Annotated in this window: 55 protein-coding genes (1 of these 55 running past the window's edge); 32 read left to right on the top strand and 23 right to left on the bottom strand. The window is 46.4% G+C overall.

All coding sequences use genetic code 11. The annotated features are described in order from the left end of the window. The 3 genes from GC130_RS21165 to GC130_RS21155 all read left to right on the top strand — a co-directional run. Positions 1-306: the 3' end of a pyruvate kinase gene (locus tag GC130_RS21165; protein ID WP_152000355.1), read on the top strand. 1200 nt of this gene lie to the left of the window's left edge; only the last 306 of its 1506 coding nucleotides appear in the window; its start codon lies beyond the left edge, outside the window; the stop codon is at positions 304-306. 49 nt (positions 307-355) lie between these two features. Next, complete coding sequence (locus GC130_RS21160) at positions 356-946, top strand: bifunctional 2-polyprenyl-6-hydroxyphenol methylase/3-demethylubiquinol 3-O-methyltransferase UbiG (RefSeq protein WP_152000354.1); 591 nt, start codon at positions 356-358, stop codon at positions 944-946. 203 nt (positions 947-1149) lie between these two features. Further along, on the top strand, positions 1150-1728 hold the full coding sequence (locus tag GC130_RS21155) for a hypothetical protein (RefSeq protein WP_152000353.1): 579 nt from the start codon (positions 1150-1152) through the stop codon (positions 1726-1728). 17 nt (positions 1729-1745) lie between these two features. On the opposite strand, the gene GC130_RS21150 is transcribed toward GC130_RS21155, so the two are convergent. Then, on the bottom strand, positions 1746-3065 hold the full coding sequence (locus GC130_RS21150) for a Gfo/Idh/MocA family protein (RefSeq protein WP_152000352.1): 1320 nt from the start codon (positions 3063-3065) through the stop codon (positions 1746-1748). 107 nt (positions 3066-3172) lie between these two features. Between GC130_RS21150 and GC130_RS21145 the strand changes: the two genes are divergently transcribed. After that, positions 3173-4036 (top strand): polysaccharide deacetylase family protein, encoded by an 864-nt coding sequence (locus GC130_RS21145; RefSeq protein WP_152000351.1) that lies wholly within the window; start codon positions 3173-3175, stop codon positions 4034-4036. Here the strand turns inward: GC130_RS21145 and GC130_RS21140 are convergent. Both GC130_RS21140 and GC130_RS21135 read right to left on the bottom strand, forming a co-directional pair. Continuing rightward, positions 4016-4525 carry a GNAT family N-acetyltransferase gene (locus tag GC130_RS21140; RefSeq protein ID WP_226940566.1) on the bottom strand — a complete coding sequence of 170 codons (510 nt, stop codon included), beginning with the start codon at positions 4523-4525 and terminating at the stop codon, positions 4016-4018. The two genes, GC130_RS21145 and GC130_RS21140, sit on opposite strands and share 21 nt — an antisense overlap. Further along, positions 4522-4800: a DUF1778 domain-containing protein gene (locus tag GC130_RS21135; RefSeq protein ID WP_226940565.1), complete on the bottom strand. Its 279-nt coding sequence runs from the start codon at positions 4798-4800 to the stop codon at positions 4522-4524. The genes GC130_RS21140 and GC130_RS21135 overlap by 4 nt, the downstream gene beginning before the upstream one ends. 149 nt (positions 4801-4949) lie before the next feature. Here GC130_RS21135 and GC130_RS21130 point away from each other — a divergent pair, with 149 nt between their 5' ends. After that, positions 4950-6746: a glycoside hydrolase family 9 protein gene (locus GC130_RS21130; protein WP_152000349.1), complete on the top strand. Its 1797-nt coding sequence runs from the start codon at positions 4950-4952 to the stop codon at positions 6744-6746. Between the two features lie 19 nt (positions 6747-6765). Here GC130_RS21130 and GC130_RS21125 read toward each other — a convergent pair whose 3' ends face one another. After that, positions 6766-7344, bottom strand: coding sequence for a Uma2 family endonuclease (locus GC130_RS21125; RefSeq protein WP_152000348.1), 579 nt, complete (start codon positions 7342-7344; stop codon positions 6766-6768). Positions 7345-7448: 104 nt separating this feature from the next. Further along, positions 7449-8423, bottom strand: coding sequence for a polyprenyl synthetase family protein (locus GC130_RS21120; protein WP_152000347.1), 975 nt, complete (start codon positions 8421-8423; stop codon positions 7449-7451). Positions 8424-8629: 206 nt separating this feature from the next. On the opposite strand from GC130_RS21120, the gene GC130_RS21115 reads away from it, so the two are divergent. The 5 genes from GC130_RS21115 to GC130_RS21095 all read left to right on the top strand — a co-directional run bounded on the left by GC130_RS21115 (position 8630) and on the right by GC130_RS21095 (position 14949). Continuing rightward, on the top strand, positions 8630-9541 hold the full coding sequence (locus GC130_RS21115) for a PhzF family phenazine biosynthesis protein (protein WP_152000346.1): 912 nt from the start codon (positions 8630-8632) through the stop codon (positions 9539-9541). Positions 9542-9557: 16 nt separating this feature from the next. Further along, entirely contained in the window at positions 9558-11489 is a 1932-nt protein-coding gene (locus GC130_RS21110; RefSeq protein WP_152000345.1) for a peptidylprolyl isomerase, read from the top strand. Further along, a complete protein-coding gene (locus GC130_RS21105; protein ID WP_152000344.1) occupies positions 11486-12139 on the top strand; it encodes a hypothetical protein in 654 nt (217 codons plus the stop codon). The genes GC130_RS21110 and GC130_RS21105 overlap by 4 nt, the downstream gene beginning before the upstream one ends. Positions 12140-12221: 82 nt before the next feature. Next, positions 12222-13916, top strand: a complete 1695-nt coding sequence (locus GC130_RS21100; RefSeq protein ID WP_152000343.1) for a 1-acyl-sn-glycerol-3-phosphate acyltransferase — start codon at positions 12222-12224, stop codon at positions 13914-13916. Beyond that, positions 13894-14949 carry an NAD(P)H-dependent glycerol-3-phosphate dehydrogenase gene (locus GC130_RS21095; RefSeq protein WP_152000342.1) on the top strand — a complete coding sequence of 352 codons (1056 nt, stop codon included), beginning with the start codon at positions 13894-13896 and terminating at the stop codon, positions 14947-14949. The genes GC130_RS21100 and GC130_RS21095 overlap by 23 nt, the downstream gene beginning before the upstream one ends. A 12-nt stretch (positions 14950-14961) precedes the next feature. Here the strand turns inward: GC130_RS21095 and GC130_RS21090 are convergent, their stop codons facing one another. Both GC130_RS21090 and GC130_RS21085 read right to left on the bottom strand, forming a co-directional pair. Beyond that, positions 14962-15714, bottom strand: a complete 753-nt coding sequence (locus GC130_RS21090; protein WP_152000341.1) for a LytTR family DNA-binding domain-containing protein — start codon at positions 15712-15714, stop codon at positions 14962-14964. Next, positions 15711-16742, bottom strand: a complete 1032-nt coding sequence (locus GC130_RS21085) for a sensor histidine kinase (RefSeq protein WP_201568611.1) — start codon at positions 16740-16742, stop codon at positions 15711-15713. Before GC130_RS21085 ends, GC130_RS21090 begins: the two co-directional genes overlap by 4 nt. Positions 16743-16847: 105 nt before the next feature. Here GC130_RS21085 and GC130_RS21080 point away from each other — a divergent pair, with 105 nt between their 5' ends. The 3 genes from GC130_RS21080 (at position 16848) to GC130_RS21070 (ending at position 18003) form a co-directional block, all read left to right on the top strand. Next, on the top strand, positions 16848-17252 hold the full coding sequence (locus tag GC130_RS21080; protein ID WP_152000340.1) for a DUF1761 domain-containing protein: 405 nt from the start codon (positions 16848-16850) through the stop codon (positions 17250-17252). Positions 17253-17425: 173 nt separating this feature from the next. Beyond that, on the top strand, positions 17426-17641 hold the full coding sequence (locus tag GC130_RS21075) for a hypothetical protein (RefSeq protein WP_152000339.1): 216 nt from the start codon (positions 17426-17428) through the stop codon (positions 17639-17641). Then, positions 17623-18003 (top strand): type II toxin-antitoxin system VapC family toxin, encoded by a 381-nt coding sequence (locus tag GC130_RS21070; protein ID WP_152000338.1) that lies wholly within the window; start codon positions 17623-17625, stop codon positions 18001-18003. The genes GC130_RS21075 and GC130_RS21070 overlap by 19 nt, the downstream gene beginning before the upstream one ends. A gap of 108 nt (positions 18004-18111) precedes the next feature. Here the strand turns inward: GC130_RS21070 and GC130_RS21065 are convergent, their stop codons facing one another. Both GC130_RS21065 and GC130_RS21060 read right to left on the bottom strand, forming a co-directional pair. Beyond that, positions 18112-19347, bottom strand: a complete 1236-nt coding sequence (locus GC130_RS21065; protein WP_152000337.1) for a M48 family metallopeptidase — start codon at positions 19345-19347, stop codon at positions 18112-18114. 358 nt (positions 19348-19705) lie between these two features. Beyond that, on the bottom strand, positions 19706-20767 hold the full coding sequence (locus GC130_RS21060) for a type IX secretion system membrane protein PorP/SprF (protein ID WP_152000336.1): 1062 nt from the start codon (positions 20765-20767) through the stop codon (positions 19706-19708). A gap of 324 nt (positions 20768-21091) precedes the next feature. Between GC130_RS21060 and GC130_RS21055 the strand changes: the two genes are divergently transcribed. From GC130_RS21055 to GC130_RS21040, 4 genes are all read left to right on the top strand, one after another. Next, the gene (locus GC130_RS21055; protein ID WP_193217938.1) at positions 21092-26287 is read left to right on the top strand and encodes a PKD domain-containing protein; all 5196 of its coding nucleotides are present in this window, start codon (positions 21092-21094) and stop codon (positions 26285-26287) included. Positions 26288-26376: 89 nt separating this feature from the next. Beyond that, positions 26377-26916, top strand: coding sequence for an HD domain-containing protein (locus GC130_RS21050; protein WP_152000334.1), 540 nt, complete (start codon positions 26377-26379; stop codon positions 26914-26916). Further along, entirely contained in the window at positions 26900-28087 is a 1188-nt protein-coding gene (locus GC130_RS21045; RefSeq protein WP_152000333.1) for a serine hydrolase, read from the top strand. The genes GC130_RS21050 and GC130_RS21045 overlap by 17 nt, the downstream gene beginning before the upstream one ends. A gap of 79 nt (positions 28088-28166) precedes the next feature. Next, positions 28167-28721 carry a DUF2911 domain-containing protein gene (locus tag GC130_RS21040; RefSeq protein WP_152000332.1) on the top strand — a complete coding sequence of 185 codons (555 nt, stop codon included), beginning with the start codon at positions 28167-28169 and terminating at the stop codon, positions 28719-28721. Positions 28722-28827: 106 nt separating this feature from the next. Here GC130_RS21040 and GC130_RS21035 read toward each other — a convergent pair whose 3' ends face one another. Both GC130_RS21035 and GC130_RS21030 read right to left on the bottom strand, forming a co-directional pair. Continuing rightward, positions 28828-29535, bottom strand: a complete 708-nt coding sequence (locus tag GC130_RS21035) for a head GIN domain-containing protein (protein WP_152000331.1) — start codon at positions 29533-29535, stop codon at positions 28828-28830. Between the two features lie 112 nt (positions 29536-29647). Continuing rightward, positions 29648-30286 carry a DUF4136 domain-containing protein gene (locus tag GC130_RS21030; RefSeq protein WP_152000330.1) on the bottom strand — a complete coding sequence of 213 codons (639 nt, stop codon included), beginning with the start codon at positions 30284-30286 and terminating at the stop codon, positions 29648-29650. Between the two features lie 310 nt (positions 30287-30596). Between GC130_RS21030 and GC130_RS21025 the strand changes: the two genes are divergently transcribed. Beyond that, a complete protein-coding gene (locus GC130_RS21025; RefSeq protein WP_193217937.1) occupies positions 30597-31469 on the top strand; it encodes a lysophospholipid acyltransferase family protein in 873 nt (290 codons plus the stop codon). 34 nt (positions 31470-31503) lie between these two features. Here the strand turns inward: GC130_RS21025 and bioB are convergent, their stop codons facing one another. Both bioB and sppA read right to left on the bottom strand, forming a co-directional pair. Next, positions 31504-32493 carry a biotin synthase BioB gene (gene bioB, locus GC130_RS21020; protein WP_152000328.1) on the bottom strand — a complete coding sequence of 330 codons (990 nt, stop codon included), beginning with the start codon at positions 32491-32493 and terminating at the stop codon, positions 31504-31506. A 21-nt stretch (positions 32494-32514) separates the two neighbouring features. Beyond that, on the bottom strand, positions 32515-34260 hold the full coding sequence (gene sppA, locus GC130_RS21015) for a signal peptide peptidase SppA (protein WP_152000327.1): 1746 nt from the start codon (positions 34258-34260) through the stop codon (positions 32515-32517). 86 nt (positions 34261-34346) lie between these two features. Between sppA and folK the strand changes: the two genes are divergently transcribed. The 3 genes from folK to GC130_RS21000 are packed head-to-tail and all read left to right on the top strand — an operon-like array spanning position 34347 to position 36757. Continuing rightward, positions 34347-34844 (top strand): 2-amino-4-hydroxy-6-hydroxymethyldihydropteridine diphosphokinase, encoded by a 498-nt coding sequence (gene folK / locus GC130_RS21010; protein ID WP_152000326.1) that lies wholly within the window; start codon positions 34347-34349, stop codon positions 34842-34844. 54 nt (positions 34845-34898) lie between these two features. Further along, positions 34899-35651, top strand: a complete 753-nt coding sequence (locus GC130_RS21005; protein ID WP_152000325.1) for a sulfite exporter TauE/SafE family protein — start codon at positions 34899-34901, stop codon at positions 35649-35651. A gap of 5 nt (positions 35652-35656) precedes the next feature. Continuing rightward, positions 35657-36757, top strand: a complete 1101-nt coding sequence (locus GC130_RS21000; RefSeq protein WP_152000324.1) for an aminotransferase class V-fold PLP-dependent enzyme — start codon at positions 35657-35659, stop codon at positions 36755-36757. 9 nt (positions 36758-36766) lie between these two features. Here the strand turns inward: GC130_RS21000 and GC130_RS20995 are convergent, their stop codons facing one another. The 5 genes from GC130_RS20995 to wecB are packed head-to-tail and all read right to left on the bottom strand — an operon-like array spanning position 36767 to position 43955. After that, positions 36767-39085 carry a gliding motility-associated C-terminal domain-containing protein gene (locus GC130_RS20995; RefSeq protein WP_193217936.1) on the bottom strand — a complete coding sequence of 773 codons (2319 nt, stop codon included), beginning with the start codon at positions 39083-39085 and terminating at the stop codon, positions 36767-36769. Positions 39086-39130: 45 nt separating this feature from the next. Next, positions 39131-39850, bottom strand: a complete 720-nt coding sequence (locus GC130_RS20990; RefSeq protein WP_152000322.1) for a LamG domain-containing protein — start codon at positions 39848-39850, stop codon at positions 39131-39133. Further along, complete coding sequence (locus GC130_RS20985; protein ID WP_152000321.1) at positions 39843-42344, bottom strand: hypothetical protein; 2502 nt, start codon at positions 42342-42344, stop codon at positions 39843-39845. Before GC130_RS20985 ends, GC130_RS20990 begins: the two co-directional genes overlap by 8 nt. Continuing rightward, a complete protein-coding gene (locus tag GC130_RS20980) occupies positions 42341-42844 on the bottom strand; it encodes a T9SS type A sorting domain-containing protein (protein ID WP_152000320.1) in 504 nt (167 codons plus the stop codon). The genes GC130_RS20985 and GC130_RS20980 overlap by 4 nt, the downstream gene beginning before the upstream one ends. A 22-nt stretch (positions 42845-42866) precedes the next feature. Next, complete coding sequence (gene wecB / locus GC130_RS20975; RefSeq protein ID WP_152000319.1) at positions 42867-43955, bottom strand: non-hydrolyzing UDP-N-acetylglucosamine 2-epimerase; 1089 nt, start codon at positions 43953-43955, stop codon at positions 42867-42869. Positions 43956-43999: 44 nt separating this feature from the next. Between wecB and GC130_RS20970 the strand changes: the two genes are divergently transcribed. The 6 genes from GC130_RS20970 (at position 44000) to GC130_RS20945 (ending at position 48882) form a co-directional block, all read left to right on the top strand. Beyond that, the gene (locus GC130_RS20970) at positions 44000-45247 is read left to right on the top strand and encodes a glycosyltransferase family 4 protein (RefSeq protein ID WP_152000318.1); all 1248 of its coding nucleotides are present in this window, start codon (positions 44000-44002) and stop codon (positions 45245-45247) included. 3 nt (positions 45248-45250) lie between these two features. Further along, complete coding sequence (locus tag GC130_RS20965; RefSeq protein WP_152000317.1) at positions 45251-45793, top strand: methyltransferase; 543 nt, start codon at positions 45251-45253, stop codon at positions 45791-45793. 2 nt (positions 45794-45795) lie between these two features. Beyond that, positions 45796-47280, top strand: coding sequence for a polysaccharide biosynthesis C-terminal domain-containing protein (locus tag GC130_RS20960; protein ID WP_152000316.1), 1485 nt, complete (start codon positions 45796-45798; stop codon positions 47278-47280). A gap of 87 nt (positions 47281-47367) precedes the next feature. Continuing rightward, positions 47368-47952 carry a Crp/Fnr family transcriptional regulator gene (locus GC130_RS20955; protein WP_152000315.1) on the top strand — a complete coding sequence of 195 codons (585 nt, stop codon included), beginning with the start codon at positions 47368-47370 and terminating at the stop codon, positions 47950-47952. A 97-nt stretch (positions 47953-48049) separates the two neighbouring features. Beyond that, the gene (locus GC130_RS20950) at positions 48050-48403 is read left to right on the top strand and encodes a nuclear transport factor 2 family protein (protein ID WP_152000314.1); all 354 of its coding nucleotides are present in this window, start codon (positions 48050-48052) and stop codon (positions 48401-48403) included. 11 nt (positions 48404-48414) lie between these two features. Next, positions 48415-48882: a DoxX family protein gene (locus GC130_RS20945; protein ID WP_152000313.1), complete on the top strand. Its 468-nt coding sequence runs from the start codon at positions 48415-48417 to the stop codon at positions 48880-48882. A gap of 51 nt (positions 48883-48933) precedes the next feature. On the opposite strand, the gene GC130_RS20940 is transcribed toward GC130_RS20945, so the two are convergent. Next, a complete protein-coding gene (locus GC130_RS20940) occupies positions 48934-50121 on the bottom strand; it encodes a hypothetical protein (RefSeq protein WP_152000312.1) in 1188 nt (395 codons plus the stop codon). Beyond that, positions 50109-50465 carry a PadR family transcriptional regulator gene (locus tag GC130_RS20935; protein ID WP_152000311.1) on the bottom strand — a complete coding sequence of 119 codons (357 nt, stop codon included), beginning with the start codon at positions 50463-50465 and terminating at the stop codon, positions 50109-50111. Before GC130_RS20935 ends, GC130_RS20940 begins: the two co-directional genes overlap by 13 nt. 1084 nt (positions 50466-51549) lie before the next feature. Between GC130_RS20935 and GC130_RS28680 the strand changes: the two genes are divergently transcribed. Next, the gene (locus GC130_RS28680) at positions 51550-51720 is read left to right on the top strand and encodes a hypothetical protein (RefSeq protein WP_193217935.1); all 171 of its coding nucleotides are present in this window, start codon (positions 51550-51552) and stop codon (positions 51718-51720) included. Between the two features lie 189 nt (positions 51721-51909). After that, a complete protein-coding gene (locus tag GC130_RS20930; RefSeq protein WP_152000310.1) occupies positions 51910-52287 on the top strand; it encodes a group III truncated hemoglobin in 378 nt (125 codons plus the stop codon). Positions 52288-52290: 3 nt separating this feature from the next. Here GC130_RS20930 and GC130_RS20925 read toward each other — a convergent pair whose 3' ends face one another. Both GC130_RS20925 and GC130_RS20920 read right to left on the bottom strand, forming a co-directional pair. Continuing rightward, on the bottom strand, positions 52291-53394 hold the full coding sequence (locus GC130_RS20925; protein WP_152000309.1) for a DegT/DnrJ/EryC1/StrS aminotransferase family protein: 1104 nt from the start codon (positions 53392-53394) through the stop codon (positions 52291-52293). Positions 53395-53420: 26 nt separating this feature from the next. Continuing rightward, positions 53421-54722, bottom strand: a complete 1302-nt coding sequence (locus GC130_RS20920) for a glycosyltransferase (RefSeq protein WP_152000308.1) — start codon at positions 54720-54722, stop codon at positions 53421-53423. Between the two features lie 183 nt (positions 54723-54905). On the opposite strand from GC130_RS20920, the gene pfkA reads away from it, so the two are divergent. Together pfkA and GC130_RS20910 are read left to right on the top strand one after the other, a co-directional pair. Further along, the gene (gene pfkA / locus GC130_RS20915; RefSeq protein WP_152000307.1) at positions 54906-55877 is read left to right on the top strand and encodes a 6-phosphofructokinase; all 972 of its coding nucleotides are present in this window, start codon (positions 54906-54908) and stop codon (positions 55875-55877) included. A gap of 5 nt (positions 55878-55882) precedes the next feature. Then, on the top strand, positions 55883-56158 hold the full coding sequence (locus GC130_RS20910; RefSeq protein WP_152000306.1) for a hypothetical protein: 276 nt from the start codon (positions 55883-55885) through the stop codon (positions 56156-56158). On the opposite strand, the gene miaA is transcribed toward GC130_RS20910, so the two are convergent. Continuing rightward, the gene (miaA, locus tag GC130_RS20905; RefSeq protein ID WP_152000305.1) at positions 56155-57075 is read right to left on the bottom strand and encodes a tRNA (adenosine(37)-N6)-dimethylallyltransferase MiaA; all 921 of its coding nucleotides are present in this window, start codon (positions 57073-57075) and stop codon (positions 56155-56157) included. The genes GC130_RS20910 and miaA overlap by 4 nt on opposite strands. Positions 57076-57171: 96 nt before the next feature. Between miaA and GC130_RS20900 the strand changes: the two genes are divergently transcribed. Continuing rightward, positions 57172-57486 carry a PAS domain-containing protein gene (locus GC130_RS20900; RefSeq protein WP_152000304.1) on the top strand — a complete coding sequence of 105 codons (315 nt, stop codon included), beginning with the start codon at positions 57172-57174 and terminating at the stop codon, positions 57484-57486. Positions 57487-57671 lie beyond the last annotated feature (185 nt).

The following is a 57671-nucleotide window of genomic DNA, read 5'->3' as shown; positions in this document are numbered from 1 at the left end:
TGGATTTGTGAGGCGGCCCACGTGCCGGTCATTTGGGCCACGCAGGTGCTGGAAACATTGAACAAAACTGGTATTGCGACCCGTTCAGAAGCGACCGACGCTGCCCGGTCGGCCATGGCCGAATGTGTGATGATCAACAAGGGATTGCACACCGTAGAGGTGATCAGGTTTCTTAAAGACATATTGAGCAGAAGCGGCGGGCACCGCACCAAACGAAGACACCTGTTCCGGCCATTGTCAGTAGCGCAGCATTTCTTTAAAGAAAGGGAGCTCCTTGAAGAACTAACCGCTTCAGAAAACACTTAATAAGGCTACTTCTGGTTGATAGAAGGATTATCCCAAAAAAGTAAAAATTATGTGGAACGAAAGGTACGCCAAAACTGAATTTGCCTACGGCAAAGAGCCTAACGATTTCCTGAAACAACAAATAGCGAAGAAAGACTCCGGTAAGGTACTTTGTATCGCTGAAGGACAGGGGCGAAATGCTGTGTTCCTGGCTGGTCTGGGCTACGAGGTTACAGCAACCGATCTGTCGTCGGTGGGTTTAGAGCGCACAAAGGAGCTGGCGAAAGAAAAGGGTGTCGCTGTTGCCACGCTGCAAGTTGACCTGGGCGAATACCAGATAGGCAGCGAAGCTTGGGACGGGATCGTCTGCGTTTTTGGTCACTTTCCACCTTCTGTGAGAACCCATGTGCTGAGCCAACTCCATGGCGGGCTGAAGCCCGGTGGCTTTCTGCTGATGGAAGTTTACAGCGCCGATCAGCTCGGCTATGGTACAGGTGGGCCAAAAGAAATATCCATGCTCTACACCCTCAGTGAGCTTGAAACCATACTAGGGCCATCTTGGGACTTTAAAGTTTTACAACAAACCGAAAGAGAAATCAACGAAGGCGAATACCACAATGGAAAGTCATCGGTGATTCAGGTTTTTGGGAGGAAAAAGTAACTAATCGATTTTTTAGGAAGCCTCGAGGATTACAAGCTATAAAGTCAGGGAAAAATCACTACCTCCTGATTACTAAAGTGTGCGTTTAGGCCAACCAGACGACTAAATGAGAATCTACTTGAAATTTTTATGAATACTTAATGAATTTATTCATATATTTATTTACAACAAATGACTCTAGATTCACCTCAATACTACCTTCCATGAAAAAGAATGTACTTGTTTTAGCTTTCTGCCTGGTGTACATAACTGGGTTTTCTCAGAGATTACCTAATAACATCGGACTATCAGTAGGAAAAGTATTTCGGGCCGACATGTTGGGAAACAGCGTTTCCGGGCCTTATCTGGCAGTATCAACAGACCGGCCTCTGGTAAGAAACTGGCTTTCTCTTACCGGAAGGTTAGCGGGTTTTAGGGCTTCTGGCCAACTAGCGGTTGCTGATTTCAAAGAGATTTCGAACGGACTCAATCTGGATTTTGATGTCAACTTTATCCTTCCCCTTAGTAAATTCCGGGGTGCCTTTTTCATCGGGCCTTCGCTACGATATGGCCGTGAGCAACACGTACTAGGGTTGTCCAATAGATACGGTGAAGTATCTATTCTTGATTCCTACGATGTCAGAAAGTTGTTCTTAGGATTCAACTTTGGAGCGAGCTTGGACTATGCCATCCACGAAAAAGTTACCATTGGCGCCCGGTATGGTGGCACGGACTATGCCCTAGTTAACAACCATGGCAAAAGCAATAACCAATGGGCTATGGTCGTCAAACTCCGAAGGTAAGCACATCACGTCCCCCATCAAATTTTCGGCAACACCCACGGCTTCCTGTAGCTCGGAAACACCAGCGCATTGGCCGCTTTGTTATTCACAATCTGCCGCTTGGTTTCATCGTAACTAACCGGGCCTCCGCCTCGCAGCGAAAGGTTACCCAAATGAGCGTAAATGCCTGCCATTCGGCCAATATCAATCGTACAGTTGGTGGTACCACGACTTTTGATGCCATCGAGAAAATTACGAACGTGCTCCGGGTGGTAGTTCTTTCCTTTTTCGAAAAGCATCGGCTCCATGGTTGGGCTTCCGTTTCTGTTTTCAGGCTTTAGCTCCCAGAATTCTCTGTTGGCAACAATGGTGGCATCGTCGCCCTGAATAGCCAGGCCATAGGGCTTGTTGTAAGGCCCGCTCTGGATGCCCGCCGTGTGATCCCAGGTCAGCACAAAGTCTTTCATTTGGTACACCACAGAAAGGGTGTCGGGTGTTTCGTGGTTGTAATCGGGAAAGGAAAGATTGCCTCCAACCGAACTCACCCTTGAGGGCATGTAGTCGACCTTGCCAGCCCAAAGCGCCATATCGAGCAAATGCACGCCCCAGTCGGTCATTAGGCCCCCACCGTAGTCCCAAAACATGCGCCAGGAACCATGAAAACGAGTGGCATTGAAAGTCCGGTCAGGTGCCGGCCCAAGCCAGGTATTGAAGTCCACTCCGGCTGGTACTGGCTCATCGGGCTTCTTGAGCTGACCAATGCCGTAGCCGAAATTACCCCATACTTTGATCTTGCGAAGTTTACCCAGCTTTCCTTCATGCACCATGCCCATGATATCAGCCCAGTGGGTGCCGCTGCGCTGCTGCTGGCCCACCTGCACCACCTGCCTGCTGTATCTTTTAGCCGCCGCCGTCATTACCTCTATTTCACCGATGCTATTGGCCAGGGGTTTTTCAACATACACATCTTTCCCGGCTTGCAGCGCTTCTACAAAAGGCAAACAATGCCAATGATCGGGCGTACCGATGATAACGGCGTCAATATCTTTATCAGCCAGCAGGTATCTATAGTCTTTGTACAGCTTTGGCTTTTTGCCTTGCTTTTTCTCGACTTGCGCCGCTTTGTCGTTCAGCACATTTTCATCCACGTCGCAAAGCGCCACGCACTGCGCATCGGCATTGTTCATGTGGTTCTCAAGAATCCAGTAGCCCTGGCCCCGGCAGCCGATAAGGCCAACGTTGACAACATCGCTGGGAGCGGCCTTTCTGCGACCGGCTAAAACTGCTGATGGGAGAATAGTCAAAGCGCCCAACCCAAGGGTGGTGTGCTTCACAAAGGTGCGTCTGTTGGTAGTCATAATGGAGTAGGTATGTATCTCTGCCTAAGCTAAAAGGATATTTTCCATTATGAAAGCAGAAATGTAGATTTGGATCAGTAGGTGCAAATAAGAAACTAAAACTAGTTATGCCGGAAATTCCTGAATCCAATAAAAACAGGCTCAAAAGGGCTGTTCTTTGGATTGTGATCATCTTGCTTCTTTGGTTGGTTTTTGGCTGCGCTAGCAAAGAATCGGAGAAAGCATCACAAGACCCATGTGCCTTTTTTGAATGTCAGCATGGGGCTGTCGTGAGGGCTGATACCGCTGAAAAGTCCCTGACCCTCGTCTTCACCGGCGATGAATTTGCAGATGGTGCGACGCACGTCATTGATGTGCTGGCCAAACAACAGGTGAAAGCAGGCTTCTTTTTCACGGGTAATTTTTATGGTAATCCGGCATTTGAAAAAATCATCCATCAGCTCAAACAAAACGGTCATTACCTTGGCGCACACTCCGACAAGCACCTGTTGTATTGCTCCTGGGAGAATCGTGATAGCCTGCTGGTAACAAAACGGGAGTTCACGCAAGACCTTGAGGCAAACTATCTAAAAATGGGGCGGTTTGGAATAAGAAAATCAGATGCCTCCTATTTTTTGCCACCCTACGAATGGTACAACGAAAGCATCAGCACCTGGACTCGTGACTTCGGCCTCCAGTTGATCAACTTCACCAGCGGCACCAGGTCCAACGCCGACTACACCACGCCCGACATGCCCAACTACCGAAGCAGTGAGGTCATCTACAACAGCATCCTGGAGTACGAGCAAACAGACCCGGCAGGTCTCAATGGATTTTTGCTGCTTGTGCACATTGGCACAGCACCGGAAAGAACAGACAAGTTTTATATGAGGCTGGAGGAGCTGATTGTTGAGTTGAGAGCGAAAGAGTATGAGTTCAAATCCCTTGTTGACCTGCTCATTGCTGGCACTTCAGGCGTCAAAGAGGAGTGATATTGTGCCCATAGGTAAGAACATCTTGCCACTGTCGGGCAACAGAATAAACCCATACTTTTGATAGAAATGGACTGCATTGTTATCAATCGGATCAACAATCACCGCCATCGAGCCTATACTGCTACTGGCCGTCTCAAAACTCTTCTTCAAAGCATCAACCAACAATAGCTCACCAAAACCATTACCAGCCATTTTCTTATCAACTGCCAGTCTCCCAAGAAGTGTAGCGGGCAAATCATGATAGTTAGGGGGCAGCTTCTTCCTTATTTCTTCCGGAATGAATTTTTGGCTTATGGAGGTGCTTGACAGGGTATAAAATCCAAAAACCACACCCTCACTATCGGCAAGTACGAAACAAACAGACAGCTTCCGTTTAACATCCTGCTTCGCTTGCTTGATAAGATAATTGTCCAGCATAGGCTGACCACAGCTGAACTCACTCTTGTGGTGAGAGGTATTAAGAGGCACTATGGCATAGTTCTTCAATGCTTCAAAGAACCTCTATGCCTGTTCAAAGCATTCTTCAAAGCCTTATTAGGTGCGGGAGGGTTCATCAGTGCATCAAAAAAAATTTCTTTGTCCTTGCTAGACGCTATGATCCTGTCGTGTTTTTCAACAATCTTCTCTGCCTCCTGCTGGGCAGAGTGTATAACAAACTCAGTGAGGGTTCGAAACCCACCCAAACTAGTTGCGTATTCAAACAACTCTTTTTGCTCCCTTGAAAGCCTTGTATCAAATCTTGCCTTTTCTGAAACACTCATGGTCATATTGTTTTCATGCCAAATGTACGGAAAATATACGTACAAAATAGCTTAGAAGTTCAAACAATTTGATCTTCTATACACTATAACGGCTGGTTGAATTTATCTTTAGCTGATTTTTGATTTCCTTGACACGAAACGTTTGCTCCATGACCCTACTCTACCTGCAATTTCTGGTTTCCTTCCTCCTCCCACTTTCCGACCCCACGGAGGCCAAAGCTGATGCTGTGCATATTCGCATCAACCAAATCGGCTACTTACCAAATGAAAGCAAAGTGGCCATCGTCTTTTCCAATTCGCCGGTAAAGGAGACTTTTCAATTAGTGGATGCCAATACTGGCTCACCTTTGGCCGTAGTAAAACCAATCAAGTCAAAAGCCAAAGGTTGGGGCACTTTCAGCTATTACTATGCACTGGACTTCACCTCCATCACCAAAGAAGGTACCTACAAGCTGGTAGGGCAGAAAAGCAAAACGGCCTCCCGCCAGTTCACCATTTCAGATAACGCCTACAGCGGGCAAACCGAACCCCTGCTCACCTTCATGCGTCAGCAGCGCTGCGGCTACAACCCCTTCCTCGACATGGTGTGCCACCAGCGTGACGGGCGCAGCATGTTTGGCCCCATGCCAGACTCCACTTATGTGGATGTGAGCGGCGGCTGGCACGACGCCGGAGATCAGCTAAAGTACCTGATCACGGGCAGCTATGCCACTGGCCACATGCTACTGGCTTACGAACTATTTCCCAAGCGCTTTGCTGACGAAACCAACGCCCTTGGCCAGCCCGTCGGCAATGGGCTTGCCGACGTGCTTGACGAAGCCAAATGGGGCCTCGACTGGATCCTCAAAATGCATCCGGCTCCTGACCAGCTCATCCATCAAGTGGCCGACGACCGGGATCACAAAGGCTGGAAAATGCCGGACAATGACCCTTCGGACTATGGCTGGGGCCCCAACAGCTACCGGGTGGCCTATTTCGCTACCGGACAACCTCAAGGCCTGATGAAGTATAAAAGTGAGGCCACCGGGGTCGCCAATCTTGCAGGACGATCGGCCGCTGCCCTGGCACTGGGCGCCCGCATCTGGAAAAACGACCTGAAAGATGCGTCTTTCGCCTCCGACTGCCTGGAAGCAGCCAAAACGCTGTATGCACTGGGAAAAGCGAAGGAAGGTTTTCAGCAGGGCAATTCATATGGAGCGCCGTATCGCTACACTGAACAAACCTGGGCCGACGACATGGAATGGGGAGCAGCAGAGCTATACAAAGTCACTGGCGAAAGGGCTTACCTGAAAGACGCAAAAAAGTATGCCCGCATGGCCAATACCGAAGGCTGGACCGTGCTCGACACTGCGGCTCACTACCAATATTACCCATTCATTAACCTGGGGCACTACGCCCTTTATGATGTGGTGGAACCAGCATTTCAGGATACACTGGCTAGCTACTATCGGGCGGGGATTGACTTTACGCTGAAGAAAGCGACACGCAACCCTTACAACATTGGCATCCCTTTTATCTGGTGTTCCAACAACCTCCTGACAAGTCTTGCAGCCCAAATCATTCTTTATGAGAAAATGACCGGCGACCTGCAATACCACAGCTATTTGGTGGCACAACGAGATTGGCTCTTTGGACGTAATCCATGGGGCACCACCATGTTTACCGGCATGCCCGAAGGTGGTGAATACCCAACAGACGTACATACCAGCGTGTGGGCAATGACAAAAAAGGAGGTGCCAGGCGGGCTTGTCGACGGACCATTATTTGGCAGCATCTATTACAAAATGCTGGCTGTGGAGCTCTCAGAACCAGATGAATTCGCTGCTTTTCAAAATCCTTTCGTTGTGTACCATGACGACATAGGCGACTATTCGACCAACGAACCCACCATGGATGGTACGGCTGGCGCCATTTTTATGATGGCATATTTTGGGGTGGATAAGTAGGAAGGCAATGAAGCGTCAATCAGCCTTTCATTATCTCAGGCAAACTCACTGCAAAGCCATCAATTGGCCCTGTGCCTGTCAATGGTTGATCAAAGGGATGCTCACTTGTGTTGCCGCCGGTTGAGTAAATCCAAACCTTTTGATTGTCAAAGTCGATAAGCCAACCCAGAGAAGCTCCCTGGCTGATCCACTCGTTCATTTTAGATTGAACCTGCTTCAGGTTGTCAGAGGCAGAAACAATTTCGATAACAAAATCGGGACACACGTGGGCGAACTTCTTTTTCTCAGTCTTTGGGAGTGCTTCCCACTTGTCTTTTAAAATAAGGCTGACATCAGGAGAGCGAATAGCTGAATTGGGTAAGGTAAATCCTGTGGAAGAATCAAAGACATAGCCCGCTTTTGACTTTTTGTTCCATGCACCAAATTCGATTAGTAGATTGGAATTGTAGAAACCTGTTTCGCTATAGGTCGGTGACATAATAATAATATTTCCTTCTGCGTCTCGCTCGATTCGCAAATGTCGGTTGTCCATGCAAAAGTTCTGAAACTCCGCCTCTGTAAATTTCCCTAATGACTGTGTATTCAGTTCATGAACCATCTGTTTCTATTTTGATTCAGCTTAATAAAGTTAAAGAATTAATTTGAAAGATGGCCACCTGGAGACGGGCTCTTTACCAGAGCAATGAGCAAGGTACGGATGTATTACTTCGTCCTCTCAATCGTATACTGCACCAACTGCTTCAGCGAAGTTTTATAAACAGAATCCCTAAACTCATCAAGAATAACGAGCGCCTCCTGATAGTGGCGCTCCATAGCGTCTCTGGCGTAATCAAGCCCTCCGGATTGCTTCACATAGTCAATAACTTCCGTTCGCTTTTTGGGCTTGTCACTGTCGTGCCGGATAATGCTGAGGATTCGCTTTCTGTCGCTTGGGCTCGCCTCACGTAAAGCATAGATCAACGGTAGCGTCAGCTTCTTTTCTTTGATGTCAATACCTAGCGGCTTACCAATTTCGTCAGCACCATAGTCAAAAAGGTCGTCCTTGATCTGGAACGCCAAACCAATTTTTTCCCCGAACATGCCCATTCGGTCAATAGAAGCCTTATCGGCCCCGACGGAAGCTACGCCCACTTTACAGCAGCTGGTGATTAAACTGGCAGTCTTTTGCCTGATGATGTCATAGTATACTTCCTCAGAGATATCCAGTTTTCTGGCCTTCTCCATTTGCAGCAACTCGCCTTCACTCATTTCCTTTACTGCTTCGGAAACAATTTTCAGTAAATCGAAATCGCCATTATCAACTGAAAGCAAAAGGCCTCTTGATAACAGAAAGTCGCCAACCAGCACTGCAATTTTGTTTTTCCAGAGCGCATTAATGGAAAAGAATCCTCTGCGGTAGTTGGCATCGTCCACCACGTCGTCATGCACCAGCGTGGCGGTGTGAAGCAGTTCGATCAGAGAAGCACCCCGGTAAGTAGCGTCGGTAATAGGCCCATAAACACCAGCGCTAAGGAATACAAACATGGGCCGCATTTGCTTGCCCTTTCGCTTCACTATGTAGGTCATTATTTTATCCAGCAACATGACATTACTCTTCATGGAGTGTCGGAATTTCTTCTCGAATTCAGTCATTTCTTGCGCAATGGGCGCCTGGATATCTTCTAGTTGAAGCTTCATATGTTTGCGGCACAATAATAACAGGTTAAACCTGCTTTGCAAAAGCAATACCAGGCGGTAAACCCTCTGATAAAGGCTATAGTTTCAGCCAGGGCAACAAAATTCACCTTTTATTTGCCACCCGGAAAGTTTGATTTGATCAATTCAGCAAAAACTTCGAGGTTAGGTGATATTTTCCTCCTTAGTCCTTAAAATAAACAATACCTATGCGTCGAATACCTTATTTCCTGGTGGATGTATTTACGCAGTCTCCCTTTGGTGGCAATCAGCTGGCAGTGATATCCAAAGGCGACCTCGTTAGAGAAGAAGAAATGACGCAGATTGCCAGAGAGTTTAACCTTTCAGAAACCACTTTCATCTACTCTCCTGAAAATGAAGACCACAATGCCCGGGTGCGTATATTTACCCCTGGTCAGGAGCTGCCATTTGCCGGCCACCCTACATTGGGCACCGCTTTTGTTATTGCAAGAGATATTGATTACAAGCCGGAGGACAAAATACTAACAGTGTTTCTTGAAGAAAAAGTTGGCACTATCCGGGTAGATATTGACATTCAGAATGGTGCGCCTGAAATGCTCGTGATGACACAGCCCTTGCCAACATTTGGGAATCAGCTAACTGATATAGCATTGCTGGCAGAGCTGCTCTCGCTTAAAGAAAGTGACTTCCTGCCAAATTACAGCCCGCAAACTGTATCCTGTGGTGTGCCCTATCTCATCACACCCTTGAAATCCCTGGATGCTGTAAGAAAAATCAAGTTCAGGTCAGATGTTTGGGAAAAAGTGGTTCAGAAATACAATCCCGGTTGGATTTACCCCTTCGCCATGGGTGGAGACGATATCGAATCACACGTGCATGGCCGCATGTTTGCCCCGGAGGCAGGCATTGTAGAAGATGCTGCTACAGGGTCAGCCAACGGACCATTGGGCTGCTATTTAGTACAGCATAAGCTTAGAAATACCGGAAAAAAAACAAAGATCATCAGCGAACAAGGCTACGAAATGGGTAGGCCCAGCAAGCTCTACCTGGAAATAGAAAGGTCGGAAACTGCCATCACTCAGGTAAAAGTCGGTGGCTACTGTGTGTTTATGGGTCAAGGTCAACTATTTTTGCCCTAAGGATCAAATCCAGCCCATGAAAAACTACTTTGTACTGTTCCTGATTGCCATTGCTTTTATCACATCGTGTTCTGAGAATGAATCAGAACGCATCAAGACCTTCCCCAACAAATTTGCAGACCCGGAGCTGGTGAAGCTATACGACTTCAAAGACAGGCGGCAGTCGGAGGCTTTAATTCCCTATCTCACCCATCAGCAGAGTGTGTATCGTGAAGAAGCGGCGATGGCCTTCGCCTCCACTCAAGACACAATTGGGCTTCCCTATCTTTTTCCTCTTTTATCAGATTCAAAAATTGAAGTAAGAAAAGCAGCTGCTTTTGCCATCGGCCAAATGAAGAGAAAAAGTGCACAGTCGGCGCTGGCCAACAGGCTGCCGCTTGAAACGGAGCCTTTGGTCAGGTACCATCTTTTGGAGGCACTGGGCAAATGCCTCAGCACCGATTACATGCATTTCTTAGCGGCTTATGAAGCTAACGACGACCTTACTATCACAGGTAAGGCGTGGGGCATTTATCGTGCTGGCCTTGGAGGCATTAGTGACTCAGTGCTGACAGTGGCTGCCAGCGCCATCCTGGCCGACACCCTACCTGATCAGGCAAGGCTGGCTGCTGCCAACTATTTTGGAAGAATGAGAGGGATAAGCATAGCACATTTTGAAAGCATACTAAAAAGCAGCGCCGCCAACGACTCTCTTCCAGCGGTGAGAATGGCTGCAGCAAGGGCTTTAGTAAAATCCAACAACGACTCGATAGCTTTTTTTATCGACGACCAACTCAACAGTGAGAGTAACTCCCTGGTCAGGGTAAACCTCATCAGGGCGCTTAAGCAGGAGCATTTCTCTATCGTGGAATCAACACTCCTCGAAATACTTAAAAGCAAAGATTATCAAACGTCGGTGAGTGCTGGTGAAACAATAAGTACATGGCAAGTCCGGGAAGTGGAGCGATGGATATGGGATGTTAATGATCAGATTGTGATACCCAGAACAAGAGCCATTGTTTTAGGCAATCTGCTGGAAAGCAACCTGTACGGCTACAATGCATATAGAGAGCTTTCGGAAATGTATGGCGGGATGAGCAATCCATATGACAAAGGATTTATTTTGCAGGCACTGGGAAACTATCCCAACGCCAGCGCCTTTCTTGGGAATCAGCTGGATGATCCCCACCCGTTTGTTCGGACCAGCGCCATGGAGGCCTTAAGTGCCATGAACCAGTCGACGCAGTTCCCTGCTTTCAAACAGCCGGAACTGATTGGCTATTTCAGACAAGCCATTCTTTCGGGTGATGCAGGGCAGGTAACCGTGGCAGCGTCCACACTCACAAGACTGAGGTCGAGGCTCCAGCCTTACTTCGGCAATATCCAGTTTATGTATCAGGGACTCGACAGCCTGCATCTTCCGGAGGATCTGGAGCCTTACCAGGCGCTGGGAAGCACCATTAGCGCCTATGAAGGACGAGAGGGCATTAGCCCCGGGCAGCTCTACCAAAACCCAATTGCCTGGGACGTGGTGACGGAAATTACCAAGGGAGCAAAAACGATGATAGAAACATCGAGGGGGGTAATAGAAATTGAGCTACTGATAGAAGAGGCACCCGGCTCGGTTGAGAATTTTGTTAGTCTGGCACGCAGCGGTTTCTACGAAAACCTCACATTTCACCGGGTGGTGCCCAACTTCGTGATTCAGGCTGGTTGTCCAAGAGGCGATGGCTATGGCAGTTCGGATGGTGTCATCAGGTCGGAGTTTTCAACTCAAAAGTACGGCACTGGCTACGTTGGCATGGCGAGCGCAGGCAAAGACACCGAAGGCTCACAGTGGTTTATTACGCACTCTCCCACTCCACACCTCGATGGTGCCTATACCATCTTCGGGAGAGTGACCAAAGGGATGGATGTGGTCAACTCCATTGAAGTGGGAGACCGCATCACCTCCATCAAGCTGCCATGAGCAGGCCCATTGCCTCATGCCCCCTGGCTGATCCTGACGACCAGAAAAATCATCTCAACTTATTTGCCTCTTACCTGGAGGTGATCAGGAAAGGGAAGTCCAAAAAGTATGCTCTTACACCCATCATGCGTTTGGAAACCAATCACAGGCAACTGCTCGGGCCACTTATTGGTGGCGGACTTTTGAGCTGTATTGCATTTATTACGCTTTTTTCGTGGAACAAATGGGCAGTACTTCTGCTTGTGCTGGGTATTGGGGGTGTAGGATTGATGTACTACGGACTGGTCGGCGTAAAGGTGCTCACTCTCAAAGAGGATAAAATTCGCTACGACATCATGTTGCCTGGAATTGGCGAAGCGATGCCCGCATTCATCAGCTTCTACAATCACCTCATACCCAGGATGGCACTGGGGGAATCGCACGTCTTCCCAGCTTATCTGCTAAAAGATTCAACAAATAACAATACCAGGCTTTACCTCTACCTCGTTCTGCCAGACCTATCATCAAACCAAGCCGATTATAAAGTTTTAGATCTAATGAAACTATCGATGGAGCTTCATTTCGAGTATGACGGCGTTAACCACTACCGGGCAAAAGTCGATGAATCTGTTCCCCCTGACGCCTTCATTGAGCGTTCTGATAGCAGATAAGGAATCTGGCACATTGTCACAAACACTTTCTGTGTGATGTCTTTAAATTAGTATATTGGCCCCCCAAGAAGCCCGATTGTGAATGGAAGTTGAGACGGAAAAAATAAAAGGAGAAAAGAAGAGATATAAGCCAGTCCTGCCAAGGACCCGGTACTGGCCTATTGTACAGCTGAACAAAAACAAGAAAGCTTTCATTGAAACTGTTACCAATGAGAGCCTGAAAAACCTGATCACTCTCACATCGGGACGGTCGCTGAAAGAAGAACTGGAGTCAACTGTTTACCGGGAGAGGCTGCGCATGAAGCAGAACCCCTGGAAAGTTGATCCGAAAGACGAAAAGGACTTTTGGAATCAGATACAGAAAAGGCTCATTGAAATCCCCAATGACGACGAGGCAAAAAAGAAGGAAACCGAAGAGGCCATCCTTCGGGAGATTATCAAGCGTTACGCTAACGAGATCTCAGGCGATTTCAAAAATTCGCATTACAGATTTGCTCGTACCGTCATTACCTTTGGTTTTGCTCGCCTGCTCAATGCTACCCGGGTAAAAGGCATTAAGTCCCTTTGGAGCAAACAGCTTGACCTCGACGACAAAATCCACGTGGTGGGACAAGTGGAGCAGCTCCGCCGTCTGGCAAGAAGAGGTACCATCGTTATGGTGCCCACGCACTTTAGCAACCTCGATTCTATACTCATTGGCTGGGTAATTCAGCACATGGGCTTGCCACCATTTATCTACGGCGCCGGACTTAACCTCTTCAATATCAGGATTTTTGCCTACTTCATGAATAGCCTTGGCGCTTACAAAGTAGACAGACGAAAGAAGAATTTGATCTACCTGGAAACGCTAAAAACGTACTCACAGGAAGCTTTGAAATATGGCTGTCACAGCCTGTTCTTCCCGGGCGGAACCAGGTCAAGGTCGGGAGCCATTGAAACACAGCTTAAGCTCGGCTTGCTGAGCACAACAGTGGCAGCTCAAAGGGAGCATTTTGAAGAAGACGAAGAGAAAGCGAAAAAAATATTCATTGTACCCGTGGTACTCAACTACCACTTCGTTCTCGAGGCGCCTAGCCTTATCAACGACTATCTTGAAAGGAAGGGACAGGAACGGTACTATGTGGAAAACGATGAGTACTCCACGTCCTACAAAATCATTAAGTTTCTGCTGAAATTTTTCACCAGAGGCTCCGACATCTCGGTAAGTATTGGCAGGGCCATGGATGTGTTTGGCAACTATGTAGACAACCACGGAAACAGCCTTGACAAGCAGGGAAACCCGATGGAAATAAAGGACTACTTCACCACCGATGGCGTAATCACCTTCGACGCACAGCGGGAGCAGGAATATACCCGTATTCTCGCCAAAAGGATCGTAGAGGAGTACCACAAATACAACCGGGTATTTAGCAGCCATCTGGTAGCTTTCACAGCTTTTGAAATGATCAAAAGGAGAAACCCGGCGCTTGATCTTTACAATCTGCTCCGACTGCCCGACGAGGACACAGAGATTGACTACGCCGAGTTCAGGGAGACTTTCAGTAAGCTAAGAGAGGAAATATTTCGCATGAAGGAAATGGGGAAGATCAACTTCGCCAGTCACCTTGACGGCCCCGTTGACGACGTGATCAAATACGGAATTGACAACTGCGGCATGTACCATGCCCTGAGGCCTATTTTGAAGAACAAAAAAGGAAATGTGACAACGCAGGACATGAACAGGCTTTTTTACTACTATAACCGGATGGATGGCTATGACCTCGAAAAGTTCATCTAAAGATCCGGTGGGCGTATTAGGCGCCGGCAGTTTCGGGACTGTGATAGCCAATATGCTGGCTGAAAAGACAGACGTAATACTTTATGCCCGCACACCGGAAAGAGCCAAAAATATTAATGACAAGAGGGAGAGTTCCGGGCAACCCCTTCATGAAAGAATCACGGTAACCAACGACCTGGAGCTTGTGGCTAAGTCGTGTAATGTCATTTTCCCGGTTGTGCCTTCCGCCAACCTGCGGGAGCTCATCCGCCGCATGTCGCCCTATCTTCGCCCCTACCATATCCTCATCCATGGTACGAAGGGCTTCGATGTGAGCCTTCCTGATAACAAGCAGCTTAACGCCAACAGGCCACTCAGCCGGGACTATGTAAAGACCATGAGCGAGGTGATCATGGAGGAAAGCTCCGTCGTGAGAGTGGGTTGTCTGGCAGGCCCTAATCTCGCTGGTGAAATGGCCGCCAAACAACCGGCGGCATCAGTAGTAGCCAGCCATTTTGACGAGGTGATCAATGCCGGTCAGCAACTGCTGAAAAATGAACGTTTTCTCATTTATGGTAACAGCGACCTCATCGGAGTGGAATTGTGTGGCGTACTAAAAAACATCATTGCCATTGGTGCCGGTGTTATCCACGGGCTCGGCCTGGGCGAAAACGCCAAAGCCCTGCTCATTAGCCGGGGCATGGTAGAAATGATCTACATTGGTCAGGCACTAGGCGGCAACACCAAAGCGTTTATAGGCCTGGCAGGTGTTGGAGACCTGATCGCCACCTGCTCAAGCCAGCATAGCCGTAACTTTACGGTTGGCACAAGGCTGGCAAAGGGTGAGAAAATCAAAGACATCATCGAAAGCATGGAAGAGACTGCCGAAGGAGTGCGAACCATTGAAATCGTCAAAAGCCTTTCGGAATTCTACAAAGTACGGTGCCCCATTACGGAAGCGCTACACAACATTATTAACGAAGAAATGACCGTGGGAGATGCCACCACCTACCTGATGAAATTCCCCTTCAGGGCCGAAATCGATTTTTTGTAGGTCAGTAGAATATCACTTTTCCATCCAGCTCTTAAAAAGGCTGGCCTTTTCCTGGCTCACAACTACCTCTTCTTTTGGGTTAGGCACAAGAGCCACAGCCAACTTACCCTTCTCAAAACTCCGGTAACTTTCAATGGCTGAAATAGACGCTATGTACTTTCGGTTAATTCGAAAAAAAACGTCCGGGTCAAGTTCATTTTCAAGGTCAGTCAGCGGCTTATCAAGTATCAACTTTTCGCCTTCTCTGTTGACAAGAAAACTTACTTTGTGCTCAGAAAAAAAGTATTGAATTTCATCCACGGGCACCGACTTAAAACTGACCCCCTTTTTTGCTACAAACCTTTTCCTCAATCCTCTTTGTCCTTCCTGAACCGATCGAAGGGCCTCCACTATATCAGAAGAGAAATGGCTTTTCAGTTTCTCCATCTTGGTAAAAGCCTGCACTAAATCGGCCTTTTTAAGTGGCTTCAGCAAATAGTCAATACCATTTTCTCTAAAAGCGTCCAGCATATACTGATCAAATGCGGTAGTGAAAATTACAGGACAGCTCACCGTCACTTTCTTAAAAATTTCAAAAGAAAGGCCATCGTTTAGCTGGATATCCATGAACAGCAAGTCGACCACAGGCGCCCTCTGAAGGAAGGCCACAGCCTCTTTCACACTTGCCGACTCATTGACAACGTCAATGTCGTCCCGTAACTTTTTCAGAAAGGAAATCAGTTGCTGCCTGGCAGGCACTTCGTCTTCTATGATAGCGACTTTCATACTTCAAGATAAGGCAATTTCACTTTAAACTCCTTCTCTGTTGCCTCAACAAGCACCTCCTTGCCGGTTAGCAGTCTGTAACGTTCCGTTAGATTTCTCAGTCCGATTCTTGAAGTACCTTTGAGGTGTTTGGCTTGCAGGTTGTTGGCCACTTCCACCCAACCATTATCCAGCCGCAGCCGAATGACCAGGGGCTCCTTTTCGCTAAATTCGTTGTGTTTTACCGCATTCTCCAAAAGCAGCTGGAGGCTGATAGGCGCCATCAGTTTATTAGACTCATCAGCAATGTCCACATCAAAATGCACCCCGTCGCCAAACCTGATGCGAACCAGCGTAAAGTAGCTGTTAGCGAAGGCAATCTCTTCTTCTAGCGACACCAGTTCCTTCTGTTTGTTCATAAGGATATACCTGTACACATCCGACAAGCTCTCGTTGAACTGAAGCGCCCTGTCTCTGTCGTTTTCAATCAGGTAGGCGAGTGTATTGAGCGAGTTGAACATGAAATGCGGGTCGATCTGGCTTTTCAAAATCTCAAGCTCAGCCTCCACTCTGGCTCGCTCCAGCTGCTCAAAGGCCAACAAGTCGGTTTGGCGCTCCTTGATCAGGAAGACCGTTTCGTAGGCATGAGTAACAAAAATAACGCAGATCACATTGGCCAGCGACACCAGCTGCACGGCATCCCAGTCAACCGGCCCCACACCAGAAAACCAGTACCAGCCAACGATTAGGGCCACTGTAACCGGGGCGGTATAAAACACATTGGCTGCGACAAGAATAATCAGCTTCCGGACAGGACTACTGAACCAATCCATGTTTTCACGTTGCTTGAATAGCAACCAACGATTCCCCTGCCAGATGCTCCACGAAATGAAAATGAAGTAGATATAACCAAACCAGTACATCCAGTCGGACAACCAAAGATCGCCAAACAGACCCGTGAAGTTGGGTATAAAAATACCGAAAGCAGGAATCCCTATCCAGCGGATAGTGCGGTCGTCGATGCGGGACAAATGGCTTGAGTGCTTCATTTTCCAGTTTCGGAATGGTGGGATTCGGCTTCAGTAAATCCAGTTTTCATTCTTAAAATTAAGGATTTAGCTTGTTTCAACACTTACTTTCAAAACCCTACCAATATGACTGATTTATCGCAACTAAACTACCTCGCCATATTCGTGGCAGCTTTCAGCGCCTTCCTTGTAGGTGGCGTTTGGTACTCCCCCATCCTCTTTGCCAAAGCATGGATGAAAGAAAACAACTTCACAGATGATGACCTGAAAAGTGGCCAGGGCAAAATCTTCGGAACTGCTTTTGTGCTGGAGCTCATCATGGCCTTCAACCTGGCCGCCTTCATCGGAGCCGAATCAGACATTACTTTCGGATTAATTGCAGGCTTTCTGGCGGGCTTCGGCTGGGTGGCGCTTGGCATGGGTGTTACCTATCTTTTCGAACGGAAGTCCTTCCTCCTTTGGGCCATCAACGCTGGTTACCAGGTGGTATCCTTCACGGTGATGGGAGGAATTGTGGGGGTGTGGCATTAATTGGATATTTAATGTCCACAATAAAAAGTTTGCTTGGAGGGTGTTCCAGGATAAGGTTGATCATTCAACTATTTTCTTTGCATTAGGCTGCGACCAGTCGGAATTACCGGAAAACAGGCGTATTTTGCAATAATATACCTTGAGTTGCACAGCTTCATTCAAAAAACAAGAAAATGGAAACAATTACAATCGAATTGAAGAATAGCAAAGCTCTCAAATTAATTGAGGATCTTGAAGCACTTAGCCTTGTGAGAATTGTGAGAGAGCCGAAAACAGTAAAGGGTAAAAAGCTTTCAGAAAGACTCGCAGGAGCTATTTCCAGCAAAGAAGCTAGCGATATTGATAAAGAGCTAGAACAAATCAGGAGCGAGTGGAAAAGAAGTATTTAATAGATACTAATGTAATAATTGACTTCACAGGCAATCGGCTAACAGGCGCTCCCAAGGCCTTTGTTGGTGAAGTTATTGATAGTCAACCATACATCTCGGTTATCAACAAAATTGAACTTCTGGGCTTTTCAGTAGTACCAATTGAGATTATCGAATTTACCGACTCTTCTCAAGTTGTCGGACTAAACGAAGAAATAGTAGACCTGACTATTTCGATTAGGAAAAGGGCGAAAATAAAGCTACCTGATGCAATTATCGCATCAACTTGTATCCTACTTGGCCTGACCCTAATCACGAGAAATGAGGACGATTTCGGTAAAATAGAAGGGCTATCTTTGTTAAACCCCTGGACTTTGGCTTAAGACTAAAACCCTATCTATTTAACCCGTATCCCATCATGCCCTCCAGTTGAGGCAAGTTGCTAAATGATCCTTCCTTCATTGTTTTCGAAAGGTCAACAAAAAACCTCATCATCGGCTTTCCAGCCGCTCCAGCCGCTTCAGCATGGGTGGGTGTGAATAATGCACAAACACATACCAGGGGTGTGGAAACAAGTTGCTCAAGCTGTCAACCGACAGCTTTTTTAGTGCAGTAGCCAAAGGCTGAGCTTCATAAGTTTCTGCCGCATAAGCGTCTGCTTCAAACTCATTCTTCCTGCTTAGCACGTTCATAAGAATGCCAAGGATTCTGGATACCGGGCTGTACAAAATACCGAAAGCCAGCAAATTCAAGTGGATAGCAGTGATGTCCCCACCCATGGCAAAGCTGACCTGCGAATTAAAAATCAGCAGAGACAAAAGATAAAGCATGACACCAGTTTGCAACACCCCAAGCACCAAAGAGCCGATGATGTGCTTCTTCTTATAATGTCCCACCTCATGTGCCAGCACAGCCACCAACTCCTCCTCGGTATGCTTTTCCAACAGGGTATCGAACAACACAATTTTCTTCTTTTTGCCAAGGCCCGAAAAATAGGCATTAGCCTTAGACGATCTTTTCGAACCATCAATCACGAAAATATTGGTCAATGGAAAATTGACACCCTGGCTGTATTTGGTAATGGCCTCCCGAAGGGTTCCATCGGCCAGCGGCGTAAGCTTATTGAACAGAGGCACAATAACTGATGTGTAGAAAAGGTTTGCCAAAAGCATGAATACTACCATTACCCCCCAGAAATATATCCAGAAATCCTTCCCTAAAAAGAGGATAAGAACGATGAGTATCCCTACGAGCAAGCCACCAAATATAATGGTGAGCAAGTATCCTTTTAACTTATCGAGCACGAAGATCCTCGGGGTGGTTTTATTAAAACCGTATTTCTCCTCGATGACAAAAACGTTATACAGCTGAAAGGGTAAGGTCAACAGGTCGGAAGCAAAGTAAAGCACAGCAAAAAAAGAAAGCGCCAGCGTGACCTCATTGCCTGTGTAAGCCCGCAACCATCCGTCAATCATGCCGAACCCACCTGTTAGTAATAAGGCGAGCGTAGCAACAAACGAAATGACGGTCGTGATCGACGAAAACTTTTCTTTGTCTCTCTGATAGGCCAGCGATTTCTGGTATTTTTCTTCGTCGTAAATATCCTTAAACTGACTTGGCAAAGGCCTGTAGCTGCTTTTTCTATTGAGGTAAGAAAGTACTTCTTCTACTACAAAATCAAGCACAATGATCCCCAGAAGAATCCATAATATTGTCTGTTTTTCCATGGTAACAGCTTGTATAAGAACAAATAGTTAACGTGAGTTCGATATAAAAATGCCGTCATTCCGGAAAATATTGTCCTAAAATCAAAATGGGCCAATATTTATCCGGAATCTCAAATGTCTTGTGGCGGAGACTGCCCCGACGTGGAACGGATAATTTTCTTCAGATGAGAAAAATATCTGAACAAAATTTCCGCAATGACGCCCCTCGGTGATGTTTTGTTACATTTTTATATCGAACTCACGTTAGTTAGCAAAAACGTCAACGGCTAAAACCCCGAACTCATAATTTGGAATAAACCGGCTTTCGCCCGCTAAGTGTTTGCGTTTTTCAGTCCGAATGTAAGAGATCAAATCCCATTTAGAAAATAAATGGTATCGGGCAGCTAAGCTCCCTTACACTTCGGGGTGGCTTGCGGGGATCATTCCAGCTAAACGAATAGATAATGCTGATTTCATGCGCACCACCACTGCCAATCCCTAACCTGGAGAGCGTGTAATCGAAACTGTATCCAAAGGTGAAGTTATTGTGCATCAGGCCCACCATAGCGATCAGCGCTTCATTGTTGGGAAAGCCATTGAACTGTTTGATTGGAATGCCACGATACCACAAGCCCGTAATGAGTGGTTCAATCGTTAGGTAAGCTCCCAAATCCAGCTGGTCATATAACCCTTGCTTCTTGTAGTTGAATGTGGGCGAAATACTTCTCTCTTGCCCCGCATCTGTTTTTCCTCGCTTAAATGGCCCAATGGGCAAATCAAATTTATACCCCCCATGCACTGAAAATCTGCGTTGCAGGATGCTTCCTCCATCGTTTTGATAGCTCTGATCTGGTCGGGTGATATTGAACAGCGACGCACCCAACCAAACCCGGTCATCGAAGATAATACCCCCAAGGCCCAGATCGAAGTATCTGTTGCTGGCACTGGCGGGAAAACTTTCCATCGTTACTGGCCGCACCAAACCGTTTTCGTCGAACTGATCTCCGAAAGTCAAATTATCGAAATTTAGATCCCTCGAAGTAAATGATCCTTGTATGGCCGGACGAAAAGTCCACTTGTAGTTTAGTCGCACCTGATAGGCATACTGAAGTGCTACCGAAGTTGACCTAAGCCCTTCAATCCCTTCTTTGTCGGCAGTGACTATTGCGCCAATGCTACTGTTGTAGTCCTCTAAATTGTAATCGAAAAAGGCTGAATAAGTCTCAAAACCAGCACTAATACTGGGCCACTGATTACGGTAGTTAATGCCGGCCCTGCCTCTTTGGTTAATGCCCGCCAATCCAGGGTTGAGGTACAGCGGGGCAGCATAATACTGCGAGAACTGAGGGTCTTGAGCCTGTCCGTTGTTTGGAAATAAAGAGATGACTACAAACCAAATGGGTATGACTATAGCCCAATTGATTGACTTTAAAATACCCATGTTCCTGTTTAACATCTCCCGCAAAATATTAAATTTAAAATCATTTATGAAATAGACACGATATAAGACATGACTAATCATCTCAATCTGCATTCGATATATTTGGTAAAAATTAGGTTGCCGTTTCGGCCTGGTCAATGATTACACCTTAAAATGGAATGACAATTTCACATTACAGACAACTATCATATACTAACTCACCTATCCAACGTTCTACTTTTCAGCTGCAAACTTGCAGTTTAACCTGGAATAATCGTCCATTAATCAATGGATCATTCTAACTTTACTTAGCAAAACTAAAACAACATGATTAACGATAGGTGTGTGAGAAAATTAGTTTTAAGTTGCTTTATTTTACTTCAGGTGAATTTTATTACGCTGGCACAGGATTTTACGGACCTGCACTGGCGCTTTGGAGGCACCTCTCAGGCTCTTGATTTCGACAAAGGTGACTTTCAGCCTATCGTTATCGACGACCAGGCCACTCCATTTGGGCTTGGTGGCGGCGTGACGATTTCGGATCCAATAACAGGCGATTTATGGTTCTATACCGACGGTGCCAATGTCTACGACGGCTCGAACAGAGTCACTCCAGGTGGCGCAGGATTGGGCGGCGACCCATCGCTTAATCAAGCCGCAGTAGCCTGCCCTGTGCCTGGCACAACCAGCCAGTTCTATATTTTCACCAACCCTGGTAGTGGTGGAGCAAACGAAATTCGGTTTTCCGTGGCCGATAAAAACCTAACAGGAAATGCCACGGCAGCAGCACCCACCCTCGGCGATATGAGCCAATTGAATCAGGCTACCGGTCTTACCACACCAGCTGAAGCTATGGTCATCATTCCTGGGCCCAACAGGCAAAGGTTTTGGCTACTGTCTCAAAACAGAACGACAGGCGACTATGTAGTGTACGAAGTCTCCGCTGCTGGTTTTGGTACAACCAACACCTTCAATTTTTTCAATGCGTCAAATCCTACCGCTGAGGCCGCAGCTTTTGGCGTACACACCTTCGCACCGGATTCAATCATCATAGCTGTAGCTCCTAAAACAGGCAATAGAAACATTCAACTCCTTCGTTTCGACTCGAATCTGGGCACCTTAACTTTTGAACGCCAGATCCTCAACACTGGCGTAAACGATGGTTCGGGGCAGTCTATTTATGACGTAGAATGGTCAAATGACGGCACCAAGCTTTACTACTCAAGACATGGAGGCAACAATGCACTCACCGGTCAGCTGCATCAGTTTGATTTCGATTCCCTCCAGGCGTCCAACAGCATCGCCGGAGGCTACTTCCGAAGCTTCGGGTTAAAAAAGGGGCCGGATCAGCGAATTTACCATTTGTACCAGGCCGCCAATAGCGGGCCATTTTCCATCGGCAGGGTCAACCAACCCGACAGCCTGCCCGACTCTACAGCCTACCAGGCCCAGATGCCTGATTTTGGCGACGCCCTGGGAAGACAGTTCCCGGCCACCAGCACATCGGCACCCATTGTGTTCAATATGAGCTTCAATATCTTCGGCTTTTGCCAGAACACACCTACCATGTTTTCTCCAAGCGTGGAGCCCACTCCCCAGTTCGTTACCTGGGACTATGGAGATGGTGGTGGGTCGCAGGAATATGCGCCCATTTATACTTATCAGAACCCGGGGCCTTACACCGTTACCTTAACAGCTTTCCTGAACGGGCAAAACCAGTCTACGACCCAGGTGTTGAACATTATTGATAATCAACTTGAGCTAACCCACCTCACCGACACCACGATTTGCCCAGGTGAACAACTGCAAAGGAATGCACTACCGAGTGGACAGCAGGGAAATTATTCGTTCCTATGGTCGACAGGAGAAACAACCCAGCTCATTGAGATTGATTCTGCGGGCACTTATTGGGCACAGGTAACTGATCTTACCACTGGTTGCCCTGCCTTTGCGTCTTTCGAGGTAACCGTATATGGCAACGACGAGCAAAAAGCCAATATCTGGTATTTTGGTGAGCAGGCGGGTATCGACTTCAATGAGGCCCCTCCAGTAGCACTGACTGACGAAAACCTGATGAGTTCGCCAGAGGGTTGTGCTTCTATTTCGGATCGGAACGGCGAGCTTCTCTTCTACACCAACGGACGAACGGTCTGGAACAAAGATCACGAAATTATGCTCAATGGCATGCTGATCGGTGGAGATAGCACGTCGGCTCAGTCTTCCATCATACTGCCGATCCCCGATAACGAGACGCTGTTCTATATAATTACCACCGATCAGGTGTACGGTGATCGTTCCTATAACATGCGTTTTTCCGTCGTCGACATGAAACAGGATCTGGCCCGAGGAGCTGTGATTATTAAGGACAGGCCACTGTTTACCAATAGCTCGGAAAAACTGGCAGCAACCGGCGTTGGGGGAGGAACTACCTGGCTTTTTGGGCATGAGTATGGCAACAACAACTACAGGGCCTACCCTATCACCACTACAGGCATCGGCAATGCGAGGGTTACCTCCGTCGGAAAAACACTCTCCTTCGCTGAAGAACTTAACGGCAGAGGTACCATGAAAGTATCGCCCACCGGATCACTGATTGGCTCGGTAATTCCAGGCGCTGAAAACTTCCTTGAGCTGGTCAATTTTGATGCTGCCAACGGAACATTTACCTCCCCACTGCTTATCGACCTGCAAGAACCGGCGCCGAGCGAAGCTTATGGTCTTGAATTCTCATCTGGCGGTGCAAGAGTGTATGTTACTACCACTGGAGCTAACTCCAAACTATTCCAGTACAACCTGGACAGTCTTCTGAACGCCAGCGTTACTTATTCCGACGATTCTGTCGTCCAGTTTATCGAGCAAAGTAAATTCCAGCTTGCGTCAGGAACTGGGTATGGCTCGCTTCAAATTGGCCCGGATCAGGTTATTTACATGGCAAAAGACAATAGTGGCAATCTCGGCACCATTGCCAATTCTAACGGTGATGAAGTGCAGGCAGGTTATAATGACCAGGGCTTTGATCTTGATGGAAGAATTTCCAGGCTGGGCCTTCCCAACTTTGCTCAAAACATCCTCAATCCACCACAGGATCCGTCCATTGCTGTGGATGGCGGCTGCGTGGGCCAACCCACCCGGTTTACTGCTACCGGCACCTCCGACATTGACGAATTCGCCTGGAACTTTGGTGATGGTGCCCAAGCCCTTGGCCCGGACACAACTCACGTATACCAGCAAGTAGGAACATTCAATGTCACATTGAATATCACCAATCGCTGCGGCCTGGATACAACGCTGGTTCAAACAGTAGTAATTAACCCTACACCGGAGCAGCCCATCGTGCCTAGCGCTGTAGCCATTTGCGACGACAATGGCGTAGTACTCACAGCCTGGCCACAGGACGACCCTGGCCTTACTTACACCTGGTCAACCGGCGAGACTACCAGAGAGATTACCGTGCTTCAACCCAGCACCATCACTATATTTATCACCAATGCTGCTGGCTGCCGTTCCGATACGCTGACTACCCTGGTGGGCGACCAGCGACCGATTGTAGACTTTGGCCCTGACCAGATCATTTGTGCAGGCGAAGAGCTGGATCCGTTGGATGCCGAAAACCCGGGAGCCACTTACACCTGGGCCATCAACGGTGCGGGTACTGGCAATACAACCCGTTTTCAAGACATCGACACGTCAGTTGCTGGTGACTTCGAATATGCAGTGAGTATTTTTGATGTGAATGGCTGTCAAACGACAAATACCATTACTTACACCATTTTAGAGGCCCCGAACCAAACAGTGACACCTTTCGATGCGTCTGGCTGCGCAGTGGCCGACGGCGCTTTAAAAATTGAAGTTGCCGGCACAGGTAGCTACACCTATAGCATTACCAGCAATAATGGCACAAACATATTCAATAACGTTCCACTGACAGGCCCTTTTACTGACAGCATTCCAAATCTTCCAGCTGGGTCATACAGAGTAACTGTGAGCAATACAGTCAATGGTTGCACAACTACTCGTGGTGCAGTTGGGATTAATAGCAATAACCCATCATTTACCATTGTCGAGCCTAGCCTTGTTACGCCAGGCTGCGATGACGGAAATATCACTATGACAACCAGTATTTCCGGAGATTATACTTATCGTGTAATTGACTCCGCCACAGGCCTGGAAGCAACAACTGGCACAATCACGGCAGGCACATCAGCTGTGACCAGCAACATCCCTCTAGGAACCTATACACTGGAAATAACGGCGGCCGATGGATGCATACAAACAGAGGAAAATATTTTAATCGAACAAGCACCTGCCGCAGAGTTCAACTTCGACCCCATTCAAACCGATTGTGGTCTGACAGGAACTATTGAAGTAAGGCCTGTTGCAAATGGATTGACCTTCACTTGGCTAGCACCTGATGGAGTCACCATCCTGCCCGAAACAACAGCCACTGCCACGATCACTACTAGTGGCGTCTATACCGTCACAAGTTCCGGCACTGGTCTTTGTCCTCAAACTGAACAAATCCAATTCTTCCTTAGCGAAGACCCTGAGGGCAGTATAGCCGTTTCAGGAGATCCTTGCGATGGCGAGCTGACGCTGACCGCCGCTCTCACAAGTGGAGAGGATCCTACTGACTACATCTTTGGCTGGAGCAATGGGGCTTCTACTGAAACCACTGTTGTTAACCAGTCAGGCTCATATGCGGTAACCATACGTAACCGCAACTCCGGCTGCTTTGTCACCGTAGACACTACAGTGCAGGTGGAAAACGTGCTGGAAGTCACCCTCATTCAGGAGCCCGATTGCGACAATGAGACACAGGTGATATTGACAGCACAGTCGAATATCCCAGCCCAGGTAACTTTTGAGTGGACTGGTCCTGATGGGACTATTTTGCCGGAAACTACCGCTTCTATCAGCACAGGACTTGGCGGGCTTTACCAGGTGACCGTAAGAGGAATAGACAACAGCTGCGAAGCATCAGCAGAACTCAACGTCAGCGTGGTGCCTATCTTCGATTCTGAAATATCACTGCCCGCCACGTTGACATTCTGCTCAGAAGACCCAGCCAATGGTACAGTGGTGCTTGATCCCGGCATTTTCAATACCTATGAGTGGAGGAAGCTTCCAAGCCTGGATATTATTTCCGTGCAGCCAACTTACGCAGCATCTGAGCCCGGCACTTACGAAGTCACCTTCTCCAATGGCAGCATCTGCCGAACTGCCCGGGTGGTGGTAACGGACGATTGTCGGCCAAGGATTTTTGCTCCAAATGCCTTTTCGCCAGACGGCCGGGGGCTGCCGCAAAACGAGGCCTTCTATGTGTTTCCAAATCCGTACGTAACTGATTTCACTATTTTCATCTACAACCGATGGGGCGTGCTGGTTTATCAAAGTGACAGCATTGACTTCAGATGGAACGGCTATTTCAACGGCTCACCTTTGCCGGTTGGCACCTATGCCTATGTGATGAGGTACAAAAGCAATCTTGATGCTACCAACGAAACCTTCGAGCAACGGGGAGGTGTCACTCTTGTAAAATAACTTCTAATTATCGGCCAGATTGATTAACATAGTTGATCGTTCTTATAAGCTTTTTAAAAGCACCCAAAGGTGCTTTTTCTTTACCCACTATGACAAGAGAAGAAGCCAGAGCACTGCTATTTGAAATGACAAAGGGAGACGGCCTCCGCAGGCATGCCCGCACTGTGGAGCTGGTCATGGAAGCCTACGCCGCCAAACTGGGAGAAGACCCCGATGAATGGGCGCTAGCGGGTTTACTTCACGACGCTGACTATGAAGCCTGGCCCACGGAGCACCCCAGCCGCATTGTGTCGCTTCTAAATGAAAAGGGGTTGGGAAAAATCGCTCATGCTATTTCAGCGCATTATACCCACTGGGGAGTTCCATACGATACGCTGCTGGACAAAGGGCTGATAGCCTGCGACGAAATCACAGGATTTATCGTGGCCTGCTGCCAGGTGCGACCCGATGGTATCGAGTCGCTGGAGGTGAAGTCGGTGATGAAAAAACTGAAACAGAAAAGCTTCGCTGCCACCGTCGACAGAGACGAAGTAAACAAAGGCATGGAATTATTTGGCGTGACGCCAGAAGAGCATATCGCCTTCATTATCGAAGTACTCAAACAGAACCGGGATGAGCTTAAAGTTTGATTCAGTCTTTAGCCACGTAACACTCGCTCTGCTGTGTGTTTTCCTAATCTCGGGCTCTGCCATTGGGCAAACTCCGAAAGGTTTTGAAAAAGCATGGAAAGCCGCTGACGATTATTTCAGGAGCTCTCTGGAGAACAATCGTGTGGTAGGTGGTGCTTTGGTTTTCGTTGAAAAAGGAAAGGTTATTGGCGATAGCTATGTTGGCAAAGCTGACCTGGAAAGCAACCGAAACGTGGATGCAAACACTATTTTCCACTGGGCTTCCATTACCAAAACATTCACCACTATCGGTATCATGCAGTTGAGGGATAGGGGGCTCCTCAAACTGAGTGATCCGCTAACCAAATACCTGCCCGAGCTCCGGATGGTACACAATCCCTTCGGCAGCATGGACGATATTACTATTCAAATGGTATTGAGCCACTCCACAGGTTTTCGTGACCCCACCTGGCCGTGGGGAGGAAACAAAGACTGGCACCCTTTTGAACCAACCGAATGGAGCCAGATAGTGGCCATGCTTCCTTACACTGAAATTTTATTCGAGCCCGGAAGCAAGTACAGCTACTCGAACCCTGCTCTTATTTTTCTTGGCAGAATCATCGAGATCATCAGTGGTGATGACTATGAGGTGTACATCGACAAGAACGTGCTGAAACCTCTAGGCATGCACAGTAGCTACTTTGATGTTACACCATACCATTTGCTGAAATACCGGGCCAACAACTACACCCTTGTAAACGGCCAGCCAGCAGCCAACGGGCTCGATTTCGACACAGGCATCACCACCAGCAATGGTGGGCTCAATGCTCCCATCAGCGATATGCTGAAATACCTGGGCTTCCTTACCGGGTATAACGATGGGTTCGAAGTGCTTAAAAGGTCGACGTTAAAAGAACTCTGGAAGAAACAACTGCCCATCGGCGTCGTCGATGGTATTGATGAGTCTATTGCCTCCTCCTTTTTTCTGGAAGACTTCAACGGCATGCAGGTAATAGGCCACACCGGTACTCAAAAGGCATTTTACTCCTTTTTCTATATCCACCCGGCCTCTGGCACAGCTTGCATTGCCATTACCAATACCGACGACAGCAGTGGCCAGTTTGACCCCGACCAGTTTAGAATAGAGGCGAGCCATTATGTTTTTAGAAACATTTTCACTCTTTATAAATAGGGAATCGTCAAGTTGGTAAACCAACCGACAAAGCAAAAACTAAAATCCACAGACCTTCAACGCTTAAATATTCAGCAATATGAAAAAGACATTACTACTGATTTCATTCATCTCTCTGGTTGCCTTTTCTTCACAGGCTCAGGATTTTAGGGGGCCCGACAAAAGCTCAATGGACATGGCTTATTATCCCGACAACTTTGCCCACGACAGAAAAGGAAGCGACGAGGCGCTCGTACGGGTGATTTACAGCAGGCCCAAGAAAAATGACCGGGAGATTTTCGGAAAACTTGAGTCGTACGGAAAGGTATGGCGAACTGGGGCCAACGAAAACACTGAAATCAAACTTTACAAAGACGCTACTGTGGCTGGTAAAAAATTGAAAGCCGGCACCTATTCCCTTTTCACTATTCCAGGTGAGTCTGAGTGGACGATCATCTTCAGCTCAGCTCTTGACTATTGGGGAGCCTACAGCTACAAAGAAGACAAAGATGTATTGCGTGTAACTGTTCCATCAAAAAAAGTTACCGATACGATTGAATACTTCTCGATTGTATTTGCCAAAAGTGGAACAAATGGTGCCACTATGAGCCTTGGTTGGGACAAGACGGCGGTAGACGTGCCTTTTACTTTTTAACTGCAGAAAGAACGCTAAACAGCCGTTTTAACAATATGGCCACTACATACAAAAAGAAGGCTTCACCGAGGTGAAGCCTTCTTTTTGTATGGTCAAGTATTTTCTTCTAGTAATTTCGTCGACGCACATCTCCCCCCGACGACTCGTCGATATTGACATATTGTGGCCTGCCAGAATAGGAAATGTCGCTGCCACTGCTGGCATCGGCTTCGATGTCGTCAGTGACAGTAATAGCCAAATCTGAACCGCTAGATGCTCTCACTTTGGCATTTTTAGCCACTAAGTCCATCGCATCCAAATCACTGCCCGAAGAAGAACGTCCTTCGAAGTACTCGGCCTCCCCTGAAAGCTCCATATCTGACCCGCTGCTCGACTCAGCCCTCAGTGTTCTGGCTCTTACCTGAAGTTTCAAATCAGCCCCTGAGGACGACTCTACTTCCAAATAGTCGGAAACAATAATCGTTTCCCCGGTTACATCCGAACCACTAGAGCTTTTGATGGACTTGACATTAGTAACGGTTACATAAACCGTGGCGTCACGATCTTTCCAACTCCAGAAGCTGTTATTGTTTTCAAAATAGATTTTGAGCTCTCCACCTCTTACCTCCGTCATCAAATCGTCGAGGTCATCTTCGTCTACCTCCACGGTAACTTCCTGGCGGTTGCCCTGACGAATATAAACGTCAATTCCTGTGCTTACGCTTACGGCATCGTAGGAAGAAACCTTTCTTTCCTCCCGCACCCGTTGAGCGACAGCCTGCTGAACCACTAATGTCAAAACAAGTAGCGGCAAAAATTTGCTTAGTCTGTTCATGGTATAATGAGTTTGTCCTTAAACCAAAGATGTGATTTAATTGCAAAGGTTGCACAAGCAATCACATCTTTTTTCTTAGACGCTCACTCCAGAACCGGTGTTACAGAAATGCTTAGTCGTTGATAAGGTAGCCATCGGCCACTACTTTGTATTTGTCGAAAATAACGCCCGCAGCTCTGCGTAGTTGGCGATCAAGGTTGTCGGCACCAAGAGCAAACACTCCTGAGGCATATCCCTGCCACACTGCACTGTGCTTTCTTCTGTCGACAAGGATGATCAACAGAGTGCCTGAGTCCATGGTGTAGTATCTCGAGTCATATTCCTTCCTTCTTGAAGCTGCTTCAGCATTTTCAAGCTCTGTAAGTTCTGAGTCGCTCAGGTAGACCTCATCCTCAAATTCGTCATTGGAGGCAAGCGATACTTCCTTGTTGAGATAGGCATTTAGATCCTCCTGATTGTAGCCACGGTATTTCAGGTCAGAGAAGTAAATTTTGTAGTTAACATATATATCGGGCTTTCTATTGGAGTAACTGTAACCCTGCGATTCCATTCTGTTAATAATCCACTTCTCTAAATCAGGATTGTGACTGGAACTGTCACGTTTGTCGATATTCACAAAATCGAAGGTCTTGTACTTATTGAACCTTCCCAGGTAGCTATAATCCGATTCAATGATAAAGTCTTTTTGAGAAACACAGGAGCCCAGGGAAAACAAGATAATTGTGCCCGCAAATAGTAAGATTGATTTCATACGTCTCGCAATTAATTGTATTGATATTAGATAATCCTCTTGCAGAATATTCGTAACTACATGAATTTCAGCAAACTTTCGTGAACCTGCAAACTTTTGATGTTAATAAATAAAATGACTGTTCACGGAACATACGACAACCATTTTTTTATTTCGAAGTATACTGCATTTGACGAATACTTTTCGTGTGAAGTTTGCTTGCCAATATTCACAGCGTAAAAGAACTTAACGTCATATAAAAACTGTTTCTCTGACTAAAGTGGGCCTGTGGGTCTCCGAACATTACGGGCGCCAATTACTTTCATACATCTTGCTTAGAAAACTAAAATACACCCCCGTACTTTTATTATCACAACTACCGTTCTGGCTGATCTACATTTTGTCAGATGTCTCTTTCTTTTTCCTTTACTATCTCGCTGGATACAGAAAGGCGATTGTAAGAAAAAACCTTACTGCTTCATTCCCTGAAAAGGCTATCGCTGAAATCATTGTAATTGAAAAAGCTTTTTACAGGCACTTCACTGATCTTATCTTCGAGTCGGGCAAATTCCTTTCAGTTGGCGGGAAGACGATCAAGCAGCGGTTTCAAGTCCTAAACCCTGAAGTCTTCGAAGGTTTTTTCAAGCAAGGAAGGAGCCTGATTATGTACACGGCACACTATGGCAACTGGGAATGGCTTGCAGCTATACCACTCTCACTATCGCACAAGGTGGTCACTTTTTATCAGCCGCTGAGGTCGGCCTACTACGAGGCATTGATGAAGGACACCAGGGAGCGTTTTGGAGCGATGGCTGTGCCCTCAAAAAAAGGCTACAAAACAGTGGTTGAGCTTGGGTCTCAAGGTGCACTTTCAGTCACCTGCATTATTGGTGACCAAAGACCAAAAAGAAACAGCAGTCGTCATTGGGTAAAGTTCCTGAACCAGGATACTCCATTTCTGATAGGTGCCGACAGGATCGCCCGCAAAACAAACTACCCCGTCTTCTTCCCTTTAATGAAGAAAACTTCCAGAGGGCACTACACCCTTGAATTCGTAAAAGTGCTTGAAAATCCCAACGAAGCGACGGCCGAAGAAATAATTGAACGGTATGCTGCCATACTTGAGAAGGCCATTGTGGAAGTCCCTCACCTGTGGCTCTGGTCACATAACAGATGGAAGCTAAAGCGAGAAGAAAATGAGTAGCAAGTGATCTGCTCGCTCTTGCTACTTTCTGATTTTATGCCATCGAATATTTCTCAGCAGCAGCTCCTTTGAAAGACGCCCTGGGCTTAAGATTAAGCACTTGAAACATCTGCTTGTCTGCATCCACTTCCGGATTAGGGGTAGTAAGCAGCTTGTCCCCGGCGAATATAGAATTGGCTCCAGCAAGAAAACAAAGCGCTTGCTCCTCCACAGTCATGTTCACCCTGCCAGCTGAAAGCCTTACCATGGCCCTGGGCATGATGATTCTGGCGGTGGCTATCATTCGGATCATGTCCCAAACCGGTACTCGCTCCTGGTCTTCCAGGGGTGTGCCCTCCACGGCAACCAGCGCATTCACAGGCACACTTTCAGGGTGTTCTGGCAGGGTAGCCAGCGTGTGAAGCATACCCACCCGGTCGAGGTGAGATTCCCCCATACCAATGATGCCGCCTGAGCACACAGAAATTTTGGCAGTACGAACATTCTCCAATGTATCCAGCCTGTCCTTATAGGTTCTTGTGGTAATAATATCTTCGTAAGCTTCTTCGCTGGTGTCGAGATTATGGTTGTAGGCGTAAAGGCCAGCTTCCTTCAGTCGCTTCGCCTGTGACTCGGTGATCATGCCAAGTGTACAGCACACTTCCATGCCCATTTGGTTGACACCTTTCACCATCTCAATCACCTTGTCGAAATCCTTGTTGTCTCTCACCTCTCTCCAGGCAGCACCCATACAAAACCTGGTACTTCCGTTCTCCTTGGCAGCTTTTGCACTAGAAAGAACCTCGTCAACTTCCATTAACTTCTGCACCTTCACGTCAGTGTGATATCGTGCCGCCTGCGGGCAATAAGAGCAATCTTCAGGGCACCCTCCAGTCTTCACCGACAACAAAGTACAGACCTGCACCTCCTGTGGGTCGCTATATTCTCTGTGGACGGTAGCCGCCCTGTAAATCAAGTCTAACATGGGAGAATTGTAAATCTCCTCTATTTCTCCTCTTGTCCAGTTGTTTCTTAGTTCGGTCATTCCCTGATAGCGTAGGTTCAGTTATTTGATTTCAAATGAATAAGGCATGCGTGCCTGAATACCCTCATAGTGCTGCAAATCTCTAATTTCTTTCACATAAGGGGCAAGCATACCATAGTTATTTTTGATCGATCTGGCTTCCAGCTCGTTAGAAGCACTTGAAAACATCTCTTCAAAGAAGTTCTTTTGCTTAGGGTAGAAACTCAATAGATAATCGTCGCCCAGCTCAGCCTTGTCAGCAGCAATTTTCACTGCGTCGTCAAAACTTCCCAGCAGATCAACCAGGCCAAGCTCATGGGCTTGAATGCCCGTCCAAACTCTTCCGCCAGCCAACTCCTTCAGCTTTTCTATAGGTAAGTGCCTCGCTTCCGCTGCCTTCGAGGTAAAGGTTTCGTAGCCTTCGTTCACACCGTCCTGAATAATCTGTTTCTCAAAGTCACTCAACGACCTTGTTACAGTCATTATATCTGAATATTCGCCTGTTTTTACTACATCGAAAGTAATACCCAGCTTATTCTCAAGGAATTTCTCCATGTTGAACATCATGCCGAAAATACCTATCGACCCGGTGATAGTATTGGGCTGAGCCACGATGGTGTCGCACGGCATGGAAAGATAGTAACCGCCTGATGCTGCATAGTCGCCCATGGAGGCAATAACTGGCTTCCTTTCTTTGGTAAGCATTATTTCCCTCCAAATAATATCGGAACCGGTAAGGCTTCCTCCCGGAGAATTAATGCGCAGCACCACGGCCTTTATTCTATCACTTTCCCGGGCATTTCTTATTTCCCGGGCAAATTTCTCTGCGCCAATTTGGCCATCCTCACCCTCTCCCATCAAAATTTCACCTTCGGCCACTATTACTGCAATCCTGTTCTTCGAAATTTCATCTGGCGAAATCGACTTCTTATACTTTTTCCACGAAATGAATGTAATATCAGTGCTCTCTTCTATCCCAAGTTTTATCTTGAGCAAGGTCTTCATTTCGTCCTCGTAGGCCACTTTCGTAGCCAGGCCGTAGTCGACAGCATCAGCCACTCTTCGCACCTTCATTTCCGATGAAATTTCTTTCAGTTTTTCAGCCGGGATGTTTCTCGCTTCGGCAATATCTGCCAGAAAAGTATCGTGAGCAGAATTCAGGAAAGAATTGATTTGAAGCTCATTCTCAGGACTCATGTCTTTGCGGATGAAGGGCTCTATCGCCGACTTAAACTCTCCTACTCTGAACACAAGTGGCTCAATTTCCAACTTGTCAAGTGTCCCCTTAAAAAACGAAATATTGGCGCTGAAGCCATTAAATTCAAGTGAACCTTGTGGATTAACGTAGAGTTCGTCAGCCACTGACCCGATATAGTAGTCGCCTTCAGAAATGTAGTTTCCGTATGAGTAGATGAACTTCCCTGATGTTTTGAAATCCAAAAGAGCATCTCTTACCTCTTTCAGGCTGGCAAAGCCTCCCGACAGGTAGCCATGCTCAATGTATATGCCCTTAATTTTATCGTCTGTTTTTGCATTCTTTATAACTTTCAACAAATCCAGCACGCCAAGGTAGCTTGGCCCACTATTTGGGAAAAATTCCTGAAATGGATCTTCGGGAGTACGTTCACTCAAAATACCACCTAAAGGCAGGTAGAGCACAGAATTATCTTTCACTTCTACCGTTTCTTCCGAGCTACTCGAAGCAATACCGACTAGGATAAGTATGCCTAGAAAACTGAAGATAAAAAGGCCAAGGATAGTGGCTAACAAATTTCGAAGAAAGGCCATTGAGACAGTTTTTGATTTATTTTTGTTCTTTGCAAATCTAACAAGATTCACCTAAGTTAAGAGCACCGCTAAAATTATTCACCTCCATGGGCATTTTCCTTTTACTCGGCTCCAACCAGGGCGATCGTTTGGCTACCCTTTTGCAGGCAGGCCGAATGATAAACGAGCGAATAGGGCAGATGGTTCGAAGTTCGTCGATTTACGCTACCCAGGCGTGGGGCCTTACTGATCAGGCTGATTTCCTCAACCAGGTGATTGAGATTGAAAGTGGTTTACAGGCCCAGGAGGTATTGAATCAAGCGCTGGAAATTGAACAGCATCTTGGCAGACAACGGATCGGAAAATGGGGCCCAAGGGTCATCGATATCGATATTTTGTACGTCGACGATGAAGTAATCAAAACCGATAGGCTGATTGTGCCTCACCCACAAATTCCCTTCAGGAGGTTTACTCTTGCACCATTGACCGAGATTGCGCCTGATTTTATTCACCCAACTTTAGGTAAAAATCAAACACAACTACTTAGTGAATGTGCCGACACATTGGAGGTGACAAAGTTATCAGACGCCACCGCCACAACATAAAATAAATATCCTCTGATACATTTTTCTTCTAACTTCGGCAGCTAACGAGGACGCATGGAATACTACGAATATCTGCTCATTGTAGCCGTCGGGTTTATAGCTGGCTTTGTCAACACGGTAGCTGGCGGAGGCTCATTGCTGTCGCTGCCAGTGCTGATTTTTCTTGGACTACCACCGGCAGTCGCCAATGCCACCAATCGGGTGGCCATCATGGGACAAAATATCTTTTCGGTGGCTGGCTTTCAAAGCAAGGGCGTATCCGCCAGGCCCTATTCCTGGTGGCTGGCAGGCTCATCTCTGATAGGTGGTGCCATTGGTGCGTGGTTCGCTGTAGAAATTGATGCCGATCTTTTTAACCGCATCCTGGCCATCATCATGGTGCTTGTAGTGCTCTCAATCATTTTCGACTCTGTTGTCAAGAAAAAATCAACAGGAGAGAAGCTTGACTTCATGCACCAACTCTGGGGCGTGATTGCCTTCTTCTTTATTGGCATTTATGGCGGGTTCATTCAGGCCGGCGTTGGCTTCCTTACTATAGCGGCGCTCACACACATCAATGGGTTTTCGTTGGTAAAAGCCAACTTTGTCAAAGTATTTGCGGCGTTGATCTATACAGGATCAGCGCTACTGGTTTTCATTATCGAAGACAAGGTAAATTGGACGTTGGGGCTGGTGCTCGCCGTCGGCAATAGTGCTGGTGGCTGGATTGCCAGCCGGTGGTCAGTCGAGAAAGGCGACAAAGTGATTCGCATCTTCCTTGTGATTACCGTAATTGCATTGGCCATTAAACTTTGGTTTTTCACCTAACAGAAATGATCGCAGACAAAAAAAGCATTCGCTCTCACTACCCCCTTCTTCACAACTGCACCTACCTGAATACGGCCAATGCCGGTGCCATGAGCCAGGCTACCCTGCAAAAGGGAACCGACTACCTTACAGAATTCGCACAGTATGCCAGCCAAAAACTTCCGGCGTGGATGGGCGAGATGGAAGAAACAAGGAAACTGTTTGCAGAACTTCTGAATGCCTCAAGCGAAGAAATAGGCCTGACATGGGATACCTCGTACGGCATTTCCTGGGTGCAGCAAATGTTGCAGTCTGATCTGGAACTGGTTCTTGTCAAGCACGATTTTCCCTCGGTGACACTGCCATGGATTCACCACAGCCGAAAAATTCACTGGATTGACTGGGACATGAAAAGCCACATTGATCTGGAGGCCATAGAAAAAGCACTATCCGGCAAACCAAAGATATTGGCGATAAGCCATGTGCAGTACACCAATGGATACCGGGTAGACCTCGAAGCCATTTCTGCCATGTGCCAAAAGCACGGAGCGTTTCTCATTGTGGATGCTATTCAAAGCCTTGGTGTGATCCCCATCGACCTGCAAAAAGTGCATGTTGACGTATTGGCAGCAAGCAGCTACAAATGGCTGACCTCCGGCTACGGAGCTGGTGTGTTGTACATAAACAAAAACTCCAGAAAAAAATTGACACAAGGATCGCTAGGCCCAGGCAGTATGACGGATTTTCTAAAGGATCCGATCCCGGCTGAAAACCTCAAACAACCGCCACAAAGTCTTGAAGCTGGCCACCCCAAGCCGCTATTGATACTGATGCAGGGTCAGGCGTTGAAAGAGCTGAAAGCCATCGGTTGGCAAAACGTTTACGAAGAGGTGACAGTGCTTTCTGCAAAGCTACACACCGCTATCAGGGAGGCCGGCTTTACTCCCATGGCCCCCAGAGACGAGAAAAGCTGGTCGGGCATTGTGTCGTTCGAATGCGACAAGTCGCTACATCAAAAGTTGACCTCGGAAAAGATCATTACAACCTACCGGCCCAATTACCTGAGGGCAGCAGTGCATTTTTATAATGAGGAGGGTGAGATTGATAGGTTGGCAGAAGTTATTTAATTGAGGGCACTATCTGACCAAATGAAAGTATCCCTTATAGCTCGCAGGGCAAGCTATAAACTTGATTGTGTAATAATAAATGCCCGAGGGAAAGTGATCTCCGCTCCAATCATTTTGATAGTCTAAGGCATGGTAGATCATTTGCCCATCCCTTGAAAAAATCTCCAGTTGATTGCCAAACAGCCCCCTATTACTCAAAATTTCTAACCTGTCATTCCTGTTGTCGTTATTGGGTGAAAAAGCGGTAGGAACTTCATCCGCAAGAAGCTCTCGAGGACTATAAATATTTACCAGAACAGTATCGACCGAGGCAGGACATATTCCGTCTGAAACTGTCCAGGTCAACTTGCTCAGCCCAGCCGCATCAGACTCAAAGCCGGACGAAGAGCTTTCAGGTGAAAGAACGTGCACATTTCCTTCTATAACCTCCCATTGGCCATTCCCTGTAGCAGGGTTTTGAGCTTGGAGTTGGCTTGCCGCAGCAAAGCATTGATCAACGTCCTCTCCAGCATAGGCAAGAGTCTGCTCCTGTATGGTTATGGTCGCAGTGTCCGACGCCGTGCACTCACCAACTGATACTGTCCAGATTAGGTTGTAAGCCCCTGGTGAATCAAAATTCACTTTCGTTTGAGGTGAAGATTTATCGGAAAAGCTAACCCCAACATCTTCGGAGGCCCACACCCCATCACCACCGGCGTCCACTGCGTCCAAGCTGACTGGCAAGTCCAATGAGCAATATCTAAGGTCATTGCCAGCAAAAACCCCCTCTAAGGAGTCGCTTACAAGAACGACAACTGTGTCACTTTCTTGCCCACAAGGGTTCGAAACAGTCCAAATAAAAGTATTAAGCCCGGTTTGCATGTTCGTGACAACAGTACTTGGACTGCCAATATTTTCAAACACACCGAACCCCAGTGCGCTCCAAAGGCCTTCCTCGCCATCGCCTAGTGATGCCGAAAGGCTGGTACTGTAACCACAAACAGCCTGGTCAGCACCTGCGCTTACGCCGGTTATTTCAATACCGCAATCTTCTGTACCCAACACCCACAACCCTCCCAAATCCTGTCCCAGTTCATCGTAGTATGGAGCTCCGATTACGAAATTATAACCACCTCCTGCTTCGTAAGCTAGTACTGATTGACCAAATCTGCTTCCAGGCTTTATATCAATATTGCTTCCTCCCAATGTATAGCTTAGCTTTCTGGCGTTAGTAACATCGAAGTTTCTTTCCGTTTCAAAAGTCCAAACCGCCCCTGCATCTGCTCCACCTGCGTTGTCCCTTGTAGAGCCGACCAAGAAGCCGTAATCACCCTGCTCATTGACATTTTCCATCACTGAGATAGAAGTACCGAACAGCTCTCCTGAATTAAGCTCATAGTTAAAGCCAGACTGATTTTGAGTAATTTTTTTTTGATTCTTGACACTACCATCACCATTCAGGAAAAGGATCCAAATTGCACCTGCATCAAATCCCGCATCATCATCCCGCTGACTCCCTACAATAAGTTCAGCAATACCATCTCCGTCAGAATCTCCGGCATTTGCAACAGAGCATCCAAAATAGTCTTCATAGCCCAAAACGTTCGGGAAACCAGAATTTCCTCCGCTTATTTTTCTATTTGACTTAACAGAGCCGTCGGGGTTCATAAGCAAAAGGTAAACAGCTCCGGTTTTGGCATTCGCCCCATTGTCCCGATACGCCCCCACAGCCAAGTCTATCACACCGTCCCCATCGATATCTCCCAAAGGTGTCACAGAACTCCCAAATGACGCCAGGTCAGCTAGTGAACCTGTGAAGCCTCCTGCCGTTTCGTTAATCTTCTGGTGAGTTTTTACAGTGCCATTTTCATTCAAAAAAAGTATCCAGACTGCCCCATGCTGATATCCTCCATCTTGATCGTAGACAGCACCTACCGCCACATCGGTTGTACCATCACCATTCAAGTCTCCAATATTTGATACTGAATAACCAAACCGGGAATTCGAAGGAATTATGACAGCCAAACCACCTTGAGAGTTTGAAATTTTATGTTGGTTTTTAACGCTGTTATCACGATTCAACAGGACAATCCAAATGGCTCCAGATTGAGCACCTCCATCATCTGTACTGCTAGCTCCTACAACAATATCCTCAATTCCGTCGTGATCAAAATCTCCGAGACTGGCAACGGAAATGCCAAAAAGATCACCAGGACGGAGGTCTCCACTAAAATTTTCCTGGCCCTTGGAAATAATCTTGAAATTTGACGGGAGTTCAAACTGGGCGTTGCAAATAAACCCAAATGTTAGACCAATTAGTGTTAGTAGCCCTCCTCTCACTTTGCCCACAGCCATTGTTTTATTAGAGAAGAACAATATTAGAACAAATCCCCGTCATCGTCCAACGTTTACTAATCTTCCTATTTCCTGTTCAGAAACAACCAAGTTATAGACTTTCATATCGTCTATATAACCGCCAAAAGGCCGAACCTGATTAATATGGTTTCCGATAGTAAAGCTTTTCATGAGATCTGCAACATCCACTTCCCCTCGGGATACAGCGTTAAGCTCATCATCGATATATAGTTTTAGGAATATGCCATCGTAAGTAAATCCCACCATGTGCCACTTATTGTCAGTCAACATACTTGCAGAATTCGTCTGGCATGCACTTTTACCACCTCCTTCATCCGCCAAAACAACCCTTAGGCCGACTTTGTCTCTGACCAAAAACCCCAACTTATCCCCATTATTAATGATGTGCTGAGTTCGGTCGTCAGGTCTTCTCGCTAGTTTAACCCAGCAAAAAATAGAAAGCTGGCTTTTGAGAGATAAATCCGTTGTGACGTCAATTCTGGCGTTATATGATTCGAAAAACATCGAAGACTGCTCTTTCCCAAATCTATCATCGGCATTTGTAACCTCGCCCCAATTTATCGTTCGAAGGCCTTGGAAGTTTGAGAAAGAATCTCTTCCATCGAAACTAAAGTTCAACAACAATCCATCTGAACGACTAATGCTTTTGGTAGTTTTTTGTGTACAGGAAAAAATCAGCTGATAAAAAACGACAACGATCAGAACCCCAAGATATTTTCGAGTTTTAACTCTATTCATTTTCGGGGCAAACTATGGTGGTAAAAACAGGTGCTCCGGCGTTGTCAACAGTCATTCTCCAGCATGTTCCATCAGGTGATTTCATAATCACTCCATTGGAAGTGTTATCAATATAGACGTCGCCATTTGTAACATGGATTTTCGATTTTGGAGCAGAGGTGCCAACCCCTATGTTGCCTACTTCAGAAATTCTCATGCGCTCACTTCGCTCTATCTCGCCTACGTTAGTCGTTTCAAAAGCTATAAAAGAAGGATAGCTATTGACTCCTGTTCCAGTTCCTACGTACATTTGGATGCCCGCCGATCTTCTGTACACACCGTCATAATAGTATCTGGCATAAAACCCGCCAACACGGTCTCCATCTTGCACATTGGTTGGACTCTGATAAGTACCTCTCGATCTGTGAGATACAAAAGATGCATTGAGGTAATCTATCTCACCTGACGCATGCGCCATCAGGTTCATCGTATAGTTATTTCTAAAGATTATTGGCTCGTAATTGGCACTCCCCACACCCGCAACCTCAAAATTGGTTTGAGGTGCTAAAGCCCCTATGCCGACGTTGCTGCCATTTGCATAAATTGGGCCACCTGCCTTATTAAAGTAGTTAGCGTTATTAAATGCAGATGACTGTGTCGTGCCGTCTGGAAACTTAATACCTCCTTCCAGGCTTTCGATTGTGCCATTAACAGAAAGCATTGATTCAGGATTTTGAGTACCAATACCCAAAAAACCTTTTTCTGTCAACCTCATACGCTCGCTTCTTTCAATTTCTCCAGCATCGGTTGTTTCAAATTTGATGAGCGACGGATAACTGTTTGCACCAGCGCCGCTGCCTACGTACATCTGTATCCCGGCAGCCCGCCTATAGTCACCATCAAAGAAATACCTGGCATAAAACCCACCGACACGATCACCATCTTGCACGTTGGTGGGACTTTCGTAAGTACCTCTCGATCTGTGAGATACAAAAGATGCATTCAGGTAATCTATTTCTCCTGATGCATGTGCCATCAGGTTCATCGTATAGTTGTTTCTAAAAATGATTGGCTCGTAATTGGCACTACCCAAACCCGCAACCTCAAAATTGGTTTGAGGTGTGGATGTCCCAATGCCAATTTGGTCGTCGCTGGCGTAAATGGGGCCGTCAGTTTTGTTGAAATAGTTGGAATAAATAGCAGTGGCTGCGCTTGTTTGCATAGTCCCATCAGGAAATTTAATACCGCCTGAAGTTGAGTGAATAGTGCCATTAACTGTCAAAGGTGCCCCGGGGGCAGGTGTGCCAATACCAACGTAACCATTGTCGGCAATCCTCATCCTTTCAGCTCTTACAACACTATTTGTAGATGTGGTCTCAAAGCGAATATTCGACGGGTAATTTCCGGCACCAGCGCCGACACCTACAAACATTTGTATTCCGGCTGTACGTTGATATTGACCATCCAGATAAGCTCTCCCATATACACCGCCGATGCGATCACCTCCAATGACGTTTTGAGGAGCTCCATAGGTTCCCCTGGATCTGTTTGCCACAAAAGATGCATTTAGGAAATCAACATCTCCAGAAGCGTATGCCAGAAGATTCATTGTGTAGTTGTTGCGAAAAATAACGGGTTCATAGTTTCCACTCCCATCTCCTGCCAACTCAAAATTTGTTTGAGGCGCCTCAGTTCCCACTCCAATATAATCCTCATCACTAGCATATATTGGCCCATCATTTCTGTTGAAATAGTCGCCATTAAAGCTTTCAACTGTAGCCGCCGACGTCTGTACACTGCCATCCGGAAATTTAATACCTCCTTCAGTTGATTCCACGACTCCATCCACCGAGAGTCTTGATGTCGGGCTGGTAATGCCAACCCCAACATTAGCTCCCTCTGTATATATTGGCCCCTCGGTTGTATTGATCAAATTGTCAGGCATCGCTGCTGAAGTTTGAATGCTTCCATCCGCAAATTTCAGGCCTCCTTCGGTAGTCTCAATCTGACCAGCAACAGTTAGCTTAGATGAAGGGCTACTGGTTCCAATACCCACCTTATCATCGGTTGAAATGCCTTCAGTTCCTATTTTCCACACATTATCTCCCGACCTTTTAGCATATAGCGCAATAGGAACTGCCAAAATCTGAGTTGTTCCCAGTTCCACAAAATCTGAATCGTCGGAAAGCCTAATCTCCACTTTTAAAAAGAAAAGATCATCTCCCCATTCAATAGACGAAAACTCTCCCGAAAGTATTTCTCCATTACCGACGGGAAGGCTCACAGTACCGAATTCGCTGGCTGATGTGGAATGGACTTCCTGATAAATCACTTCACCCGTCAAATCGCCTTTTAAAATACCCAATTGAATGGACAGACTTGTGTTGACCATCGGCTTGCCATCTGAATCTCTAATCACCGCCTGATAGTTAAAAAAATTCTGGGCATTAGCTTGATTAATAAGTAGCGTCGTTAGGATAATCACAACGAGCTTGGAAAGGATAAATGTTCTCATTTTAATTTCGTCATTTTTTCAATTGAAAGAAGCTTACCATTTTGCTCCAGCATTATCAGGTATAGTCCTGGCAAAAGGGCGGATGTTTCCAGCAAAAATTCATCTTGCAAAAAAGTTTTTTGAAGCACAATATTGCCTGAGGTGCTATAAACCCTGGCACTCACAGGATGCTGCTTGAGCATATCCCATTCGGTGGTCTTTAAAACAATAAAATCTGAAAACGGATTGGGATAAACCTTAATACCCTTCGATAAAATACGGCTTGCCCCTGCTGGAATTTCCACAAATTGGAATTGCTGAAATCCTTCACTAACAACAAGATTCCCTATAGAATAGACATTGGTAAATGATTCTCCTACTGACCATTCTACCGTCAGGTTGCCTGAACTGACGAGGCTGGGCGCCCCTCCTGAGTTAAGCGTCTGTATGGAAACAGCCTGACCAAAACATAGGCTGACTGTTGAAAAAATACAGCCGACAAGCAAAATACTTTTTAGCATAGATAAAAGTACAAAATGTCGGCTAATTTAGAAGTAAAATTTTAGTTATAATTCGCTCCGCAGCCTTTCCGTCCCATAATTCCGGTATTGCCCCTTTTTTCGATTTTCCTGACTCAATTTTTTCTATGCACTCAATCAACTTCTTTCGGTCAGAACCCACCAACTCATTGGTTCCAACATCGATTGTTTCAGGCCTCTCTGTGTTTTCTCGGAGTGTAATGCAGGGCACCTTTAGGTACGTGGTTTCTTCCTGGATACCGCCAGAATCGGTAATTACCCCAATCGCATTCTTCACCAGAAACATAAATTCGAAATAAGCAAAAGGTGGTTCGTACACAATCGCCCCTTCAGGAAATCCGGCTTGTTGAAGTTTTGTCCTGGTTCGAGGGTGTACCGGAAAAATAATCTTTCGGTCTTTTAAGTTTTTACTTAAGAAAGATAAGATATCGACCAGGTTATTCGGATCATCAACATTTGATGGCCGGTGTAGCGTAAGGAGATAGTAGTTTTTGGCCGATAGGCTTTCCCTATTCCACACCTCTGGCGATTGTAGTTTGTCCAGGTTCTGAATAAGATTGTCGATCATGGTGTTTCCCACAAAAAAAATGTTCTCCTTCGGCACGCCCATCTTCACCAGGTTCGCAGAAGCCCATTCGGTGGTAGTGAAAAGATAGTCGGCCAGCGAATCTGTCACGATTCTATTTATTTCCTCCGGCATGGCCATATCATACGACCTAAGGCCAGCTTCAACGTGCGCCAGTTTGATCATCATTTTTTTTGCAACGATCGTACAAGCCATGGTGGAAGTGACGTCTCCAACAACGATCACTAGGTCGCATGGATGAAATGTCAAATACTCTTCAAATGCCATCATGATCTTGCCCGTTTGGGCAGCCTGCGTACCAGAGCCTACATTCAGGTTAGCATCTGGCTCAGGAATTTCGAGCTGGTCAAAAAAAGACTTGCTCATGGCGTAGTCGTAGTGTTGGCCCGTATGAACTAGTTGAAAAGATAACTCCTTGCGCTCAGCTTGAAATTTCTTGATTGCCTTGATAAGCGGGGCGATCTTCATAAAGTTGGGCCTGGCCCCTGCCACTAATACCAGTCTCATGTTTGCCAAAAAGGATTGGGTTATTGAAAAAAATAAACTGAATTTTGACACGAAGTAAGAAAGAAATGCCTGTAAAGAAAATCTTGATGTTTCTAAACGAACCCTATCCTGGCGACATAAGGGTTTTCAAAGAGTCGGACGCCCTGCTGAAGGCAGGATTTGAAGTACATTTACTATGCCTCAGGAAGAATGCCACCCAGCCTTCGGATGAGAGGCTTGAAAACGGGCTTTTCATTCACCGGGTAGCAACGGACTCCAGTACTTTTCAAAAAGGCGTATGGGATATCGTAATTGCTACCTTTTGGAAGCATCCGATATTTTCTCACAGGGCCAGAAAGCTAGTCCGCCAGCATACTTTTGCAGCGGTACATGTTCACGACCTGCCACTTGCTTATACTGCATTTAGTCTTGCCGAAAAGTTCGGCGCCACTAAAGTGCTTGATTTGCATGAAAACTATCCTGAAGCCCTCGCTGTCTGGTTCGAATGGAGAAGAAATCCTTTTATTCGACTTAAAAACAATATCTTCTTCAACTATAAGAAATGGTCCGGCTATGAGATCAATGCTATCAAACGAGCCGATCATGTCATTACGGTCGTAGATGAAATGAGAGATAGGATGATTGAAGTGAGCGGAGAAAAGAATGAAAAATTCTCGGTCGTTTCCAATACTGAGCAATCGGACTTCATTCAACAGGTCGACGACCCCGAGGTGTATGAAGACTGGAAAGAAAAATTCATCATCACTTATACCGGAAATGTCGGGCCACACCGCGGAGTAGATACTGTTGTAAAAGGTATGCAATACCTGAAGGACATCAAAGACTGCAAGTTGGTAGTAGCGGGCTCTATGAATGACGCCGTTAGAAACTACCTGGGCGGACTTTGCGCTGAGTTTGATATTGAAGCAAACGTGAGACTATTGGGATATCAGCCATTCTCCAAATTCTTTTCCTTCATGAAAAATGCAAGCATCAATTTGATTCCGCATAACAGCAATCCACATACCGACCACACCATCCCGCACAAGCTTTTTCAGTGCATGATGGTGGGAAGGCCCGTCATCGTTAGCTCTTGCAAACCGCTAAAGCGGGTCGTCGAAACCACCGAGGCTGGCAAAGTTTTTCAGGCAGGCAATGCTGAGGATTTTGCTTCGCAAGTGAGAGAACTTTACAACAATCGTATTTTGACAGAAAAGTTGGCAAAAAACGGACTCGGAGCTACATTAGAAGGCAAATACAATTGGGATACCGATTCCGGGATTCTTGTTAACTATTACCAATCAATTGCTTAAAAAATGTTTCAAAGAATAAAGGCGAGAGAGAAAGAGCTCGCCAAAAAAGATCGATTTAAGAAAACCCTGGGCTTTATGTCGCACGGGCTGAATCCACCAGCCAAAATTCTCGATCTGGGCATCCCAAACGATCTTTCCAGATTTCTTGAAGCGAAGGGCTATCAGGTATCAAATACGAAAGGAGAAGACCTTGATGAGCTGCCGGAGACAGTTGCACTGGACGGCTACGACGCCGTTACCGCATTCGAAATACTTGAGCACCTCGTAAATCCCCTGAGTGTCCTCAAAGCCATCAAAGCCGAAAAAGTTTACGCTTCCATTCCCCTTCAAATGCCATTCAGCAAGGCATACAGAAATAAGAATGATCCTTGGGACCAGCATTTTCACGAGTTTGAGGACTGGCAGTTTGACTGGCTGCTCGACAAAGCCGGGTGGGAAATTGTCCGAAGAGAAAAATGGAAAACAGTAGTGCTTACTCCGGGCATCCGACCTATGCTACGAAAAATCATCCCAAGGTATTACATTATCGAGGCCCGTCGTAAATAACCATGGGCGTAGTCATCCGGCAGAGCTTTATCACAACTGTGCTCACGTATGTGGGCGTGGTGATTGGCTATGTCAATGTGCTCATCCTGTTTCCAAAATTTCTGACGCCGGAGGAAATTGGTCTGGTACGGCTTATTCCAAGTGCCGCCTTCCTCCTGCTGCCCCTGGCCCAGCTTGGCCTCGCACAGTGCACCGTTCGTTACTATCCGGCGTTCGAAAAAAAGAAAAACGGCCCTGGCGAACTGCTGGCCTTTGGGTTCATTGGGGTAACGTTGGGCTACCTGATCACACTTGTGCTTTACAATATCTTCAGAGAGCCTATCACGGCCTATTTCGCCAAAGAGTCTGGCCTGGTCAACGATTATCAGTGGGTGATCCTGGCTGTGCTGCTGGTCATGTCGTTTCAGGCGGTAGCAGAAGGGTATTCTCGTGCTTTGCTGAAAATTGTGGCCGCCAATTTTGCCAAGGAAGTGCTGGTGAGGATAGGCACGAGCATCACTGTACTCCTCTATGCCTTGAATATCATCACTTTTCCTGTCATGGTTTACACCATGATTGTTGTCTACGGCGTATCGCTGCTTTACCTGCTGGGCTACCTTGCCTACCGCCAGCAGCTTTCTCTCAAGTTCTCCTTTTCCACTTTTGAGAGACCTCAACTTAAAGAAATGATGGTCTACAGCATGTATGCGTTGCTGGGTGCCGGCGGTTCTTTCATCATCTTGAATATTGATCAGATTATGATCAGCGGAATGATAGGCCTGAGCTGGAATGGCATCTATACCACTGCCTTTTACATCGCTGTGGTGATTGAAATGCCCCGCCGGGCACTGACGCAGATAACGACACCACTCATCTCTCGGGCTTTCGACAAGCACGACATGGTGGAAATTGACAAGTTGTACAAAAAGGTGTCCATCAACCAGATGATCGCTGGATCACTGCTTTACATTGGCATTGCAGCCAACCTCAATTCCATTTTTGCACTGGTTCCCAACAACGAAGCCTTCATCCAGGGGATTACCGTGGTGAACATCATCGGTTTGGGCAAACTGCTGGACATGACTTTCAGCCTGAACGGAGAGATCATTGTGATGTCAAAATACTTCAGGTTCAACGTAGCGTCGTTGGTGATCCTGGCTATCCTGGCTGTCATGCTTAACTTGTGGCTTATTCCGCTCTACGGCATTGACGGTGCCGCCTGGGCATCCGCCATTTCTCTTTTCATTTACAATTTGGTGAAGATGATTTTTGTGTGGGTGAAACTCGGCGTTCAGCCATTCACATGGAAAAATGTAGGAATGCTTTTTATTTCAGCGTTGGTTCTACTTGCAGGGCTCTACCTTCCCTCCTTCTCAAATGTATTTTTGGATATTTTTGTCCGATCCACAATGATTACGATCCTATTTGGCGGGGCCGTCCTTCTTTTTAGAATTTCACCGGATGTGAATGAACTAGTAAAGGTGGTTTGGAGTAGACTTAGGTCGTAACGCACCACCAGAATCCGTGGTTTGAAAACGAGCTAATCCCCAAGCCAAAAATTACGTTTATCAGTTACTGAGTCAACCTAAAGTAAAATGAACATACAGCCGCTGTTTGATTATATCGCCAGGTATGTGGCATTGACTATCGAAGAGCAAGAGCTACTTCTGGCAAACGTAAATCGGCGACGGTACCTGAAAGGCCAATACATCGTGCAACAAGGAGATATCTGCCAATTTGAAAACTTTGTCTTATCGGGCTGTGTGAAGTCCTTTTACATAGACCCGGAAGGTCACGAGCATATTGCCATGTTTGCAATAGAAAACTGGTGGGTAACCGATTTGGGTAGCTTTATCAAGCAAAGGCCTGCCGACTACAATGTGCTATGCTTGGAAAATACGGAGTTGGTTCAATTCCATCATAAAAAACTTGAAGAACTTTACCAGAAAATTCCATCGCTCGAACGGTTCTTTAGGATCATTATTCAAAACGCTTTTGTGGCCTCGCAAGATAGAATAGTGCAAAGCATGAGCGTTCCTGCCAGGGAAAGGTACCTGGCCTTTCGGCAAAAATATCCGCAAATAGAGCGGCGTGTGCCACAGTATATGGTCGCTTCTTACCTTGGTATCACCAAGGAGTTTTTAAGCAAAATTCGTAGCCAGCTCATTCACGAACAGTAGAGCCTATTAACCTAGTTTAACATCCCTTTTTAATCTGGTTTATTTTCCACCAGCATCGCCTGCCGGAACTTTGTGCCTCACAAAAACACAAAGTGATATGTCAACATTGTTGGAAAAAATCAGCGACCTGAACGATCTGATTCTTCAGGGCAAAGCCATGGAAGCATTCGAAAGGTACTACCATGAGGATGTAGTGATGCAGGAAAATGAAACGAAGCCCACTGTGGGTAAGACCGCAAACAGAAAGCGGGAAGAAGAGTTTTTCGGAGCGATCATCGAATTCAGAGGAGCCAGACCATTGAAAGTGACCATAGGAGAAAACTCAACAATGGTAGAATGGCACTACGACTACACACACCGGGAGTGGGGCGTGCGCAACTACACACAGGTCTCCGTTCAAGAGTGGAAAAACGGACAGATCGTTCGGGAGAAATTCTATTATGGATCCTAAAGCACAGTGCTATGAAAACGAAGTTATTTCAAACAACAAGCTCGTGGAACAACCTGGTTATCAGGCTTTTACTAGCTGGAGTCATTTTTCCTCATGGAGCACAAAAGCTGTTCGGCTGGTTTGGCGGCTATGGCTTCGAAGGTACGATGGCCTACTTTACTGAGACCGTTGGCTTGCCCTGGCTGCTCGGCTTCCTGGTGATCCTCCTGGAGGCGTTAGGCTCTATTGTTCTACTGGCCGGTTTTGCCACAAGAATTTTAGCTGCCGCCTACATTTTGCTTGCGATAGGAATTGTTACGACCTCTCACTTGCAATATGGTTTTTTTATGAACTGGTATGGAAATCAGCCTGGAGAAGGGATTGAGTTCTTCATCCTGTGGCTGGGAATGAGTATTGCTCTGCTCCTTTCTGGAGGTGGCAGATACTCTGCCGACAAATACTTGTCCCGTGTAATAACTGAGCAGGCCCATTCCTATTAAAAACAGATGCTGGTTTTGAGGCTGACGACTCAAAACCAGCATTTACAAATTTTACCAAAGCCCCAGCTCCCAGGGGTACATAAACAGATAGTGGCTAACAACAATCAGAAGATACATCCTGAAAAAGGGATTCTTCCTGAAGACCACTAACACGGCCAACAGAATCATTAAAACTATTCCATTAAAAGAGAATGCGTTCAGGGCAGCGGGCAAAACCTCGCTACTGGCCAGCGCCGATAGCAGGTGAATGAGTGTTATAAGGCCGATAGAAAAAAAGGCCGCCACTCTCATATTGCCTTCCTGTGACCTCACTGCAACAATGGCTCCAGCGATTGGCCAAAAGGCAACCATGAGCCCAGCCCGAACTGGCAAACTCAAAAAGCCCATCAGCGCTGGCAGGAGGAAGCAGATGATGCTAACTGAAAGCCCGACTGAGTAGATCAACGTCGGTTTTTCACTCGTTTTATAAGTATGCCAAGCTAGTGCATGGAAATGTAGCCCGGCAGTAGCAATGGTAATAACCAGCAAAATTCGAGACACAAAATCTTCGTACCCCAACGTCAGCGAAGGCATTCTCAACACAAATACTGCTGCAAATAATATGAAAATAAATCTTTCAATAGCTGGCGTATACCTTTCGTGAAGCCAGGGCAACAGATAGTTCTCGTTGCCTCTCAGGTAGAAAAAAGAAATAGAGTAAGATAAACACAGTGCCACCACGGCCATTGTTCTCAGCTCAATAGCTCCTGGCAGGTGCAGGATTTGAAAAGTAAATGACGCCAGAAACAGCAGCACTCCCACCAGGATTGCTACAAGCAGCCACCCTCCCCTCTTTTCTTTATTGGCTATCATTCCGAACGTAGATCCGCTGATCAACGCAAGCGCAATGGCTATAAATGATCCGATGAGCATCTGCCCGGCACCGGGAAACTTCATCAGCTTAAATACCGATCCTGCGAAAAGCAGGAAAAACGAAAGGTAGGCAAACCACTTCGAGAGCGATTCTCTTTTGTTCATTGTTTCCATGGTTTCTAATTGTATAGTTTGAATTTGTTTTGGAGGTATCTCCGTAGTGATTGCCAGCCAGGCAGCATCAAAAGGCTGCCCGGATGCTAGCAGCTTTTCTATGTCGCAGCAAACATGATCAAGCATCTCATCCTGTAGAGGCTTGTAGGTCATACCCTGGCGGGCAAGGTAATCTCTGATGGCCTGCAGCTGCTCTTTACTCAAACTCCCCATACCTCTAGGCTTATGTTAGGTGCAGGCAGCAGTATGTTTTTCAATGTTTCCGTGAATTTTTGTAATTCCGACACTTTTACCTTTGCCAACTCCACTCCTTGTGGCGTAAGAGAATAGTACTTTCTGGCCCTTCCGTCCACCACCTCGGTTTCGGCAACCAGCAGCCCCTCATTCTCCAGTTTGTAGAGCACAGGGTAAAGCGCCCCATAGGTCAGTTTGATCTCGCTGGCAGAAAGCTCCTCCACTTTCTGGCTAATCTCATACCCATACATTTGCTTGTTTTCGGCAAGGAGCTTCAGAATAATGGTCTTCAGCGTCCCTTTGATGAATTCAGATGATGACATTGTTATATATTTAATTTTCTTAAATATATATGATTGAAAATTCAAACGCAAGCATTACGCCAATATTTCGGCGCTATACAATCAATAGGAAGTTCTAAAAAGGACACATCTTCAATTATCTCTGATCCGTCGCCTCTAGGGCAGTGTTCATCGAAACAACGGTTACCAGGCATTCTGGAGGGGTATAAACGGTCAAAACAAACTATCTATACTATGAACTGGCTAACGAAACTTTTCTCAAAAAAATCAAATAACCAACTGGTAATGAAATTCTCTAAAGAGGACAACACGTGGTTGGTGATGAAGGGGTATGATATTCTATATATGGGTAATGAACCACAATGCAATGCTTATTTGTGGAATCACGTTTCGAAGTAATTCGCTTTTAAAATATCAATAGTCGGTCATTGATTGGCTATCGATCTGGTTAATTAGTTTGAAGTCCATACCTGCCCTTCGGGGATCAACAGGTATGGCTTTTTTGTTTTCTTTTCTCACCCAAATGTCGTCAGACAGTTTGAGTCACTCCTTTTCTTGGTCGATCGTGTTGCCGCATGGGTCTGTCGACCTCAAATTCCGCTTCGTCGAAACGTCACTTACCTCTGCTTTACGCACCGTATTAATAGACAAATCAACTACTAAATGATATGTCCTGGCTACCCGCAGTTCTTACAAAGATATTAAAGCCAAAAAGTGAACTTAGGCTGAAGTTTTCAAAAGATGACAATGTATGGCTTGTAATGAAGGAGCACTCAATCCTATTCATGGGAGACGAAATGCAATGCAACATTTACATGCGAAATTTCGCTCGAAAGTGACATCTTCATAATCGGAACTCTAAACCGAGTGCTCTTTAACCAATGCAGGCTTTGAACCCAGCCCCGGCCTGATGCCTAAACAGGCAGGCAGATTTAGTTTTCCGGGGTTACTTGTCTGAAAAACACAAAAAATAATTTTAATAGTACCAATTTTTACTACATCGTCTCATATCCCGGCTCTATCGACACCTACTTCGTATTCGTCGAAACAAAATTTCTCACTCTCTTTTCCTCCGTATAATTGAACAACCAAACAAAAAAATATCATGAACTGGTTTTCAAAAGTGCTCACTCAGGTGTCAAAATCTAAAGATCAGCTTACCCTTAAATTCTCAAAGGACGACAATACCTGGTTGGTGATGAAAGAGTACTCGATCATGTTTATTGGAAGCGAAACAGCGTGTAATACATATATGAGGAATTTTGCTTCAAAGTAAAGTCCTCGTTGAAGAAATCGTTAGCTGACCAACGACGGCTATCGATCTGGTTTATTAGTTTGGAGTCCATGCCTGCCCTTCGGGGACCAACAGGTGTGGGCTTCTTTTTTTGTATCATGTGACCATAGTCATAAAAAGGTATTTCGCCGCTGTATATACTTGTATAAGTATTTGGCAAAGTCAAAAAACATGAAGAAGGATATTACATCCAGAACAGACATCGAAAAATTGGTTGACCAGTTCTATGACAAAGTCAGAACTGATAGTACAATAGGCTACATTTTCAATGACGTAGCTGCCCTTGATTTTGCAAAACACATGCCCACCATGTATAAGTTTTGGGAGACCACCCTGCTGGGAATAATGTCGTATAAAGGCAATCCGATGTCGGTGCATATCCAACTGGACAAGAAAGAGCAGTTGAAAAAAGAACACTTCGACCGCTGGCTGGAACTATGGACAGCCACTGTAGACGACCTCTTCGAAGGATCAAAGGCGGAAGAGGCCAAAACGAGAGCCTCCCAAATCCGCTACCTCATGCAATACAAAGTAGAGCAAAGCAGGTAGAAGTCAGCCCCTGAAATTATTTAGCGTGTGGATGACTTTCTGAACTTCATCATCAGTTAGCTCTGGAAACATAGGAAGGGAAAGAATACTGCTCTTTTCAGACGAGCCAACTAACAGACCCTCTGGGTCTGTCCTGAACGATTGGTATGGAAAAATCTCATTAATAAGGGCTGGATAGTGAACAGCGGCACCAACGCCACCACGATCTAAGTGTCGGATCAGGTTCTCCCTGTCATCAGTTTGAATGACATATTGATGAAAAACGGCATAGTCTGGATCGCCCATGGATGGCAATCTGTACATCGACCTGTCGAGACCATGCATATAGTGAGTGGCGATGAATCTTCGTCTAATGTTCCACCGATCAAGCATGGGAAGCTTTGATCTGAGAAAAGCTGCCTGAAGTTCGTGCAGCCTACTGTTCCTGCCTGCTACTTTGTGAACATTCCGTGTGTGCTGTCCATGATTGCCCACCAGCCGAACTATAGCCCCAAATTCGTCGTTGTTGGTAACAACTGCGCCCCCATCGCCCAGGCAGCCCAGGTTCTTGGTGGGGTAAAAGCTAAAGCAGCCAAAGTCTCCAATGGTACCTGCATTTTTCCCCTGATAAACAGCTCCATGCGCATGGGCACAGTCTTCGATCAATACCAGCTTATATGCGTCTCGTATTTCCAATAATTCATTCACGTGCGCTGGCTGCCCATACTGATGCACGACAATAATGGCTTTTGTTGCCTTCGAAATGCACCTTTGAACTGAAGCCGGATCGATGGTGTATTCCCCGGGAAGGGCGTCAGCGAAGACAGGCGAAGCCCCCACATTGATGACCGATTCCGCTACGGAAACCCATGTATTGGCAGGAACAACTACTTCGTCTCCGGTCTTTAAACCCGCAGCCTTCAATGCCAACTCCAGGGCGTCGGTGCCATTTCCGCAGCCAATGCAGTGTTTCACGCCCAAATACTCTCCAAACTCCTTCTCAAAGGCCTTGACCTCCTCACCAAGAACAAACCAGCTTTTGCTCAGCACCCTGTCATAAGCCTCGTCAAGAGAAGGTTTCAGCTTCTGATGTTGTCGGCTGATATCAAAATGTGGAATTGTATTCATAATATGTAGTCAGGCTAAAACCTGCGTCAGCGCTTGTTATCAACAAAAATTTCGAACAGCCTGTTTGAAAGCTTCATAGCGAGGCTCCTCCTGGCATATTTATCAATATACTTGGGTGCAAATGGTCGGTCAGTTTTGAAATCAGTAAATTGTTTTTCTAACGCTCGTCTGACTCCAACCTTGTCGTTAAACCCAAGGCATGCACCTGCCCTGGTATCTCCGATTATCTTCGCAACATCCCCAGAAGAATCGCCAATAGCCAAAATCGGGCGCTTAGCCTCCAGGTATTCAAAAAACTTTCCCGGTATGTGGCCTTTTGCATTGCCGGAATCATTCATTACCAGCAGTTGAACTGTGCTGGTTTTCATCGCTCTTCTTGCACTTCCGTGAGACAGATAGCCATCAACAACAAGTTTGCCCTTCAGCTCAGGGAAAGCCTCGATCGACGTTATCACCTGATCACTAAGAATACCTGCCAGGTAAATTTCCAAACTAGTAGCAAATTCCCTGTTTTCGACGCATAGCTCGGAAAGCACCTCCCATAACACCAAAGGATTTCTCATTTCATTGAGCATGCCAATATGTGCAAGCCTAAACTTCCCACCCGGCACCGTCGACTTTTCACTTTCCATAGCATGCTCGTCGTGCCCATTTGTTAATACAAACGTTTTAGCGGCCCCCAATCGGGTAAAATCGGCTGCCCAGGTATCACTCACCGTTATGAGCAAATCACAGTTTTTGATCACTTTTTGTTCGAGATAAGTGTGACGTTTCCGAGCCCACCCTTTCACCCCAAGCTTGTCGAGAATGTCCCATTCTGACCAGGGATCTCTGAAATCGGCCACCCACTTTACCCCAGTCTTTTTTTGGAGGCTCATCCCAATCAAATGCATGCTATGTGGAGGCCCTGTGGTGATGACCAGGTCAATGTCATTACTCTTAATCATTGGTGCCAGAAAGCGAACCGACGGCCTGACCCAAAAGACCCTGGGGTCGGGAATAAAAAAAGTAGCTCTGGCCCAAATAAGGAACGTATCAAGAAGGCCTTTCTTCTTTTTCTCAAGCACTTGCCCCTGCCTGGGCTGCCCTTCCTTACCGAAGTACTTTAGTGGCTCCCAAATCGGAAACTTCCAAACCTCCAGTTTGTCAGTCACTTCTTTCGTCAGCGTGTCGTCTTTGAGACTGAATGCCGGATTCTCTGGAGTAAAAATGATAGGCTCCACACCAAACTCCGGGAGGTGACTGGAAAGCTTGAGCCACCGCTGAACACCACCTCCTGCGCTCGGGGGCCAATAGTAAGTGACAATCAATACTTTCAGTTTTTTCATCCCGGCTACGCTAAGAATAAGCAAACATACAAAAAGAGACCATTGGCCATTTCAAGATTAATAGTAGATTTGCCACGCATTAGCGAAAAGCGTTAGAAATTTATCTTTTTGTGCCTACCTTGGAACGTTAGAAGTCTCTCTTTTCACAAGGTTGGCGGCTAAGAGCAAACAAATGGTTTTTTAATGAAGAAAATAGCTGTATTTACTTCGGGTGGTGATGCACCTGGCATGAATGCTTGTATAAGGTCTGTTGTTAGAAGTGCTCTTTATCATGAACTTGAGATCTACGGAATCAAGTATGGGTACAACGGAATGATTGAGGGTGACATCTATAAAATGAAGTCCTATTCCGTTAGCAACATCGTTCAAAGGGGCGGCACGATACTCAAATCGGCCAGAAGCAAGGAGTTCATGACCAAGGAAGGTCGTAAGAAGGCCTATGAGCAGCTTTCGTCGAGAGGAATAGAAGGCCTGATTGCCATTGGCGGAGACGGTACATTTACTGGTGCTAATATCTTCTTTGAGGAATATGGCATCCCAGTGGTGGGTGCACCAGGCACGATTGACAACGACCTATTTGGTTCAGACTATACTATTGGCTTCGATACGGCTGTAAATACTGCGCTCGAAGCCATCGACAAAATAAGAGATACGGCCATGTCGCATGACAGGGTCTTTTTTATCGAGGTAATGGGGCGGCATTCAGGCTACATAGCTATCCAGTCAGGTATCGGTGGTGGTGCAGAAATGGTGATGGTGCCCGAAACTTCTACTACCATCAACGAAGTCATTAACACGCTTCAAAAAGGCAAAGATGCGCAGAAGACCTCCTCTATTGTGGTGGTAGCTGAAGGAGGTGAGGAAGGTAATGCACATGAGATTGCTGCCAAAGTAGCGCCACACTTGCCAAAAGCTGACATACGGGTTTCTACGCTCGGTCATATCCAGCGAGGTGGTAATCCAACCGCTTTTGATAGAATTCTTGCTTCCAGACTCGGGTTGGCGGCAGTAGAAGGTCTTTTGAATGGTGAGAAAAATGTAATGGTAGGTATTATCGACAAAGAAGTGGTATACACCAACCTAAAAATCGCCATTTCAAAGTCCAAGCCACTTGATCAGGACCTCATTCGGCTCGTCGAAATCCTTAGCATCTAGTTGTCATGGGCTTTTTACCCATCTTCCTGGCACTTTCTCTTTTTCTCATGCTTTGGGGCATGGTGGTCAACCAGTTTCTTCGCTCTGAGAAAAAAAAGATACTAGCCTCGACCAGTGAATTCGGGCTTTCCGGAAACCTGCAAGTGGTTGACCAGCAACTGGCTTCAGAAGACTCAAAAGAGCTTAGAAGCCTGAGAGCACAGATGTTTCGTTACAACAAGCTGATTTCCAGCTTCCCCTACCGGATTGTGGCTATACTAATGAAGTTGAGGAAGTTCTAAACGTTGAGGCCGTTCTCACGAAGCATTTTATAAACTTCAGCGGTTGCCAACCGGTCAAACCACTGAACCTCCGCATCTTTTCTAAACCAGGTCAGTTGTCTTTTTGCGTACCTTCGTGAATTCCGCTTGAGCAGCCGAACAGCCTCTGCTTTGTCATAGTTGCCTTCCAGGTAGCCGAACACCTCCTGATAACCCAGCGTTTGCAGCGACTGGAGATGCCTGCTGCCAAAAAAAGCCTCAGCCTCTTCAAAAAGGCCGTTGGCGATCATTTGATCCATGCGCAGGTCGATGCGGTCGTACAACTGCTGGCGATCCGCAGTAAGACCTATTTTGATAGTAGAAAACGACCGCTCACTTTTACCCTGCCGCATCCTGAAAGAAGAGAACGTTTTCCCTGTCGATTCAATGACCTCAGCCGCTCTCACAAGCCTCACAGGGTTGTTTTTATCAACCTCTTGAAAAAACTCGGGGTCGTGCTCTTCAACGAATTTTCTCACTTCCGAAAGGCCATTTTCTGCCACATTCGCATTCCACTTCTCACGTACACCTTCTTTGATAACAGGCATTTCATCCATGCCATCGCACACCGCCTGCACATAAAGGCCCGATCCACCCACCATGATGGCCACGTCTCTCTCTTTGAAAACATCAGCCAGCACGGTCAGCGCATCTCTTTCGAACTGCCCGGCTGTGTACTCCCCAGTAATGGACAGGCTATTGACAAAATGGTGTTTCACCTGTTCAAGCATAAAAGGCTCGGGTTTTGCAGTGCCAACCTCCAGCTCCCGGTAAAACTGCCTGGAGTCAGCAGAAACAATTTCAGTCGGGAGCTTTTTGGCCAGATCGAAAGCCAGGTCGGTCTTTCCAACGGCAGTTGGCCCCACTATTACAATCAGCTTTTTATCACTCCGACTCATTATTGGCATCCTTAAATCAGGCTCGTTTACTTATCTTTTTGCAATTTTATTAACTTTAGGCAATACGTCGCCTGTTTGGCAGACTACCTTTGATGCATGATCAGCCTTGACAACAAAACTACGGAAGAATTACGGAAGGAGATCGAAAGGCTTAATACTGAGCTTCGGATAGCACAATCACGGTTTAAAACGTCTATAGAAGACAGCAACGACATCAGCCTGTTGCTAAACAATGACATCATTGTCAACTGCAATGATAAAGCTCTTGAGGTTTTCAAGGTTGGTAGCAAGGAATTTGTTGGAAAATCTGTCTTTGAATTTTGTCCGAATTTTCAGGCCGATGGCAGTGCCTCTGCTGACAAGTTCCAACAAAAAATAAACCCAGAATTGTCATTAGGGCTTAATTTCTAATGGCCGCCATTAGGGTTTTTAGGTTTTAAATCACTGATTATCAATGCTATGAGTTGTTTTTTTTTCGACCACAATTGCACGATTTTCCGTGTCATTTTAACTTACATGGCAGATGGACTTAAAACTGGCCTTTACTGACAAAGAAATCACCCCCTGGAGTGGGATGGTTTTCATGAAAAAACTGC

Origin of the sequence: Imperialibacter sp. EC-SDR9, assembly GCF_902498805.1 — a bacterium.
Lineage (GTDB): Bacteria > Bacteroidota > Bacteroidia > Cytophagales > Cyclobacteriaceae > Imperialibacter.
The sequence above is the reverse complement of the archived record's forward strand: the minus strand, read 5'-3'. Positions and strand labels throughout refer to the sequence as shown.

Bases quoted from the DNA above. Each gene is read 5' to 3' on its own strand.
- GC130_RS21160 (WP_152000354.1), top strand. From the start codon at position 356: ATGTGGAACGAAAGGTACGCCAAAACTGAATTTGCCTACGGCAAAGAG.
- GC130_RS21155 (WP_152000353.1), top strand. From the start codon at position 1,150: ATGAAAAAGAATGTACTTGTTTTAGCTTTCTGCCTGGTGTACATAACT.
- GC130_RS21150 (WP_152000352.1), bottom strand. From the start codon at position 3,065: ATGACTACCAACAGACGCACCTTTGTGAAGCACACCACCCTTGGGTTG.
- GC130_RS21145 (WP_152000351.1), top strand. From the start codon at position 3,173: ATGCCGGAAATTCCTGAATCCAATAAAAACAGGCTCAAAAGGGCTGTT.
- GC130_RS21135 (WP_226940565.1), bottom strand. From the start codon at position 4,800: ATGAGTGTTTCAGAAAAGGCAAGATTTGATACAAGGCTTTCAAGGGAG.
- GC130_RS21130 (WP_152000349.1), top strand. From the start codon at position 4,950: ATGACCCTACTCTACCTGCAATTTCTGGTTTCCTTCCTCCTCCCACTT.
- GC130_RS21125 (WP_152000348.1), bottom strand. From the start codon at position 7,344: ATGGTTCATGAACTGAATACACAGTCATTAGGGAAATTTACAGAGGCG.
- GC130_RS21120 (WP_152000347.1), bottom strand. From the start codon at position 8,423: ATGAAGCTTCAACTAGAAGATATCCAGGCGCCCATTGCGCAAGAAATG.
- GC130_RS21115 (WP_152000346.1), top strand. From the start codon at position 8,630: ATGCGTCGAATACCTTATTTCCTGGTGGATGTATTTACGCAGTCTCCC.
- GC130_RS21110 (WP_152000345.1), top strand. From the start codon at position 9,558: ATGAAAAACTACTTTGTACTGTTCCTGATTGCCATTGCTTTTATCACA.
- GC130_RS21105 (WP_152000344.1), top strand. From the start codon at position 11,486: ATGAGCAGGCCCATTGCCTCATGCCCCCTGGCTGATCCTGACGACCAG.
- GC130_RS21100 (WP_152000343.1), top strand. From the start codon at position 12,222: ATGGAAGTTGAGACGGAAAAAATAAAAGGAGAAAAGAAGAGATATAAG.
- GC130_RS21095 (WP_152000342.1), top strand. From the start codon at position 13,894: ATGACCTCGAAAAGTTCATCTAAAGATCCGGTGGGCGTATTAGGCGCC.
- GC130_RS21090 (WP_152000341.1), bottom strand. From the start codon at position 15,714: ATGAAAGTCGCTATCATAGAAGACGAAGTGCCTGCCAGGCAGCAACTG.
- GC130_RS21085 (WP_201568611.1), bottom strand. From the start codon at position 16,742: ATGAAGCACTCAAGCCATTTGTCCCGCATCGACGACCGCACTATCCGC.
- GC130_RS21080 (WP_152000340.1), top strand. From the start codon at position 16,848: ATGACTGATTTATCGCAACTAAACTACCTCGCCATATTCGTGGCAGCT.
- GC130_RS21075 (WP_152000339.1), top strand. From the start codon at position 17,426: ATGGAAACAATTACAATCGAATTGAAGAATAGCAAAGCTCTCAAATTA.
- GC130_RS21065 (WP_152000337.1), bottom strand. From the start codon at position 19,347: ATGGAAAAACAGACAATATTATGGATTCTTCTGGGGATCATTGTGCTT.
- GC130_RS21060 (WP_152000336.1), bottom strand. From the start codon at position 20,767: ATGGGTATTTTAAAGTCAATCAATTGGGCTATAGTCATACCCATTTGG.
- GC130_RS21050 (WP_152000334.1), top strand. From the start codon at position 26,377: ATGACAAGAGAAGAAGCCAGAGCACTGCTATTTGAAATGACAAAGGGA.
- GC130_RS21045 (WP_152000333.1), top strand. From the start codon at position 26,900: ATGAGCTTAAAGTTTGATTCAGTCTTTAGCCACGTAACACTCGCTCTG.
- GC130_RS21040 (WP_152000332.1), top strand. From the start codon at position 28,167: ATGAAAAAGACATTACTACTGATTTCATTCATCTCTCTGGTTGCCTTT.
- GC130_RS21035 (WP_152000331.1), bottom strand. From the start codon at position 29,535: ATGAACAGACTAAGCAAATTTTTGCCGCTACTTGTTTTGACATTAGTG.
- GC130_RS21030 (WP_152000330.1), bottom strand. From the start codon at position 30,286: ATGAAATCAATCTTACTATTTGCGGGCACAATTATCTTGTTTTCCCTG.
- bioB (WP_152000328.1), bottom strand. From the start codon at position 32,493: ATGACCGAACTAAGAAACAACTGGACAAGAGGAGAAATAGAGGAGATT.
- sppA (WP_152000327.1), bottom strand. From the start codon at position 34,260: ATGGCCTTTCTTCGAAATTTGTTAGCCACTATCCTTGGCCTTTTTATC.
- folK (WP_152000326.1), top strand. From the start codon at position 34,347: ATGGGCATTTTCCTTTTACTCGGCTCCAACCAGGGCGATCGTTTGGCT.
- GC130_RS21005 (WP_152000325.1), top strand. From the start codon at position 34,899: ATGGAATACTACGAATATCTGCTCATTGTAGCCGTCGGGTTTATAGCT.
- GC130_RS21000 (WP_152000324.1), top strand. From the start codon at position 35,657: ATGATCGCAGACAAAAAAAGCATTCGCTCTCACTACCCCCTTCTTCAC.
- GC130_RS20990 (WP_152000322.1), bottom strand. From the start codon at position 39,850: ATGAATAGAGTTAAAACTCGAAAATATCTTGGGGTTCTGATCGTTGTC.
- GC130_RS20985 (WP_152000321.1), bottom strand. From the start codon at position 42,344: ATGAGAACATTTATCCTTTCCAAGCTCGTTGTGATTATCCTAACGACG.
- GC130_RS20980 (WP_152000320.1), bottom strand. From the start codon at position 42,844: ATGCTAAAAAGTATTTTGCTTGTCGGCTGTATTTTTTCAACAGTCAGC.
- wecB (WP_152000319.1), bottom strand. From the start codon at position 43,955: ATGAGACTGGTATTAGTGGCAGGGGCCAGGCCCAACTTTATGAAGATC.
- GC130_RS20965 (WP_152000317.1), top strand. From the start codon at position 45,251: ATGTTTCAAAGAATAAAGGCGAGAGAGAAAGAGCTCGCCAAAAAAGAT.
- GC130_RS20960 (WP_152000316.1), top strand. From the start codon at position 45,796: ATGGGCGTAGTCATCCGGCAGAGCTTTATCACAACTGTGCTCACGTAT.
- GC130_RS20955 (WP_152000315.1), top strand. From the start codon at position 47,368: ATGAACATACAGCCGCTGTTTGATTATATCGCCAGGTATGTGGCATTG.
- GC130_RS20950 (WP_152000314.1), top strand. From the start codon at position 48,050: ATGTCAACATTGTTGGAAAAAATCAGCGACCTGAACGATCTGATTCTT.
- GC130_RS20945 (WP_152000313.1), top strand. From the start codon at position 48,415: ATGAAAACGAAGTTATTTCAAACAACAAGCTCGTGGAACAACCTGGTT.
- GC130_RS20940 (WP_152000312.1), bottom strand. From the start codon at position 50,121: ATGGGGAGTTTGAGTAAAGAGCAGCTGCAGGCCATCAGAGATTACCTT.
- GC130_RS20935 (WP_152000311.1), bottom strand. From the start codon at position 50,465: ATGTCATCATCTGAATTCATCAAAGGGACGCTGAAGACCATTATTCTG.
- GC130_RS28680 (WP_193217935.1), top strand. From the start codon at position 51,550: ATGAACTGGTTTTCAAAAGTGCTCACTCAGGTGTCAAAATCTAAAGAT.
- GC130_RS20930 (WP_152000310.1), top strand. From the start codon at position 51,910: ATGAAGAAGGATATTACATCCAGAACAGACATCGAAAAATTGGTTGAC.
- GC130_RS20925 (WP_152000309.1), bottom strand. From the start codon at position 53,394: ATGAATACAATTCCACATTTTGATATCAGCCGACAACATCAGAAGCTG.
- GC130_RS20920 (WP_152000308.1), bottom strand. From the start codon at position 54,722: ATGAAAAAACTGAAAGTATTGATTGTCACTTACTATTGGCCCCCGAGC.
- pfkA (WP_152000307.1), top strand. From the start codon at position 54,906: ATGAAGAAAATAGCTGTATTTACTTCGGGTGGTGATGCACCTGGCATG.
- GC130_RS20910 (WP_152000306.1), top strand. From the start codon at position 55,883: ATGGGCTTTTTACCCATCTTCCTGGCACTTTCTCTTTTTCTCATGCTT.
- miaA (WP_152000305.1), bottom strand. From the start codon at position 57,075: ATGAGTCGGAGTGATAAAAAGCTGATTGTAATAGTGGGGCCAACTGCC.
- GC130_RS20900 (WP_152000304.1), top strand. From the start codon at position 57,172: ATGATCAGCCTTGACAACAAAACTACGGAAGAATTACGGAAGGAGATC.